We start from the raw sequence: 53,890 nt of genomic DNA, 5'->3' as shown, positions 1-53,890 counted from the left end.
TACCAAGAGGACGCGACGATTCTCGGCGTCCAGGTACAGGAGATGGTCGACCTCGACAACGGCGTCGAGACGATTCTCGGGATGAACCGCGACCCGCAGTTCGGGCCGTTGCTGTTGTTCGGCCTCGGCGGTATTTTCGTCGAGGTACTCGAAGACAACACTGTCAGTGTCGCCCCCGTCAGCGAGAACGAAGCGAAAGGGATGCTTGACGACATCGACTCCGCACCGCTGTTGCGCGGTGCCAGGGGCCGCGACCCCGTCGACGAGGCCACGCTCGTTGAGACAATCCAGCGACTCTCGCAACTCGTCACTGACTTCCCCGCGATCGTCGAACTGGACATCAACCCCCTCGTCGCGACGCCCGACGGGGTGCAGGCGGTCGACCTGCGACTCACCCTCGACCAGGAGAAACTATGACCGACACGAACACGCTACTCGTTACATCGCTTGAGGAAGGTATCGGCAAGACGGCTATCACGCTCGCGCTCGCGACGCGTGCTCACGACGCGGGCTACGATGTCGGCTACATGAAGCCCAAGGGGACGCGCCTGCGGAGTGCGGTCGGCAAGACGCGGGACGAGGACCCGATGCTCGCCCGCGAACTGCTCGACCTGGAGACCGACCTCCACGACATGGAGCCCATCGTCTACTCGCCGACGTTCATTCAGGAAGCCATCCGCGGGCGTGAGGACCCGGATGAACTCCGTGAGCGACTGCAAGAGGGCATCGAGACGTGTTCGGACGGAACAGATATGCTCCTCGTCGAGGGGAGCAGTGACCTATCGACTGGCAGTATCGTCGATCTTACTGACATCGATATCGCGGAGTTGCTCGACGCCCGTGTGCTGTTAGTCACCGGCTACGACACGCCCAGTGACACGGACGAAATTCTGTCGGCGGCCGAAGCGATCGGTGATCGACTCGACGGCGTCCTGTTCAACGGCGTCACCGACGCGACGGTCGACGAACTCGCCGACGACGTGGTCCCGTTCCTCGAAGGCGAGGGCATCCCAGTCCACGGCATTCTGCCGCGTGACCGCTCGCTCGCCGGCGTCACCGTTGCCGACCTTGCCCGGAACCTCGGTGCGGACATCCTCACTGGTGATGCCAACACCGATGTCCACGTCGAGCGGTTCAGCGTCGGCGCGATGAGTGGGAGCAGCGCGCTCGAACGCTTCCGGCGGACGCGCGATGCCGTCGTCGTCACCGGCGGCGACCGCTCGGAGGTTCAGACAGCAGCCCTCGAAGCGTCCGGTATCAACGCACTCCTCCTCACTGGTGGGTTCCAGCCCGCCAGTGCGGTCATCGGACAGGCGGCCGAGAAAAACGTCCCAGTGCTGTCAGTCCAGTCGGACACGCGGACGACGATAGACAGAGTCGAGGAGGTGCTTCGGACCGGGCAGACCCGGAACGAGGCAACGGTCGACCGTATGCGGACGCTACTTGACGACGGTGTCGACGTCGAGTCGCTGCTGTCAATCGACCTCTAGCACCGTCATTTCGGCTGGGCGGTAGCCCGTTCCTAACGGAGCACGACCCCGCGCTACGGGGAAATCTCCAGATGAAACGTGCCTTACTATTTTAGTGATCGGTAGTCAAGTATCAGATGGAGCCTTATCGGCTCCGTAGTGTCACACGACGGGGGTTTGCCCCCGTTCTATCCCCTTTGTTCGGCCACGTACGACGGCTACTGATCGATAGCCGGCTGTAACACCGACTGCGGGAGATGCGCCCTGAGGCCGTCAATTACGCTAGCAGACGAATCTATCTCAAGCGGTGGTATCGGCCAGACAGTGCAGTCGGTCATCCGTTCGATAACGCCCGGATTCGTACGCTCAGCGGTCGTCGCGTCTTCGTACTCGTTGAGAACGACACCGACGACTGGCACGCCTCTCCGGCGGAGCGCCTGAACCGTCAGCGCCGTGTGATTGAGCGTTCCGAGCCCCGAACGCGCGACGACCAGCGCCGGAAGCCCGACATCCGCAACGAGGTCGATGACCTCTCGATCGTCCGCGAGCGGGACACGCAAGCCGCCGATACCTTCGACGACAGCCGTCTCGCTTCCTGCCACGACATCGGCAACCCCGTCACGGATTGACTCGTAGGAAAGCGTGACATCGTCGTCTGCTTCCCGCGCGGCCACTTCCGGTGCCAGCGGGGGCGACAACCGCTGTAGACAGACTGCCGCGTCGGCTGTGCCACAGATGGACTCGACGAACGCTGCGTCGTCATCCGGCGGATAGCCGGTCTGGCAGGGCTTGACTGCGACGGCGGCTGTCCCCGCCTCACGCAGCCAGCCCGTCAGCCCGGCAGTCACGACCGTCTTGCCGACGCCGGTGTCGGTCCCGACGACGAAGACGCCGTCCTCGGCGATGTGGCCGGTCCCGCCTTCCGGTTCCGACTCGTCGCTCGTTTCGCTCACAGTACGCCCACCTCCCTGCCGGCAGTTCGGAAGGCGTCGAGACACTGCGCGATGTCGTCGGCAGTGTGTGTCGCCATCGGCGCGACCCGGATACGAGAGGTGCCCTCAGGGACCGTCGGCGGCCGGATCGCGGGCGCGACGATACCGTGGTCGCGCAGGCGGTCGGCCAGTTCCAGCGCGTCGTCGCGGTCACCGACGACGACCGGGAGGATATGTGTCTCGCCAAGCACCTCGTAGCCCATCGTCTCCAGACCGTCCCTGAGTGTCGCCACGGTGTCCCAGAGTTCCGTCGTCCGTTCGGTCTCACGAGCGATTCGCAGCGCCTCGCGGGCCGCCGCGGCGTTTGGTGGAGAGAGTCCGGTCGAGAAGACGAACGACCGCGCGGCGTTCAGCAGGTACTCGATAAGCACCTCGTCGCCGGCGATGTAGCCGCCTTGGCTCGCCAGTGCCTTCGACAGGGTTCCCAACTGCACATCGACACGGTCGCTCAGCCCCTCGCGTTGGACAACGCCGCCGGCACTGTCGCCGAACAACCCCGTCGCATGGGCCTCGTCGACCATCAGCCACGCGCCGTACTCGTCGACGGCGTCACAGATGGCCGACAGGGGCGCGATGTCTCCGTCCATCGAGAACACGGAGTCGGTGACCACGAGCCACTGTTCGTCCTCGTCGATATCAGCCGCTCGCGTGGCCAGTTTCGCTCGCAAGTCGTCCGGGTCACAGTGGTCGTAGACGACTGTCTCGCTGGCCCCGACCCGGCAGCCGTCGATAATCGAGGCGTGGTTCAGTTTGTCGGAGAAGACGACATCCGGGGCCAGCGCATCGATAGTCCCGATGTTGGCCGCGTAGCCAGACGAGAACACCAGCGCTCGCTCTGTCTCTTTCGAGGCCGCGAGATCGCGCTCTAGCCCGCGGTGGGCTTGCGTGTCACCAGTGACCAGCCGTGAGGCCCCGGCACCAGTTCCAACAGTCCGTGCGCCCAGTTCAGCTGCCCGCTGGACCCGGCTGTCGTCGGCCAGCCCGAGGTAGTTGTTCGCGGCGAAAACGACTGCTTCATCCCCAAACTGCGGGGGCTCTCCTTTCGGGTCGTCGGCGAATCGGGTCCGCGCCGAGACGGATTCGGCGACTTCCAGATGCCGGCGGAGGTTCTGTGCCTCGCGCTGTTCGAGTCGGTCGTTCAAGTCGAAGCCGTGAGTCATGAAAAAATAGAATCTAGCGCTCTCAGAAGCCGGGCATCAGATCGGCGGGGCCGAACACGCCGTAGTGCCCGGCCCGGTTGTTCCGGACGCCGGCTTTCAGATAGCCCAGCGCCGGCCCGTTGACGTTGGCTTCCATGCTCGTCACGTCGTCCAGTTCAAAGGTGTTCGTTCCCGTCTCTCCGTCGAAGGTTGTGCCCGTCACGCTGACCGTCGTCGTCGTCGGTTTCTCGTCCGAGCGAACATCGAGGACGCCGCCGACGTGAACGTCCTCGGCATCGCAGATGCCCGCACGCTCCAGTAGCACGTCGTCGGCGTGTTCCATGTCGTGGAATTCCAGCACACCGTCGTGCTCGTCGATGAGGGCCTCGATCTCCTCCTCGCTCATCCCCCGGGCCGTCGCGATGTCGTAGCCGTCGAGATGAGCGATGTCCTCCCGGACCGTTCCGCGGTTGTCCTCGTAGCCGGATTTGAGGCCGACTCCCCACCAGATCTCGACTTCCTCGACCTCGACGAAGGACTGGGCGGCCAGCGCCGCCGCACCGGTCAGGAAGCCGGGGGTCGCGCCAGCACCGCAAACGAACGTGATACCCGACTCTTTCAGCAGGTCCTCACGGTCGTCGAGCATCCCGATGACACGGGAGCGTTTGAGTACGTCAATCATGACGCCCTCGTAGTCAGCCTCGGCGAAACGCTCGGCCACGCGCGGGATGAAGTCGTGTTCGAGGTTCGGCAGCGCCAGCAGGACGGCGTCGATGGCGTCGCTCTCGGCGATAATGTCGTCTATGGGCGTGTCCGTCGGCTCGCCCTGCGAACTGGCAACGATACCGGCCTGCTCGCCGTGCTGTTTGACGCCGCCGCCACCTCCTTCGACAGCGGCCGCACCGCCGTCCGAGGCGTAGTCGTCAGTGGGTGTCGCGGGCGTCGTCCCGGAGGCGTCCTCGGGCCCGCTCGCGATATTGCCTTCCGTCGCCTCCAGCAGTTCGTCTACGTCGAGGCCACTGTGGTCGATAGCCACACCGTTGCGGTCACAGGCTGCGACCGCGGTGAGGCCGTCCTTGTGCTGTGAAACTTCGAGCGTCCGCCGTCCGATACCACCGGTTCCAAGCACTGCAAAGCGTATGTCGTCCATTGTCAGTCGTCGGATTTGAGCTCTGATTTGGTCTGTGCTGTCCCTGCCGCCGTCTCGGTTTCTGTCTCGTCAGCCGCGCGTTCTTTGACCGCCTCGGGGTCGAACTCGTTTGCGTCGGTGTTCGGTTCGAGCCCGGCCTCTTCCATGATTTCGAGGTCGTCGGCCGCCGTCTGTCCCTCCGTAGTGAGATAATCACCGGTGAGGATGCCGTCCGCGCCGGCCTCTAGTGCGGCCACCTGTCCGTCCGTATCGAGATTGACCTCGCGCCCGCCGGTCAGGCGCACGCGCGACTCGGGGTGGAGCAGCCGGTATACCGCGATGGTCTTGACGACCTCCTCGGTCGTGATGTCGGGCAGCCCCTGTTCAGCCATGGGGGTACCAGCGACCGGATTCAGGATGTTCACCGGGAGCGAGGAGATGCCGATGTCCTGCAGGGCCATCGCCGCGTCGACCCTGTCGGTCGGTGATTCGCCCATCCCAAGGATGACACCGGCACAGAGGTCCATGCCGGCCTCCTTGGCGACCCGGAGCGTCTCGACCCGCTTCTCGAAGGTGTGGGTCTGGACGACCTCTGGGAAGTACCGGGGGGAAGTCTCGATGTTGTGATTGTAGTGGTTGAGCCCCTCGTCAGCCAGAATCGCGGCCTCCTCCTCGGTGAGGATGCCGAGACTGGCGTCGACCTCCACGTCCGTCTCGTCGCGGACGAGGCGGATGGCTTCGAGGACCTCCTCCCACTCCTCGGGGCGGTTCTCCTTCGAGACGCCTTTCTCGGCGACGACGATACCGAACCGCTGTGCGCCGTCGCGCTCGGCGCGCTTTGCGGCTTCGAGTATCTTCTCCGGGCCGAGAAAGCCGTAGTTGTCGATGCCGGTGTCGAAGTGGACCGACTGGGCACAGAAGCCACAGTCCTCCGCGCAGTTCCCGGCTTTGGCGTTTACGATCGAACACGCGTCGACGGTGTCGTCACCCAGTTGCGTGCGCACGTAGTCGGCCCCGGCCGCCAGGTCGTCGACCGGCTGTGCGATGAGAGCCAGTCCGTCCCGTCGGTTGAGGCGCTCGCCGTCTAACACGCGTGCGACGGCGTCGTCTACCGTTTGGTTGCCCGTCTCGTAAACCACACTCTCGGTGTCGGTTGACGGTGTAATAAAAATTCGGGTGGGATCCGCAGCCGTCGTACGGATGACGGGGGTATCGTTTTACCGGACCCACTGCTACACGTTCACATGGCTGGTTCGACGGAGACGAGAACCGAACACGCCGCTGAAGACGGCCACGAACACCGAAGTCGATGGCCCCTGATAGCTGCAATCGGCGCCGCGTCGCTGTATCTGGGAGTTGGACTGGTATTTGTCGGGCTCGACCTGGTTCCGTCTGTGGTCCCGATTGTCCTCGGCGGTGCTGGTGCGATTGGCCTGCTGACCGGACTCGCTGGGTGGGCTAACGAGGCGTTCATCGCCGATTACCTACGGAACCGCAGGGATGGCGATTCCGACCTGTACGCCACGACGATGATTCTGTTCCTCGTGTCCGACGTGGCGACGTTTTCCGCCGGTTTCGTCTACTATGCCTTCATCCGGGCCGGGTCGTGGCCGCCGACTCACCTCCCGCCGTTGCTCGGCTCGCTGGTGATCATCAACACGGCGCTGCTGCTCGCAAGCAGCGTGACGCTCCACTACGGGCACGAGGCGCTCGAAGGCGGGAACCGGCGGCGATTCCTCGGTCTGCTCGGTGTGACGCTCGCGCTCGGCGTCGTCTTCCTCGCGGGACAGGTGTACGAGTACTACGAGTTCGTCGCTGTCGAAGGGTTCGGTATTGGTTCAGGCGCGTTCGGGAGCGCGTTCTACGGTCTGACCGGCCTCCACGGCCTGCACGTCGCGCTCGGCGTCCTGCTGCTCGCTATCGCGTTCGGTCGCGCGCTCCGGGGCCATTACACGCCCGAGCGAGACACAGCTATCCGGACCACGTCGCTGTACTGGCACTTCGTCGACCTCGTGTGGGTGTTCCTTGTCGTCGTGCTGTACGTCGGTGCTGCGCTCTGAGCGACCACCGAACGTGGGACCGCTCCTCCGACCGGCCGGCCCGCTGGTCCAGCCGCACCAGCCGCCGGTACAGTGGCGGGGCCAGCACGCCGAGGAACCCGAGCGCGATTGCGAACACCCCGAGCGGGAACTGGAGCGGCGCGGCCGCAAAGCAGGTGTTCTCCGCGACGATGGTCACGTAGTACTCTTCGCCTTCGTAGGTAACCACGGCCCCGCGGCGGAAGGCATCGGCGTTGGGCACGCTGCCGACGACCTGCTCCTCACCGACCGGATCGTCTACGGCCGTCAGAAAGGCCGTTTGTTCGGCCGAGGAGAGTTCCTCGAAGGCCAACTGAGGGAGCCGCGGTCCCGGTCCGCCTCCGCTGAACCGCTCGGCTGTCCGCTCCGGCCCTTCAACGCCGATTGTCGGGTTCCCGCAGTTCTCAAGATCCGGCTCGATGAGTGCATAGCCGCCGGGCACGGCTCCGGCGATACCGACCGCAATGAGCAGGACGCCGACGAAGGGCGCGAGATACTGGAAGACGAACGAGTCAGCACCGGAACTCATCCGTTAGCTTCCTCCTTCGCTGCGGCGGCGAAGCGTCTCGTCCGATTTGAGGTACTGGAAGGTCACGGTCAGCCCGATGCCGTACGCCCAGTGGGAGACGAGCACGAAGGTGAGATAGCCGACGAACGCGAGCCCGCTCTGGCCGGTGTAGAACGCGATGGCGAACCCGCTGGATATCAGTGTCGCGAACACCAGCCCGGTCTCGAACAGGAGGCGACCGGGAAGGTAGTCGGAGAAGGCCAAGAACAGGAGTGGCCAGGTGACGGTCCCACCGACGAGGAACAGGACCGCGCCGATGGCCGGACTCGCGGGCAGCCCGACCAGTTCGGCGATCTCACCGAACGAAATCGGGTCGAGGACGCCAACGAGTATCGCCGTGAGGAGTCCGCCGCTCATCAGGACTGTTCCGACGAACCCGCCGACTGCGGCCATCCAGGCGTTCCGAGAGACGGTCTGGGCGACGGTGCCGACGCCGCCGGCCAGCCCAGTTGGTTCGGCTTCAGGGGCGTAGGAACGCCGCGTCGTCTCGGGCTCAGTCGGCTCCATGTCGTATTTGTCCATCATACGCTGTTCGAACCACTGCCACTCGCGGGTGAACTGGTTCGTCGTTTTCAGGCCCCACGGGTCGGTCGTCGTCACGGGCGTCCCTCGCCAGTACGAGACGAGCATGTTGTACAGCCACAACAGGGCACTCAAGCCGATGACGTAGCCGCCAACGGTCGCGATCTGCTGGGCGAACTGGTACTCGGGCGGGTAGATCGCTTGCCGGCGCGGGAGCCCCAGCCCACCGATGACCAGCAACGTCATGAACGTCACGAACGAGCCAAAGACTATCAGCAGCGCCTGAAACCTCGCCATCCGCGTGTCGTACCACCGGCCAGTGATGAGCGGGTACCAGTAGTAGCTCGCGGCGATCATCAGGAACGGGATGATGCCGACGACGATGAGGTGGAAGTGACCCACGACGTAGTACGTCCCGTGATAGAGGATATCGACGGGGATGACAGCGAGGAACACACCGGTGACGCCGCCGATGATGAACGTCCCGATGCCGCCGGCACAGAGAATGAACGGCGCGGTCAGGCGGATGTCTCCCTCCCACATCGTCGTGATCCAGTTGAACACCTTGATCGCACTCGGGACGGCGATGGCGATGGAGACGGCCATGAACGACAGCTTCACTCGCGGGTCCGCGCTCGTCGTGAACATATGATGCGCCCAGACGCCGAAAGAGAGGACGCCAAGCCCTAGCGTCGAGTAGACGATGAACTGATAGCCGAAGAGTTTGCGCCCGACGAACTTCGGTAGAATAAGGCTCATCAGCCCTGTCGCTGGGAGAAAGAGGATGTACACTTCCGGGTGGCCCCAGAACCAGAACAGGTGTTGCCAGAGGATGGCACCGCCGCCCTCCGTGGCGAAGAACGTCGTCCCGAGGTTCCGATCTAGCAGGAGCATCACGAGCGCGCTTCCAAGCAGCGGAAAGGCGAACAGCGCAATCCCGCTCGTGACGAGCATGTTCCACGAGAAGATGTCGAGGTTCGCCCAGCTGACACCCTCGCCGCGCTCGTAGACGATTGTGGTGATGAAGTTGATGGCCCCGACCGTGGTGGCGATGCCGCTCAAATGCAGGCCGAGCAACAGCAGGTCTATCTGTGGATTGGGCTGTTGCACAGACAGTGGCGCATACAGCGTCCAGCCGACGCTCACCTCGCGCATCGTGAGGAAAAACCGGATAGCGTCCGCCGGGAGCACCAGATTCAGCACCTGGCCGAGCACCTGAATCAGCAGTCCCATCCGGACCATAATCAGCGCTGGGGGCAGGAGCCAGAACCCGATGGCGTTGACCCGCGGGAAGGCCATGTCGTCGGCCCCGATGAGCAGCGGCAGGACGTAGTTCCCGATGCCGAAAAAGACGGGCAGGACAAAGAATATCAACATCGTCAGACCGTGCGTGGTAAACAGCGCATTGTACGTCTCCGGCGTCCAGATGTCCGCCGGCGGCGTCAGCAGTTCCGTCCGGAGCATCATCGCGTCGGTGCCGCCCCACAGGCCGGCGGCGGTGCCGAAAGCGATGTAGAGCAGGCCGATGTCCCGATGGTCCGTCGTCGTCAGCCAGCGGTACACTTCGGACTGGATTCGACCGATTTCGAATTCGATCTCCTCTCGGGTCGTGTACCCACCGTCGCTCTCCGGTCGCGCCGTCCGCCGCTCCCGGAGCCACAGGCAAAGCACTGACAGCGCCAGTACAGTCAGCGCGTTCCCTTCGACGATAGCCCTGTTTAGCATCTGTGTGTAACGTGCCGGCCCGGAACGATTGCTCGTGTCGTCATGCTACACGTTACCAATCCCTGACACGCCCACGCTCATAAAACTACGCAGGAGGCTCGAACCCGGTAGCTGTCACCGCTCGCCTGTATCGGCCTTGGGCAAGCTATTTGACATACTGGTTGGTACAGTGTGACAATGCGTCTCCGACGGCGCGTGATTCGGGCGAGCTTTGTCGTGGTCGGACTCTCGCTACTTGCTGCTCCGGCCACAGCGCAGTCGGTCAACAGGGCAGCTATCGACGAACTCAACGCGCAACTCCTGTACGTCGCCCTACCACTGACGTTGTTCGTGGAACTCACGCTCGTGTACGTGATCTACCGGTTCCGGAACAACGACGACCCGAAGCCGACGGTTGACGACCCGGCGCTAGAGGTGACCTGGACAGCCGCGACGGGCGCGATACTCGTCTTCGTCGGCGTGTCGGCGTTCGTAGTGATGGCAAACCCCTATATCACGCCCGCAGCAGCCGAGGCATCCACCGATGGTGGCGACGCCTTCGCGGAGGATACGGAGATAGACGTCCTCGCCTACCAGTGGGGGTGGGAGTTCTCCTACGCCGATGCGAACGTCACGACCGAGGAGCGACTCGTGCTTCCAGCCGACCAGAACGTCACGTTCAGACTGCAGACGACAGACGTGATTCACGCTATCTACATTCCGCAACTGGGCGTCAAACAGGACATCTTCCCCGGCCGGACGATGACGGCCCGAACGCACGCGACAGAACCCGGCGAGTACCGGCTGTACTGCGCCGAGATGTGCGGGGCTGGGCATAGCAAGATGGACGCCACCGTCGTCGTCAAGAACCAGTCCGCCTACGATGCCTGGATGGAAAATCAGACGACTGCAGCTGGGTAGGTCGGCATACCGATGTGACCGCTCAGTACAGGTCGTCGAGTTCCTCCTCGGTGTGGCTGTGTGACTCGCCCGGGAACTCACCGGACTCGACAGCGTCGATGTACTCGTCGACAGCGTCGGCTACCTCACCGCGAACGTCACCGAACTGCTCGGCGAACGGTGGGCTGGACTCGGAGAGGCCGACCACGTCGGTGAACACGAGCACTTGGCCGTCGCAGTCGCCGCCGGCCCCGATACCGATTGTCGGGATATCGACGGCTTCCGTGACCTGAGCGGCGAGGTTCGCCGGGATGTGTTCGAGCACCAGCGCGAACGCGCCGGCGTCCTCGTGTTCTCGCGCGAGGTCGACGATCTCCTCGGCTTCCTCGCGGCCTGTCGCCTGTCTCGTGTAGCCAGTCTGGTTCACGCTCTGCGGTGTAAGCCCGAGGTGGGCCATCGTCGGAATTCCGAGGTCCGTCAGCCGTTCGGTCAGCTCGACCGTGTGCGGCCCAGATTCAAGCTTCACTGCGTTTGCGCCCTCCTCTTTCAGCATTCGCCCGCAGTTCTGGATGCTCTCGCTTTCGTCCGCGCCGAAGGAAAGAAACGGCATATCAGCGACGACCAGCGCGTCGTCTGCGCCGCGTGCGACCGCGCCGACCCGGGACGCCATCTCGTCAAGCGTGACCGGGAGCGTGTCGTCGTGGCCGAGGACGGCGTTCCCCATACTGTCGCCGACGAGAATGACGTCCACGCCGGTGTCGTCGACGATGCTCGCAGTGACGGCGTCGTACGCGGTCAGCATCGTGATCGGCTCCTCACCAGCCATCGCCTGCAGATCCCGGACAGTTGGCATATCCGAGCGGGGGCGCGCCTGCGCCTTACCTGTTCGGGTTGTGCGATTCGCTCAGGAAACCGCAAGGTGCTTGCCGTACCTGACTGTACCATTGGACGTGCCAACAGTCGAGAAAACGGACCCGGACGGCGTGGATTTCGGGTGGGTGATGCAGGTCACGTTCGTGACGACGATTCTCGTCGGCTCCCCGCTCGTCGTCCTCGCGTCGACTGCGGTCACGCTCCAGACGTGGACCGCGCGGGCGATGTTCGCGGTCCGCGTCGGGGCGCTCATCTGGTTCCTGACGGCCGTCTGCGTCTACCTCTACGCGCGGTACCGGGCCTGATCGAACTCGCTCGCCCACTCGAACGCCATCCCGGCCCGCTGGGCGGCTGTCGCGTCGCTTTTCGAATCACCGACGAACACCGCTGCTTCGGGATCGACCCCGATTTCTTCGGCAATCGCCAGTAGTCCCTTCGGGTCTGGTTTCGGCGACTCGACAGTGTCACGGCCAACAACCGGACCGACGTAACTGTCGAGGTCATGAACAGCCAGCGCCGCCCGACACGCCTCCTCAGCGTTGAGCGAGCACACGCCGACGGGGACGCTGTGTGGGAGGCCGTCTGCGAGCGCCAGTCGCTCCGATTCGTACGCACCGGTCCGCTCATGGTCGGTGATCGCCGCTTCGACAGCATCTCGGTGGCCGGTCTCCGACGACAGCGTCAGCATCTCCCAGAGGTCGCGGCCTTCGGGCTCGACGTCTCGTTCCCGCAGGACTGTCGCGACGTCGCTGGTCACCGTCTCCCAATCGACGGCCAGCCTGACGAGTGTCCCGTCGAGGTCGTAGATGACGGCGTCGTGTGTCACACCCAGTGGTAGGGCCGACGCCCGCAAAACCGCTTCGCCCCCTCGGCCTCACTCCAGCAAGTCCTGTGCGATGATGTTCTGCTGGATTTCGCTGGTTCCCTCGTAGATGGTCGTCACCTTCGCATCGCGGTAGAAGCGCTCGACAGGGTAGTCAGTCGTGTAGCCGTAGCCGCCATGGATCTGAATCGCCTCGTTAGCCACGTCGACCGCCGTCTCGCTCGCGAAGTACTTCGCCATGCTCGCCGCCGCTCTCGCCCGCTCGCCGCGTTCCAGTTGCTGTGCGGCGTTCCACGTCAACAGCCGCGCCGCCTGCACGTTCGTCGCCATGTCCGCGAGTTTGTGCTGAATCGTCTGGAACTCACTGATCGGCTGGTCGAACTGCTCGCGTTCCTTGGCGTAGTCGAGGGCCTCGTCGAGAGCGGACTGAGCGAGGCCGACCGCCTGCGCGGCGATTGCGACCCGCCCGGTAGTCAGAATCGACAGAGCTGCGGCCATCCCTTTGCCCTCCTCGGTCAGTTGGTAACGTTCGGGAACGCGGACGCCGTCGAACTGGAGCGGCGTCGTGTCGCTCGCGCGGAGCCCGAGTTTGTCCTCTTTCTCGCCGACAGTGAGCCCCTCGGCGTCTTTCGGCACTAAGAACTGCGTTATCGAATCCGGATCGTCGGGGTCGGCCTTCGCGAAGACGATGACGACGCCCGACCGTTTGCCGTTGGTTATCCACTGCTTCTCGCCGTCGATGACGTACTCGTCACCATCCCGCCGAGCGGTGGTCGACATCTCCCGCGGGTTCGACCCGGCCTGTGGCTCCGAGAGCGCGAACGCACCGACCGGGCGGCCGTCGGCCATGTCGGGGAGCCAGTCGTCCTGCACTGCCTCGGAACCGAACTGTGCGATACACGAGGTCGCGAGGCAGTGGACAGACAGCGCCGTCGCGACCGCGAGCGACCCGTACGCGAGTTCCTCGTTGACCAGCGCGTACGTCGGTTTGTCGGCGTCGAAACCGCCGTATTCGGCCGGCGTCGTTAGCCCGGTGATGTCGATATCCGCGAGCCCGTCCCAGCACTCCTCGGGAAAAGACTGCTCGCGGTCGGCATCGGCGGCTTTCGGACGGATGTCCTCGACGGCGAACTCTCGTACGGTGTCGCGGATGGCTTGCTGCTCAGCGGAGAGGTCCATACCGGCCGTTACACCGGAGTCGGCAAAATATCAGGGGGTCAGTTGGACTCGACCAGGTCGATGTCGAGGTACTGTTCCAGCGCCTTGATCGTCGACCCGCCGACGTTCGCCTGCGTCGCGCGCCCCTGCTCGACAGCGAGGATATCCGCTTCGTCAAGGTCGAGTTCCTCAGCCAGTTCACTCGTCTGCAGTCCCTCGTCCTGACGCGCCTCCGTCACGCGCTCGCCGTACTTGCTGACCAGATACGGGAGCTGGTCGTCGTCGTAATCCGCGCCGTCCTCCCAGTGGGACGTATCGGCTCGCTGTGCGTCCTGCAGCTTCGCCGCGTTCTGTGCGGCTTTGCGTTTCCGGTTCTGTTCGTCGCGCGAGCTGTCACTCCCTGTCGTTCGCTCGTTTTCCCCGTGGTCACGCGCACAGCTGTCACACACTTGGAGGGTCGCACCAGCGACGTTCGCGGTCTGGAGGTCGCCGCCGTCGCTACCGCAGAGCTCACAGCTCCCGCCGGCGCTATCGCCACCACTGCCGGTCGAGTATTTGGCCATGCCCCCCGTAGCGGTTTCGTGATATTTCAAACGTCCGGTTCGACCGAGTGTCACACCCTCCCGGGGCGGGTCCAAACGAAAGCGCTTTTATTTACCCACCGGAAACAGTTGAATGCACTCAGACAGAGCGCGCGTGGGTAGCCAAGCCAGGCCAACGGCGCAGCGTTGAGGGCGCTGTCCCGTAGGGGTCCGCCGGTTCGAATCCGGTCCCACGCACTCTCAGAGTGCAGGTGCATTCCCTTGGGACTGCACCCACGCAAACTTACTTCGGACACAACGCTTCTAGAGCGTTCGCTGTCCAGTCCCTGTTCAAGAAATCGACAGACGGGACCTCAGCGAGCGCACTCCTCGCTCACCGCATCTCGTCGAGCGCGACGGCGTGCTCGATGTCGACCGAAATCCAGTGGGTCGGGAGCTCGTCGTCCTGATCGCTGAAGACAGTGAGCTCCGTCGGATTGTCCGCATCGTCGACCGCATACTCGAACCGAGCCGATCCTGCGGGGCGAGCAGACGAGTCACGGAGTGGGTCATACACCGACATCGTCAGTCCCTCATTTGGAAGAACGCGGACACTCATTATAAGCGGCAGTCGCGATTCTTGCGGTGTGGGAATCAGGTCTGACACGAAGGTGGAGACTATCGCCCGCGTCTGTAGCAGGACTTCGCGGGACCGGATTCGAACCGCCTGAACATCGCTCACTTTGTTCGCTCGTTCCGTGCTTCGAATCCTCATTCCGCACTCACGGCTCTCATGAGTTATTCGAGCCGAGAAGTGCGCGGGACCGGATTCGAACCGGCGGACCCCTACGGGATAGCGTCCTAAGCGCTACGCCTTTGGCCTGGCTCGGCAACCCGCGCGCACCAGTCGATACCCGCGTTGGCATGAAGAACCCTTCGCTTGCGGGCGACAAAGGTTTAGGTGGGATGGGGAACAACGGATCTGTATGTACCGCGCCAGTGACCGCATTGAGCACGACGAGTGGCTGTCCGATATCGAAGCGGCGTCGGACAGGCTCGACCTCGGGACAGCGGCGCGGTCCCACGCGGTCGATCTGTTCCTCTCGACAGTTCCAGAGGAAGACCGGTCGAAGCAGGCGACAATGGCGGCCAGTGTGTACGTCGGTGCGCTGGTCGCCGGTGAGGAGCGGTCCCAGTCGGCCGTCGCAGAGGCGACGGACGTCTCTCGGTTGACGATTCAGCAGCGCTGGAAGGACTTGCTAGAGACGGCCGGGCTGGAAGCGCCGGGCTGGTAGCTACGAGATGTTCTGACGGCCGGAGCGGTTCGGGGTGAGGTTCCCGTGTTCGTCGATTTCTCCCTCGACGATCCGGGTCGAAGAGATGATGTCACCGTCCTCGGCGCGGACGTGCGGGACGACTTCGATTTCGAGCGGGTCGTGGCCCCGCTCCTCGCGGATTTCGTTGATGCGGCGACCGCCAGTTTCCGTCTCGGGCGAGACGACGAGCGTGTCGAACTGCGGCTCCGTGGCGATACCGGTCGGCTCGGTGAGTTCTCGGACCTCCCATTCGCGCTCCTGATCGGCTGCGAGCGTCGCAAGTTCGTCGGCGAGTGCGGATTGCCGTTCGCTGAACGGGCGAACGTGGCGCTGGTCGTGGCGCGTCTTCGGCGCGAGGTCGTCGCTGGTGAGGCCAACTGTCACGTCCCCGAGTTCGAATGCGCGTTCGAACAGTGCGCGGTGTCCGTCGTGAATCGGGTCGAACGTTCCCCCCAGCGCGACATTCATATCCCGGGCAACGGCGCGGGTAGGTTTAGTAATATCGACTTGCGAAACAGCCTGCTGGAGCCGGGTTTGACTACACGTCAGTGTCGTCGTTTTCGCCTTCGGACTCGTCTCCGTCGTCGCCAGTGTCCTCGCTGGCGTCGGCGTCGTCCGTGCCGTCGTTCGCATCCTCGACCGAAATCGTCACTGGCTCGTCGTCAGGTTCCAGCGTTGTTTCGCCGCCGATGTGGTCGTCGAGATTGAACACCGTGTTTAGTTCCGACTGGATGTCACCGACGATGGTGTTGACGAGGTCGCTCGGCGGAATAGCGCTGTACTCGTAGGGGTTGTTGCCCGCACCGTCGCTCTCACGCTTCTGGCGGGTCACGACTTCCTCCTCGGTGAGCGCCGCCAGAGCCTCGCGGACCGTGCTCGGATACAGGCCGGTCCCCTCGGCTATCTCCTCACTGGTGCTCTCGGGATGCTGTCGCAGGTGGACGTAGATCCGCGCTCGCGTCTCCGTGTCGAGTGCCCACGCCAGCAGATCGACGATCCCTTCGTCGAACTGCTCGACCGCACGGTCTGCCTCCTGTTCGATTCGTTCACGGACATCGCCTGTGTCCTCGGGGTCGTCGTGGTCGTTGTCGTCTGCAGACATGCGTTGTCTCTGTGAGGACAAAAGCTATAGCTGGATAAAAACCCTTGGCCCGGACTCTTCTGTCGCTACGGAGTATCACACAGCCGAGTCCGGCCTCAGACGACAGCCCAGATCAGGACAGGCGCAGCGAGTCAGCGAGCGCCATGACGCCCTCCTCCGAACGAAGCCGGCGCTGTCGCTCGGCGCCGCTTTCGCGGTCGTACAGCTCCCACAGTCCGTCGATACCCAGCCGATCACTCTCGATTTCGACCAGTTCCTCGACTGAGCGCGTCGTCGAGAGGTCACGCGACAGCAGGTCCGCGGACTGGCCGTGGCGGATCGCGCGCCACTTGTTCTCGTCGAGGAATTCCCGGCGGAGCCGCCGTCCGGACTCCCCGTCCTCGTAGCGTTCAGCGAGGTCAACGACGAGTTCGTGGACGTATTCAACGAAGGCCAGCACCCGGTCCGGGTCGGCCTGTCCGTCCGGCGCACGTACTTCGACGGTGCCGTGGCCGGAGTGGGGCCGCACGTCGAACCAAAGTTCGCCGCGGTCGTCGATACTCCCCGTTTCGAGCATCCGTCGTTCGTAGGCCTCGAAGGCGTCGTAATCGTCGAACACCGTCGGCATCCCGGTGTTAGGCAGGGCCTCGAAGATCTTCCCGCGGGCGGACTGCAGCCCGGTGTCGAAGCCGTTCCAGTACGGCGAGTTGGCAGACAACGCGAGCATCAACGGGAGATGCCAGCGGAGTTCGTTCGCCACCCAGACGGCCTTGTCCGCGTCGTCCACGCCGACGTGGACGTGCAGACCCGCGGTCGTGTTGCGATGCTGTGGATACTGGATGCGGTCCAGCTGTGACTTGTAGCGGGGCTTCTCGGCGTGTTCGAGTTCGCGCCACTTCGCCAGCGGATGCAGGCCCGCGGCGGCGATACCGAACCCGTTCGCTTCGGCGTGGTCGACCAGCGCATCTCGGACCGACCGGAGGTGCTCACCGGCGTCCGCCGGGTCGTCGATGCGCGGCGTCTGCGTCTCGATAACGCACTTGAACAGTTCGTGGTCGAGCCGTCCGTCGAGGACCGCTGGCGGCTCCGTCTCGTAGACGAGTTCGTCTGTGCCAGACGTCGGGCGACCGAACTCGTCGACGACGTAGAACTCCTCTTCGATGCCGAGCGTTCCCATCCGGGTAAAATGCTCGGCAGAACCCGTCGCGTCCATTAATCAGCACATCGGAATCGATCCGCTAAAGCCTTCCGTCCCTGCCCGCTCAGGCTGCACAATTAGGTTCTTTCCAGGGCGATCCTGGCAGGGCGGTAACAATCCCAACTAGTCCTCTCGCGGCCGGGCAACAATACCGAGGTGGTCCTCGTGATACGGGTCCAGTCGCGCCGTCTCAAGCAGTTCGTACTCGGCGCTAAGTTCCTCACGTACGTTGTCGAACACGTCCGCAGGGTCGGCGGTCACGTCCTCACTCCGGGCCTTGATAGCCGCGAGGAGCCGTCCGTCGTCGGTCAGGAACCGTTTGTTGAGCGCCGCTACCCGGGCCTGCCCTCTGGTCGCCACGTCCTGCACGACGACGTCGACCGGTTCGACGACGTGGGCGTAGCTCTCGGGCTTGCGTGCGTCCTTCAGCAGCGGAAAGAGATTCTGTCGGCTCTCCGCGGCGTCCAGCAGTTCCCGCACCGGACGGGGCGCGAACTCGACAGCGTAGGTCGGCCCGGCGAAATCCGCGACGTGGCTCACGGTCGTCCCGGCCGCCGCGCCGAGGTACAGCACGGTCTCGTCACCCTCCAGACCTGTTTCCATACCCTGTTCGAGCATCGCGCCGAGCTTCGAGCGGTGGGGGTCCCACCGTCGCCAGTCGCCGTCGGTCCGCTCGCCGTACACCGGCTGGCCCTGCGTGGCGAGGCTCGTCTCGCCGCCGAAGTCGTGGCGCTCGACGCCTGCCGGGAGCGTCATTCGTCGCCCTCCTCGGCTCGGGCCTGAATCCGCTCGATTCGTTCATCGAGTTCCGCCTGCAGGTCCGGCCGACGGTCGCCGCTGTAATGGTCAATTCGGGCGGCAATCGAGAGCTTCCCGGCGAGTGCTCGCGCGGCTGAGCCGCGGTCCTCTCGGCGGGTCCCGCGCACGTACTCGTGGGTGAAGATGACGCCGTGTTTCGGTGATGGCGCATTCCCCTTGAGGTGGGCAAAGAGCGCGTCTTCCGCCCCAAGGACCTGCACCGTCCCGCTCGGTTTCTTCGCCAGCGCTTCGAGGCCGCCAGCTAGTGAGATAAGCCGGGCCGCAAGTACCGGTCCGGCCAGCATCGAGAGGTTCGGCGCGACGGCGGGCGCGGTCCGCTCGATGTACGCCCGAAGCGAGTCCGCCTCGTCAGCCAACCCGGCCGTCTGTTCGGCAAGCGTCCGGAGGGCCGTGTCGCCCTCGTCCTCGTCGTCCCGGTCGGCCAGCGAGCGGGCGTACTCGACGCCGCTTCCGCTGTCACCGTACCGGCTCCCGCCCCATTCGGCGACCCGTTCGGCGAGTTCATTCGCCGTCCGCTCGCAGTCGGCCATCGCCCGGACCGCGTGGACGAGCTGCTGATCGTCGGCACCCTCCTGTTCTGCGACCGCCGCGCTGGTGGCCGCCATCGTCACCTCGTGTAGCCGGTCGTAGTAGGCCGCTTCGTCGTCGGCGAACCCTGCCTCGACGGCCTGCTGTGGCCAGTCCTCCGGCGTGTCGGCTCGCCCGGCCTCTATCTGTTCGACAGCGGCCGCATCGTCGTCCGGGTCCAGCCCGGCGAACCACCCGTTGCTCATAGCCGTGTGTGCACGCCCGACCCGAAAAAGTGACGCGGTTAGCGCCTCGCCGTCCTGTCGGTATTACTGTGCCTGGACCAGCCCTCAGCGCATCCCCGGCGGCGGTCCGCGGTCCCGTGGGTCGTCGTCGCCGTCCTCCTCTTCAAGGTCGATACCGGCCTCCTTGCGTCGGCGAATCACTGCCTGTAGCTGCCGGTAGTAGTACAGCGTTCCCACGACGCCGATGACGATGGCGATGGCCGACAGGCCGCCGAACAGCCACAAGTCACGGTCGAGGTAGTACCGGACGATGATCTGGTCGGAGGTCACCTCGTCCCAGCGGATGACCTGCTGGCCGTCGACGGTTTCGGACTCGTAGCCACCCGGGCTAATCCGCGAGAGGAACGGAATCCCGGCCCCGGTGTTGGGCGGGAGCACGACCGTGTACGAGCTGTCATCGACGAGCGTCGGAGAGGCGAAGCGTTTGCCGGTCCGCCCAACTGAGTACCCCACCTTTCCGGAGACGTTCCCGGAGAGATTGATAGTAGTTCGCTGGCGGCTCTCTGTAGCGCTCAGCGAGGAGTTAGCGGCGCTGACGACCGTTCCGTTGGGGTATCTGAACCGGAGCGCACTGATAGGGACGCTCCGCTCGCGCCCGAGGCCATCGACAGTGTACACGTCGAACGTCGTCTCGTTTTCGACGGCGTAGACGGCAGTGTATTTCGACTCCTCGATGACGATGGTCCCGTCAGCGGAGGTGTTCCAGTCGTAGCTCGCGTTCTCGTTCAGTCGGTCCGGGTCAACCTCTTCGGAGCCGAAGAAACCGGTACAGCCCGAGAGGGCGACCAATGCGAGAACGGCGACCAGCAGCAGGTGGCGGCGTTTCATAGCTCGAAATCAGGGCACGATTGCCAGCAGCTCTGACGGCATGTACTGCCCGATATCGGCGAGCAGCCCCGGCGGGTCGGTGTCCGGGTTGCAGATGATACTCTGTTCCAACAGGCCGATGCGTTCGACAGTGACGATGTCCTGAGCGTGGCCGGCACGGTTGACTGTCGCGCGCGCTTCGGAGCGCGTGACGCTGTTTGCGTTGATGCGGCCGTTGCCACGGGTCCACTCGTACAGGCGGTCCTGCTCGACCTCTGCAAGGCTTGCAGGGTCACCGGCCACAAAGCGAAGCGGCAGGTGCTGGACCAGCCCGAACCGCTTCCGGATCTGGGTTGGCGTCCCCTGCCCGAGACCGAGCTGATCGGCCGGGATTCGGACCGTCTGGCCGAAGCCGACATCGAGGACGAAGCCGTCCTCGTCCCAGCTGTCGAGGGTCCCGACGTAGGTTTCACCGTCCTCGTGGTCGGCGACCAGCTCACCGAATTCCTCACGGAGGAGGTTCCGGGCGACAGTTTCGTCAGGGCCATCGACGGTCACCGACGGGAATTCGTCGTCGCGGAGGCCGATGTCGTACTCTACGTCGAGGTCGCTGAGTTCGTTGCCGACCATCGAGCGCAGTCCGTCCAGCGTACGGTCCCGGGCATCGCCGGCGACGTACACTTTTGTACCGAGAACGACCATCAGGCTTCCACGTCCACGTCGGCGTTCAGCTCATCTCTGAGTTCTTCGATGCGGTTCTCCATCGCAGTGACGAGGCGGGTGTTCTCCATCGTCTCGACCTGGTTGCCACATTCGGGGCACTCGAACCCGAATTCCATCGCTTCGCCGAACTCGAAGCGGATACCGCAGTGTTCACAGAGGTAGAACTCGTTTTCCCGCTCGTATTCGCGGCGCTCTTCGAGGCCGTCGAGCAGGCGGTGCATCTCCTCTTGCAGTTGTTCCGGGATCTTCTCGTACTGGAACGTCCAGAGGTACGTGAGCCATCCGGAGTCCTCGTCGCGGAGCCGACGATAGGTCGCGAGGTCGTTCTCGTAGAGAATAAACAGCGCTCTGCGCACGTCGTTCAGTTCGAGCCCGAGCTCCTCGGCCAGTTCCTCGTCGGTCACTTCGCCGTCCGGCGGCGCGGCGGCGACCGGCATCCCTTTCGGTCCGACCAGCTCGTGGAGGTACTTCTGTATGACGGGGTCCTCCAAGAGTTCCTCAAAAGCCATTACCCGCACATCCGGGAGTCACGTGGTTAAAACCATCGGGTCGTCCTCTCTCGAACGCTGACACAGAGGCCGGGACCACGCTGCTGTTGAGAAGGACTCGTTGTGCCTGCAGGCGGACAGCAACAACGGCGGACAGCAGTCCCTTTTTGCGTCCTACCGTCAGCGTAGTCCGTCGCTAGAACCCCACACACCCCACTATTCGATTTTTTCGACTGGCGTCCGACAGGAGGCGCAGGTCTCTTTGTCGATAGCGACGAAGACGGAGTCACAGGACGGACACTCGTAGAGATTCGATGCAGGTTCGTCGGCCGTGTCCGCGCCGTCATTGCCGGCGGCGCCAGTCCGAACACGGTTATCCGTCACTGCACCGGCCTCTGGTCCGTTGTCTGACTGCCCCTTCCCACCCGAGAGTACATCCGAGACTGATTTTTTGATTTTGTCTAGCATCACGAGTTGCTGCAGGATAGTAGTCATTTGAATTACTTTAACAGCTGTGGTTTTCAGGACACGGACAGTTCCAGACGACCGTCTTCACTGGCGAACAGTCAGAGGTCGGCAAGCGGTCGCGGCGATGTCTGTTCGTACTCGATGACATCGAACCCGTCGTGGGCCTCCCGGGACAGTTCTGTCCACTCCGCGCCCAGATCCGGGAAATACCGGTCACCCTCGTTGCGCTCGTGGATGCGGCTGAGGAAAATCCGGCTGGCGAACGGGAGGAACAGGTCGTACACCGCCTCGCCGCCGATCACGTATGTGATGGGCGGCGAGTTACTTTCGCCAGCGCCGTCGCCGGCGAACCCCTCGGTCGCACCGGCGCGGGCGGCTGCTTCGACGGCAATCTGTGGCGTCGTCGCGTACTCGACCGTCTCCGAATTGGCACTTCGGCTGTCGTCGGTCGTCAGGACGACGGTGTAGCAGTCCGGGATGGGCTTCATCGAATCGAACGTCCGCCGGCCGAGGATGATAGGGTGGCCGGCGATCCGGTCCTTGTACTGGCGCACGTCCTCGGGATAGTGCCAGGGGACGCCGCCATCGAGACCGATGACGTTGTTCTCGTCTGCAGCGACCACGAGGACCAGTTCGGTGTCGGGTATCGTCGTCATTTGTATCCCAGCGCCTCCAGTCGGTCGTCGAGGTCCCCGGCAAACTGCGTGTCGGACGCGTCCTCGAACTCGGTGTAGCCGTCGAGTGGCGTCGCGATGTCCACGTCGGCGTACCGATCGCTGTCGAAGTGGTTCCGGACGACAGCGGCATCGATATCACCATCTTCGACCGTGCCACCACAGCCTTTGATGACGGACTCGTGGGCACTGTCGCCCCACGCCGCCCGCTTCCGGACCTCGTCGCCGGGCCGGTCGTGATAGACCAAGCGGACGTGCTTCGCAAACGGCGCGGCGTCGCCACAGACCCGTTCGGCCTCCTCGCGCATCGCTGGCCCGATGGGGGCTTGTGATGCGACGACGGTCCCGTTTGGCGAGGCGAACGCCGGGCCGTCCGCGTTGCCGTCGCCGAGTGCTATCGCGCGGACAGCGTCGGGGAACCGGCTGAGCGTCGCCAGGTCAGTGACGCGGTGTCCCTCCCGCTGGCCGGGAGCACGGACGACGAGCGGGACGTGATACATCGTCTCGTGAGTCCCGATACGGTGGCTGACGGCCGGCGGTTCCTCGGGAATCGCCGTCGGTTCGCCGAAGCCCTCGCCGTGGTCGCCGGCGAAGACGACCAGCGTGTCGTCGAGGACGCCCCGTTCGTCCAGTCCGCGGATCAGGGTCTCGAAGATGGCGTCTGCCTGTCGGACGGCACCGTCGTATATCTGTTCGAGAATGCCGGCAAAGCCAAGCGAGAGGTTCCCCGAGAGGAACTCCCAGTGCCACTTGAAACCCATCGACTCTTGCATGTCGCGGGAGCGCTCGTCGCTCCACTCATCGTACTCGGCAAGCGGTTCGTACGGGCGGTGGGTGTCCATCAGGTTGATGCAAGCCGCCCACTCGCTCTCACGCTCGTCGACCCACTCCAGCGTCCGGTCGGCGTACCAGAAGCCGTTGGGCCAGTCGCCCAGCGAGCCGTTCGTCTCGTAAGCTGAATCGTACTGCTCGGGTGAGCCGATGGCCGTCTGGAACACGTCGTCGAGCCCCGATTCGTGGTCGGTCAGGAACGGATTATCGGAGAACAACCCCGTGTCATAGCCCGCTGCTGCCAGTTCCTCGAAAATTGTATGACCGGCGTCGAGTCTAGCGGTGTGGTCGACGCCGTGTTCGTGGACCTCGTGGCCCGTGAACATGCTGACGTGGCTGGGGACGGTCCAGTTGCTCGGGCTGCGAGCCTGCGTGTACACCGTCGCCTCCTCGGCGAAGGCGTCGAGGAAGGGCGTCGTCTCCCGGCGATAGCCCAGTACGGAGGTGCTCCGGGCGCGGAGACTGTCAGCGACGACGAGCAACACGTTGTGACGCGACATCTGAGCGTGAGTTAGCGTCGAGCGATAAAAGGCCCGCGGCACAACTGCGTGGGTATCACTTTTCGTCGGGGTCGACCACTCGCTTGCCGGTTTCCTGCGGCACGACGACTCTATCGGGGTTCTCCCACTCGCGGTCCAGTTCCCGGCCCTCGAACAGGCGGTCGAGGAAGACGGCCAGTGAAGCGACTTCGGAGTGTGGCTGGTTGGTGACGCCGACGTTCCAGTCGGCGTGTTCGTACACCTCAAAGGGGACTTTCTCCGCGCCGACGACGACCAGCAGTGGGTCGTCGGCATGGGCCTCGCGGACATCGTCCTCGATCTCTTGGACCGGCTCGCCGTACATCGTCAGATGGACGACGCGACCCTCGAAATCACGGATGAGCCGCTTTGGCTCCTCTGTCGAGGCCACGTCGAAGGGGCCGCCGAACCGATCGGTGATGTCGATGACGGTGTCGGCCTGATTGCGAGCGGCGTTGGCTAGCACGACCTTGTCGGCCCCGAGCGCGCGTGCGGTCAGTCCAACGTGGGTCGTCATCCGCTCGTCCCGGCCGGGTCGGTGGCCCAGTCGAAGCACCGTCACTTGTGGCGAGTCCTTCATCCGTCGCTCCGTGCCGCTTCGATAGCTGACCGGACCGGTTCGTAGGCGATTTCGCTCCATTCGACCCGCTCGTCGTTGACATACACGGCTGGCGTTCCCTGAACGCCGCGGTCGATACCGGCCTCGCGGTCACCCGAGATCGTCGGGCGGTACAGTTCCCCCGTCGCGGCCGCTCGAACCATCTCGCCGTCGATATCTATGCCCTCAGTCAGGTCGGCGTAGGTGTCTGGCCCCAGCTGGTTCTGATTCGCGAACAGGCGCTCGGAGTAGGTGAAGAAGGCCTCGTCGCCGACGTTGTCCTGCACGGCGCGCGCGGCGCTTGCGGCCTGCCACGAGGCGTTCTTGTCGACCGGAACCGGGAAGTCGTGGAACTCGTAGCGGATGGTTCCATCAGTGAGGTAGTCTTCCCGAACCTTCGGGTAGACGGATTCCGAGTAGGTCGCGCAGTGCGGACAAGCGTAGTCTTCGTACACCGCCACGGTCACATCAGCCTCGGGGTCGCCGGCGACCGGCGTCGAGAGGGGCTGGCCCGGGAGGGGCGTTGCCGTCTCCGTTCCAGCAGTCTCCGTTTCGGCTGACTCAGAACCGCCGCCGGCACATCCGGCTAGCGCGCCGAGCGCTACAGTCGTCGCCGAGAGAACGCTACGGCGAGTGAATCGAGTCATAGCCGACTCTCACAGGGGAAGCTATAAAACGACGTTGTCATCCGTCACTTGCCTACCGACTCCCCCGGAATCGGCCGCGACCGCAACGTTTTACCTCGCATGCGAAACATCGCAACTATGGACGTATCAGAGAAGCGAATAGTCGTCACCGGCGGGGCGGGCTTTATCGGGTCCCATCTGGTCGAGCGCCTCGTTCCGGACAACGACGTCGTGGTCGTCGACAACGAAGCGAACGGGCAATCCGAGTGGGTCCACGAGGATGCGACTTACCTCGATGGCGACCTCACTGATCCCGACATCGTCGCCAAGGCTATCACGAGTGACGTCGACCTCGTTGTCCACCTCGCGGCGTCGAAACTGGTCGATACGGACACACCTCGCCGACAGTTCGAGGACAACAGCGACATCACGTACAACATCCTCGAACGGATGCAGGAAGCCGGCGTCGAGAACCTCGTGTTTACGTCGTCGTCCACGGTATACGGCGAAGCGCCGCGGCCGACGCCGGAAGACTACGCGCCGCTTGAACCCATCAGCGTCTACGGCGCGACGAAACTCGCCGAGGAGTCGCTCGTCTCGACGTACGCTCACAGCCACGACATCCAGTCGTGGGTGTTCCGGTTCGCCAACATCGTCGGCCCGCGCCTGCGCGGGGCGGTCATCCCCGACTTCATCGAGAAGCTCACCAACGACCCGTCGACGCTGACGATTCTCGGCGACGGCCGTCAGGAGAAGTCCTATATGCACATCTCCGAGTGTCTCGACGCGATGCTGTTTGCCGTCGAACATGCCGACAAGGACCACAACGTGTTCAACCTCGGGACGCGGACGACCACGTCAGTCGACCGCATCGCCAGCATCGTCGCCGACGAGATGGATATCGACCCCGAGTACGAGTACACTGGCGGCGACCGCGGCTGGACCGGCGACGTGCCGCGGATGCGCCTCTCCATCGATAAGCTCTCGGCGCTCGGCTGGGAACCCGAGCAGTCGAGCGACGACGCGGTGCGGCAGTCGACCCGCGAACTGCTCGAAGAACTCTGAGGGCAGATTCAGGCCGGGTACGTACCGTTTAGCTGTGCCTTTTCTACGACGTGGCCGCTGGCCGCGTCGTACACGTCATCCTTGTCTGCCGCCGGGGAGAGATCGAGCGTCGTGTCTAGCGCATATAGGAGGAACCGGTACGTGTGCTCCCGGTCCGGTGGACTCGGACCGCCCCAGCCAACTTCGCCGAAATCGTTCTGTCCCTCTGTGGCCTCGGCAGGTGTCCATCCCTCCGGAACCCGACCGATATCCGGCGGAATGTTCCAGACGAGCCAGTGGTCCCACACCTTCCCGGCCGGCTCCTCGGCGTCCGGGTCATCGACGATGAGGAGGAGCGACGAGGCGTCCGACGGGACGTGCTCGACCTCCAGCGGGGGATTCGTGTTCGCTGCCGAGTAGCCGTGTTCCTCGGGGATGCGCTCGCCGTCGTCGAACGCAGGGCTTCGGAGCTGTAGGTCTGCCATGTCTGGAGATATGACAGACAAACACAAAAGCATCGTCCCGGCAGCCATTTGCGGCTCCACGCCGAACCGCCGGACGTGCAGGTCGTGGGTTATCGCGCGCGGGTCGACGAACACGCCGCGCTCCTGTTGGCCGAGGACGGAAGCGTGACTACTGAGCGATTAGACCCGGGCACCGAACTCTCGTACACGCTCGGCGAGCGCCACTGTGCCGGTGCAGTCGACGACGACCGACATTTTCACTGTGACAACGGCCCCGCGCCGTACTGCCCGGAACACACCGACATCTGGCCGTGTGCCCGCTGTACCGGTGATTGCAACAAGCCAATCGACACCTGCGACGAGGAACACGCGGTGTACCTGGCGGCGTTCGCGCCGGATGTCATCAAGGTCGGGGTCACCCGCTCCTGGCGGCTGGAGACGCGGCTCCGCGAGCAGGGAGCCGACAGGGCCGCCCACCTCCGGACCGTCGCCGACGGCCGCATTGCCCGGCAGGTCGAGGCTGACATCGCCACCGACCTGGGCGACCGTGTCAGAGTCCCCACGAAGATATCGGGATTCGACCAGTCCGTCAATACGGACCGGTGGGCGTCGCTCTGTGAGCGCTACGACCCGCTTGCGACCTACGACTTCGAGTACGGCCTCTCTCTTTCGGACCGTCCGATGGCCGAGACGCTGGCGACCGGGACCGTCCGAGGGACGAAGGGACGAGTCGCCGTGCTTGAGAACAACGGCAGCGTCTACGCCGTCGACCTCCGACAGCTCGTCGGCTACGAACTCACCGACGGCGGGACCGACCGCGACCTCCAGTCGAGCCTCGGCGCGTTCGGATAACACCGGCGACTAGCGTCGCTGTCGTCCACATCTGACAGTGCAGAAGACATTTAAAGGCGGCTGTTGCCCATCCTCGTGTGCGACGTGAAACCCTCCTGACCGGTGGCGTGGTCGTGGTCGTCCTGACCATGCTCATCGGTGCAACAGCGGTCCCCGGCGCGCTCTCCGAACCCGAGGACAACGTTCGCGAGAGCTACCTCGACCTCCGTGAGACGACCATCGAACCGGCGTCGGTCGACGGCCAGACGGTGACGCTCTCTATCGACGCCCGGCTCTCGCACCGCGGCGGTCCCGCCGAGAACGTCACCGTCGAGACGCGGGCCATCGACGCGGACACCGGCCTCGTTGCGACGACGACGCGGCAGTCGGTCGGCACAGTCGAAGGGGAACGAGAGGTATCGGTGCGGTCGAACATCACGGTCGAGCGGGCGGGCGGCTATCGGATCAACACGATCGTCTACGAGGACGGTGACCGCATCGAGACCGGTCAGCAGTCCGTCCAGAACGTCGATGCACTCACGCCGGCGTACGCCCGAAGTACCGTGGCCTTCCAGCGCTTCGAGAACGCCGGCGTCCCGCTGGACTCCATCACCTACCGGATCGACGGCGTCTCGGACAACCGGACGACGCTGAACGTCTCAGTGTACGTCACGAACGCCGGCAACAATCCGTCTACTGACCTCTCACTCCGGCTCCGAGCACGGCAAGCTGACTCGAATGTCATCGCTGACGAGTCGACCGTGCGGGTCGGCCAGATCCGCCCCGGCCGGACTGAGATCGTCAGAACCCAACTGACGGTGCCTGATGACTACAACTACTGGCTCGACGGCATGCTGCTTTCGGACGGCGTCATCGTCGGGACGGAGAGTTCCCCGGCGAACCTCCATCCGACGGAGCGCCTCCAGGAGAACGAAACCAGAGAACAGGTTGGCTTCCAGTCCAGCGATTTCGAGCAGGACCGGCCAGCGGAGCAGGGGATGGACGAACCACAGCAGACCTCGGCCGATGGTCCCGGATTCACGGCACTGATCGGACTGCTTGCGGTCCTCGCAAGCGCGCTCCTCGTTGCACGGAGACAGACCAATGAGTGATACCTCCAACACCGACACAGTGGCACAGGATATCGACGCGGATACCGGCGACGCTGTCGGCGAGACCGATGACGACTCGGGTCCCGCGATAGCTACCTACGCGCAGTGGGCGGTGTTCGCTATTCTCACGCTCGTGGCACTCATCGCGACACTGCAGTTCTACTTCTCCGCGTCGTCAGCGATTGATACGTTCGTCACTGACCGGTACCGGCCGCTGTTCAACGCGGCGTTCAACCTCGCCGTGGTGCTCGCCTGTGGGCTGGGGCTCTCGGTGCTAGTCCGACGGCTCGCCTGAATCCGTCGCCAGCCATATCAGGTACCCACAGTCGGCGTTTCAGTAATCCGAGGGTTCAGGGGCGTGTCAGCCATACGTCGAGAGGTATCTGTATGTCCCGACGACGCGCGACGCGGCGACGGTTCCTGGCGAGTTGCAGCGCCATCGCCGGCGTGAGTCTGGCCGGCTGTACCGGCGGCAACGAGTCGACTGCCACTGACTCGACGCCGTCACCCACTGACGATGGTGATGCCGAACCCACGACGACAACCGACGACCCGCCGGCAACCGACACCGAGACAGCGACGCCGGACCAGGCAGCCGTCGAGACGCTCGTCTCGGTCGGCGACGACCGTGTGCCCGAGAATATGGCGCTCGGCCCTGACGGTGGTCTGTACTTCGGTATCACGGCCGGCGAGGTTCGGCGCGTCCCCGAAACAGAGACCGGTGCGACCGACCTCACGCTCGACGACACCGAACAGATTGCGACACTGCCCGGTGCGATCGGCGTCGAAACAGCGCCCGATGGAACGGTGTACGTCGCCGTCGCCACGCAGGACGATCAGGCGGGCGTCTGGGAAGTCCCAGCCGACGGCGAAGCGACACAGCTTGTGGGCATCAGTGGGTTCCCGAACGACATCCACTACGATACCGACCGGGAGCGCCTGCTGGTGACCGAGTCCCAGAACGGCGTGGTCTACGCGGTCACGACCGACGGCGAGCGGTCGACCTGGCTGGACGACAACCGGCTGGAGACGGAGAGTTTCGGCGCGAACGGGATCACCCGGGACGCCGACGGCGATATCTACGTCGCAGTGACGCGAGCCCCCGAAGACACTGGCCGCCTGCTCCGCGTTCCGGTCGAGTCGGACGGTACCGCCGGCGAGCCGTCGATGTTCTTCGAAGGCGGTGCGATAGTCGGTGCTGACGGGATTACCAGCCGGGACGGTAGCATCTACGTCGCCGCCAACAGCCAGAACCGCGTCGTCAGAGTGACTGCGGACGGGACCACGGACGCCGTCGCAACAGCGGACGACGGTTTGGTGTTCCCCTCGGACGTGCTCTTCGGGACCGGCGACCAGCAGGAGTCGCTGTTCATCTGCAACTTCGCGAACCAGTCACCCGAAGACGGCGCGATCCTCCGGACCAGCGTCCCTCGCTAACCAACCATCTACACCGACTGTCTTCGGACGGCAACCCTTTTCAGCGGCCCAACCAAAGCCGAGCGTATGGCAGACGATGAACCTGAAGACGCTGGCGAATCGGCGGACGCGACAGAGGACAGCGGTGAGGAGAAGTCCTTCCGCGAGCGGGTCGAAGAGATCCGACAGCAGCGCGCCGAGGAGCGCGAAGAAGGCGAGGGCGATGGCGAAGAGATGAGCCGCGAAGAGCGCATGGAAGAGATGATGGGCGGTGGCGGCGGCCCCGGCGGCATGGGCGGCGGCAACCCCTTCGCGCAGATGATGGGCGGCATGATGGGCGGCGGCCCCGGCGGTCCCGGTCCGGGCGGCCCCGGCGGCATGGGCGGCGGCCCGCCAAGCCAGCACGAGGAATCCGGCGGTAGCGACAACGAGGAACTCACCCGTGAGATGCGAAAGCTCCGGGACGAAGTCCACGACATGCGACGCTCGCTCGACCGCATCGCCGACGCGCTCGAAGACTAACGGAACACGACTGGCCGACGTTTTTGCGGACGAACGGGACAGAGTCATCCAAATCCCATCGACAGCATCCGCTCAGCATCGAACAGCGATAGGGTGACATGAGTCTCTGAACGGGGCCAACAAGAGCCGGAAAAGACGCTCTCCCAGTCGCTACATATCGTCAAACGAGACACCGGTAATCTCGAACCGTGCGCCGCCGTTAGCACTGTCGTGGACGCTGATATCCCAGCCGTGTGCCTCCACGACCTGCCTGGCGATACTCAGCCCGAATCCAGTCCCCTCCGTGCTCGTCGAGTAGCCGGCTTTGAACACCGTCTCCCGATCGTCTTCGGGGATGCCGGGGCCGTCGTCCGCAACGTAGAACCCGTCGGCTACCGCCCCGACCGTCACGGTCACGTCCGGCCCGGCGTGCTCGACCGCGTTCCGAACGAGGTTCTCGAATAGCTGTTTCAGACGGCTCTCGTTTGCCAGAACAGTCCGGTCGATGTCGGTGACGAGCGTGGCATCGGCCGTCTCGACGTTCGTCCAGCAATCTTCTACGAGCGGTGTGAGCGCGACCGGTTCGGGGTCGGTCACGGTCTCACCGTCCTGCGCCAGTGTGAGCAGATCAGTTAGTAGCGTGTCCATCCGCTCGTGTGCTCGCTCGACAGCGGCCAGATGCTCACTTTGGCACTGCTTGCGTGCCAGTTCCAGTCGTCCTTGCGCAACGCTCAGCGGATTCCGTAAATCGTGTGAGACGACGCTGGTAAACGCTTCGAGGCGGTCGTTGTGCTGTTCGAGTTCTCGCTGGTGGTCGCGCAACTGTTCGGTTCCCTCGACCTGCTTGAGTGCGCTGGTGACATGTCCAGCAAGGATCTCCCCGAGGACGACGTCCCGTTGGTCGAACGCCGCGGCCGTTTCCGAGCCGGCCAGCAGGATGCCGTGCTCACCGAGCGGGAGATATAGTTCGCTTTTGATCGGCGTGTCCGGGTTGTAGATGTCCGGGTCCGCGTGGACATCATCGACAGCGAGTGCGTCACCGGACTCGTAGACGCGCCACGCGATGCTGTCTCCGGGCGTGAAGGTCGGCAAATCGTTTAGCAGGTCGTATATCGCGTCGGAGGCGGCGACCGGTTCGAGGGTCCGTTCGTCCTCGTCGTAGAAGTGGATCGTGTTCGCTTCGAGCCCCAGCACAGTGCGCGCCGTCTCGACACCGATCTCGGCGACGTCCTCGCGCGTGTCTGCCCGGATCAGGTTCTGTACCGACTCGCTGAGGGCTTTGAGGCGGCGTTCGTGCACCTTCCGCTTGGTAATGTCCTGCTGGAATCCGACGTAGTTGACGACGGTTCCGTCGTCGTCGCGGACGGGTGCGATAGACACCTGATTCCAGAACATGGTTCCGTCCTTCCGGTAGTTCCGGAGTTCGACCGACACCGGGTCGCCCTCGTCAACGGCCGCCCGCATCGCGTCGACCGGCTCCGACTCGGTCGCCTCGCCCTGCAGGAACCGGCAGTTCCGGCCGCATACCTCCGACTCGGTGTAGCCGGTAAGCTCCAGAAATCGTCTGTTGGCGTAGGTTATCGGGGCGTCATCCTGCTTGGGGCCGGCGAGTGTGATTCCGATAGGGGCCTCATCCATAGCGCGTTTAATACGGGAGAGTTCCTGTTTGCCGTCCCGCTGCTCAGAAATATCTCGGACCGTACAGACCAACTCACCGCGGTCGGTCTGCGCGAGTACGTGGTCTTCCGTGAACGTGCTCCCGTCGGCACGGAGTCCTGTCGTCGTCCCGTTCCAGTACCCGGTGTCCTGAACTGTCGGGATGATCTCGTCGTTGATCCGTGGAATGTCTTCCTCTTGATACAGCAGTTCCCAGTGTTCACCGACCATCTCGTCAGGTTCGTAGCCGTAGAGGTCCGCGTACGCTTCGTTGACGAAAATGAACCGTCCGTCTTCGTCGAGGATACTGATCCCCTCCTGTGCAGTCTCGATAGCATCGAGTTGGCGGTTGCGCTCGCGTTTGACACGCTGGGACTCGACAGCGTTCGTGATTCTGTTCGCGAGCACCGCGTACTGGTCGGTGCCGCTTTCTTTCTGCAAATAGTCGGTGACGCCGGCCGATATCGCATCGCTGGCGATCTCTTCGGAGCCTTTGCCGGTATAGAGAATGAAAGGAAGCGAACCGTACTCCTCGCGGACAGCTTCGAGGAACTGGATACCGTTCCAGTCGGGCATGTCGTAGTCCGAGATGACGCAATCGATGTCGGTGTCGGCCAGGATCTCCAGTCCCGTCGCGGCGCTCGTCGTGGCCTGCACGTCTAACCGGTCGTCCTCGCGTTCGAGAAACGACGCCGTCATGTCGGCAAATCCCGGCTCGTCGTCGACGTGGAGAATACAGATGGTTTCAGCGATAGCCGTCATACCTTTGGGTAGTAGTCACACATTATAGGACGCTGAGTTAAAAGACCATCTCTGAAATCGGAAGCTAACACGTGCCCGTCATTGGCGGGCTACGTGTTCCATCTTTTGGCCCTGTTTATGTATAAATGTATTTACACTTCCGACCAATGATGCTGTGCGTCGCTATCCCTGGCCGACCATCTCGTCCTCGTCTTCCCACTCCTGTTCGCGGAGTTCGTACTTCTGAACCTTCCCAGTCGCTGTCGTGGGCAGTTCTTCGACGAACTCCACGCGGCGAACGACCTTGTAGGTCGCCAGCTGTTCGCGGGTGAAGGTTCGGAGGTCCTCGGCCGTCACACCCGGGTTGTCGGGGTCACCGGAGTTCGGGACGACGAAGGCCTTTGGCGTTTCTCCCCACTCGTCGCTTGGGGCGGGGATAACTGCGGCATCGCTGACGGCGTCGTGTTCGTAGAGCGTGTCCTCCAGTTCGATACTGGAGATGTTCTCGCCGCCGGAGATGATGATGTCCTTCTTGCGGTCGCGGATGGCGATCATGCCGTCCTCGTCGACCGTCGCCAGGTCACCCATGTGGTAGTAGCCCTCGACGCGGTCGGAGAAGGCCTCTTCCGTCTGTTCGGGCTTGTTCCAGTAGCGGTCCATCACTTGATTGCCGCGGACGACGACTTCCCCAAGTGTCTCGTCGTCGTGTGGCACGTCGTTGCCGTCCTCGTCGACGACCCGGACGTCCGTCCCGAGGTAGCCGATACCCTGTCGCTTCTTGACGCTAAAGCGGGCGTCGCTCCCGTCCTCGAAGAAGCGCCGAGCGTCCGAGGTCGTGACGAGCGGGCCAGTCTCGGTCGCGCCGTAGACGTGTTTCAGATACCAGCCGAAGTCGTCCTCGACGGTTCGGATGACGGCCTCTGGCGGGGCGCTGCCGGCCGTCGCGATGCGCACGTCGTTCGCACCGGTCGTCTCGATATCGCCGTTGTGGTCCTCGTAGCGGTCCGCCAGAATGTTCAGCACCGTCGGCGCGCCACAGAGATAGGACACATCCTCTGTCCTGACGGCGTCGAAGATGCCCTCGGCGTCGACGCCGCGGGTACAGACGTGTTTCGCACCCATGCCGGTGACCGAGAAGATGTGGCCCCAGCCGTTGACGTGGAACATCGGGAGCGTCCAGAGGTAGACATCGTCGTCCGAAATCTCCTGATGGAGCGCGACGATGTAGGCGTGAAGTGTCTCAGTCCGGTGAGTCCGACAGACACCTTTCGGGTCGCCGGTGGTCCCCGACGTGTAGTTGATCGTGATGAGGTCGTCCTCGTCCATCTCGGGGCGTTCGTAGTCGGTGCCCGCCTCCTCGATGATTTCATCGAAGGACTCCCAGTCGCCGTCGACGGCATCTGTGTCATTGGTGACGAAAATTTCGGTGGGCACCTCGTCACGGATCGGTTCGATCTTCTCGGCGTACTCGTAGTCCGCGTAGACGGCGTCGACCTCGGCGTCCGAGAGGATATATTCGAAATCGTCCGGCACGAGCCGGTAGTTCAGCGGCGTGTGGACCGCACCCAGTTGCATGGTTCCGTAGGCCGCTTCGAGCTGGTAATGCGTGTTCGGGTCCAGCACGGCCACCCGATCCCCCTTCTCGATACCGCGGGCAGCCATCGCTGCCGAGAACCCGTCGGCTCGCTCCCCGAATTCGTCGTAGGTGAAACGCTCACCGGTCGTGGCGACGACAGCCTCTTTGTCCCCGTAGTATTCCCGCGCACGGTCGAGAAAATCCGTGGTAAGCAGTGGCTTATGCATCTCAGGCTACCGTATGGTTAATCATGATAAAGTGGTTGTGATACTCCCCTGATTTTGCTGTCTCGGAACCGGTCATATTTTGGGTGTCTGTCGAACCACAGCCGCTTTGAGGATAGCGTCCCCAGTTTTCGCCAATGAGTACAGCGACGGCAGACGTTTCGAAGCGGCAGGCGTGGGTGATGGCCGCACGGCCACAGACATTGCCTGCCGGGGCCGCACCGGTCATCGTTGGGATGGGCCTGGCGGTCCACGCCGGCGTCTTCGCTCTATTGCCGGCAGTCGCAGCGCTGGTGGGCGCGCTGCTCATCCAGATCGGGACGAACTTCGCGAACGACTACTACGACGCAGTGAAGGGAGCTGACACCGACGAGCGGCAGGGGTTCACCCGTGTGACGGCTGGCGGCCTCATCGACGCCGAGGATGTCAAACGGGCGATGATAGCGACCTACGGCCTCGCTGTCGTCATTGGTGTCTATCTCGTCGCCATCGGCGGCCTTCCTATCGTTGTTGTCGGTCTCTCGGGCATCGCCGCCGGGATTCTCTACACCGGCGGTCCGTTCCCCTACGGCTACCGTGGCCTGGGCGACCTGTTCGTGTTCGTCTACTTCGGTGTCATCGCGGTCACGGGCACGTATTACGTACAGGCCGTTGCGAGCGCAGGCGGCGTCGGCACGTTCCCGATGACACTACCGCCGGGGTCGGTCACTGCCGCCGCCATCACGGCAAGTCTCCCAGCAGCCGGCCTGTCGACCGCGATTCTCGTCGTCAACAACATCCGAGACCGCGAGACGGACCGTGCCGCTGGCAAGAAGACGCTGGCCGTCTATCTGGGCTACGGGTGGAGCCGCGTCGAGTTTCTCCTGATGGTCGGGATGGCCTACGTCGTCCCGGTCGTGTTCGCTCTCGATAGTCAGTACGGGCTGCCCGCACTGGCCCCGCTGCTTACGCTGCCACTGGCAGCCACCGTCTCAAAGACGGTCCTCACACAGACCGGCGGGGACGCACTGAACCCGACGCTCGAACGGGTCGGCCAGACGCTGTTCGCCCATTCAGTCCTGTTCGCGGCGGGTCTCGCGGTCCCACAGCTACTATGAAGGTCAATTCGTTCTCGCTCCCGCTGTCAAGCCCACTTGTCACCGCTCGCGAGACAATCAGCCGGCGCTCGGGATTTGTCGTCCGCTACGACCACCGCGGCGAAACCGGCGTCGGCGAAGCCACGCCGCTCCCGGGCTGGACGGAGTCGATCGACGACTGCCGGCGCGGGCTTGACGACGCTGCCACGGTCGCGGTTGACGGCGGGCATACGGATATCCTGCTGTCGCTCGACGCCGCGTCCGTCCCCGCCGCCCGGCACGGCTTCGCGACCGCGCTGCTTGACGCCGACGCCAGAGCCGACGGCGTGCCGCTGTACCAGTGGTTCAAGCCTGACAGACTATGCGACCGGGTTCCAGTCAACGCGACGGTCGGCGATGGGTCCCCGGCGGAGACAGCTGACGCCGTCGAGCGCGCGGTCGAAGCCGGCTTCGGCTGCTGCAAGCTCAAGGTTGGAAAGCGAACCGTCGACGAAGACGTGGCGCGCGTTCGGACCGTCCGCGAGCGGGTGGGCGACGACGTGACCCTGCGGGCCGACGCCAACGGGGCGTGGTCCCACGAGGAAGCTGCAGACGCCCTCGACCGGCTTGCACCGCTCGACGTGGCATACGTCGAACAGCCGCTCCCGGCCGATGATCTCGCCGGCCACGCCGCGCTGCGGGGCAACGGCGTCGGCGTCGCGCTCGACGAGTCGCTCGTCGACCGCCGGGTCGACAGCGTACTCGACGCCGACGCGGCCGACGTGCTGATACTGAAACCGATGGTTCTGGGCGGCCCCGGTAACGCCCACACGCTGGCGATGCGTGCCCGCGAGCAGGGCGTCGAGCCGGTGGTTACGACGACCATCGACGCCGTCGTTGCCCGCCTTGCGGCGCTGCACGTCGCCGCCGCAATTCCCGACGTGGCCGCGTGTGGTCTCGCGACCGGAGACCGTCTTGCGGCCGACCTCGCACCGGACCCGACGACAGTAACCGATGGCGCGATGTCGGTCCCCCAGTCGACCGGCCTCGGCATCGAGCCGGCGGAGGTTGAAACCGATGCGTGACCCTCTTGACTGGCCGACACAGGACCTCGTCACCTACCGAGCCGACACGACGCCCGACCGGACGGCGATGGTCGCGGCAGATTCTGGAAACAAGGTCACCTACCGGGAACTCGACGCCGCCGTCGACGCGGTGGCTGCCGAACTCGACCAGCGGCTCGACGCCTCGAACGCCACCGTCGCGACGCTCCTGCCGACCCGGCCGGCGGTCGGGACGCTCCTGTTCGCAACGATGCGACTCGGGGCGACGCTCGCGCCGCTGAACGTCGAACTCGACTCGGAAACGCTCCACAGCCAGCTCTCGACGGTCGACGCCGATCTGCTGGTCTGTGGAGACAGCACCGCGTCGCTGGCGGCCGAAATCGACGGCTGTCCCGTCGTTTCGGTCGACGAGGACCTGCCCGCGGCGGCCGTTGCGGACAAGACGGCAGCGGCGGTCTCGGCTGACGAAATAGCCACCGACGTGACCCCGGCATCTCTCTCCCGCACGGACACCCAGCTGGTCATCTTCACCTCGGGGACGACCAGTGAGCCGAAAGGCGTCCGGCTGACCGTCGGCAACCTCGTCGCCAGCGCCGTCGCGTCGTCGTACCGCCTCGGCGTGCTCCCGGATGACCGCTGGCTGGTCTGCCTGCCGACATACCATATGGGCGGGCTGGCTCCGTTCGTCCGGAGCGCGCTATACGGCACTGCGGCCGTCGTCCAGCGCTCGTTCGACGCCGACGCAACACAGCAAGTCATTGCGGAACACGGGATAACGGGCGTCTCGCTCGTGCCGACGATGCTGTCGCGACTACTGGACGCGGGCTGGGAACCGCCGTCTTCTCTCCGGTTCGTCCTGCTCGGTGGCGGCCCGGCGAGCGAGACGCTCATCGAACGGTGTCAAGAGCGAGACGTCCCAGTCTGTCCCACCTACGGAATGACTGAAACAGCGTCCCAGATAGCGACGGCGCGGCCCGAGACAGCCTTCGGGCACGCCGGCACTGTCGGCCAGCCGCTGGTGTTCACCGATGTTACGGTCGTCGCTGATGGGGCCACCTGTGACCCCGGTGAACGCGGCGAGATAGTCGTCGACGGCCCCACGGTGACGCCGGGCTACCTGAACAGCGACGGTGACGCGTTCAGCGACTACGGTTTCCGGACCGGTGACATCGGCTATCGGGACGCGGACGGTCGCCTCTGGGTCGAGGGCCGCGTCGACGACCAGATCGTGACCGGTGGGGAGAACGTCGACGCGAGCACGGTTGCCGACACCATTCGTGACCACCCCGCGATTGCGGACGCGGCCGTCGTGGGCCTTCCGGACGAGGAGTGGGGCCAGCGCGTCGCCGCGCTGGTCGTCGGCGATGTGACGCCCACGGCGGTTCGTGACCACTGTGCCGAGCGACTCGCGCCGTACGAGGTCCCGAAGACGGTACGGGCCGTCGACGCGCTCCCGCGGACGGCTTCGGGCACCGTCGACCGGTCCGCCGTCCGGTCACGGCTCGAACCCCCCGACGAGTCGGACGAATCGGCATAGCGGGTCGGTCCTGCCGACCAAGCGGTTTTCTACGTCAGTAGCGTATGCAGTTCCGTGTGTACAATCGTTCTCGCGTGGCAGGTCTTCGACGGCACGCCGGTCGCGGTCGCGGCGAACCGCGACGAGCGACTGGATAGGCCGTCACAGCCGCCACAACAGCGCCACTGGGGCAGTCGCGTCGTCGCGCCGGCCGACGAGGAAGCCGACGGGACGTGGATCGGCTACAACGAACACGGCCTGCTGGCGGCGGTGACAAACCGCTGGGTCGACACCGACCTTGCCGGTGACCGCTCGCGCGGCCTGCTCGTCCGGGACGCGCTGAGTCACGAGAGCGCGGAGTCAGCCGCCCGCGCCGTCGAGCAAGCGACCAGAGACGCCGAATACTCGGGCTTCAACCTTCTGCTGGCAGATGAGAACGCCGCCGTCCTGCTTGAGTGGGACGGCCAACTCGCAGTCCAGAACTTCCAGCCCGGTGCCCACGTCGTCGTCAACGTCGGCGCTGACGGCGACTACCGGATTCCAGCCCATCGGCCCGATGCCGGCGAGGAGCAAGCAACCAATGCGACGCGGTTGCGCGAGGCACTGGTTCCGGAGCCCGGCGAACCTGCCGACGAGTGGATCGACCGGGCAGGCGAAACCATCAGCGACCACGAGTACGGTGTCTGCGTCCACGGTGACGGATTCGGCACGCGCTCGTCGTCGCTTATCACACTGGGCTCCGAGCATGAGTACCGGTACGCGGACGGGCCACCGTGCCGGACGCCCTACCGTCCGGTCGAAGGTCAGATTTAAGCGGCCGACTCACGGTGTACACAATACATGAGTTCAGCAGCGTCGGAGGCGGACCTTTCTGACGGCGAGCGGGCCGGGCTCGAACTGATTCGTGAGTCCGGTGGCATCCACCAGAGCGACTTCTGGAAGGAACTCGACGTCTCCTCGCGAAAGGGGAGCCGTATCGTCGAGTCCCTGTTCGAGAAGGACCTCATCCAGCGTGAGGAAACAGTGTACGAGGGGCACAACACGTACTACCTGACGCCCGCGGCCCGCGACCTCGACTTCTCGCTTCTGATGGCCGGTGACCAGCTCTCGCCGTTCATCGGCGACGAAGAAGTCGACCCCCACGACGACACCTTCTCGCAGTGGGTCATGACCCTCGCTTACGAGGACTGACTAACGGTTACGCGGCGTGCGTTAGTAGTGCCACGGCACGTCGTCGAAATCCGGGTCGCGACCCTCGTTAAACGCGTCCCGTCCCTCCTGTGCCTCGTCGGTCATGTAGGCCAGCCGCGTCGCCTCCCCGGCGAACACTTGCTGTCCGACCATGCCATCGGAGTCCAGATTGAACGCGTACTTGAGCATCCGCATCGCCGTCGGTGACTTCTCGTTCATCCGCTGAGCCCACTCGATGGCAGTGTCCTCAAGCTCTTCGTGGGGCACCACGTCGTTGACCATCCCCATGTCGGCGGCTTCGTCGGCGTCGTAGGTCTTGCCGAGGAAGAACACCTCGCGGGCCTTCTTCTGGCCCACCTGTCGCGCGAGATACGCCGAGCCGAAGCCGCCGTCGAAGCTCCCCACGTCGGGGTCCGTCTGGAGGAACTTCGCGTGCTCCTCGCTGGCGAGCGTGAGGTCACAGACGACGTGCAGCGAGTGACCGCCACCGACGGCCCACCCCGGGACGACGGCGACGACGGGCTTGGGGATGTGGCGGATCTGGCGCTGGACTTCGAGAATATGGAGGCGGCCGACGTTCTCCGGCGCGTCGTCTTCCACGCCGTCGCTCGTTTCTCGCGGGTCGCTTTGCTCCCCGCTCGCTGTGTCCGAGTCGCGTGGCGACTCGCTGTACTCGTAGCCGCTTTCACCTCGAATGCTCTGGTCCCCGCCGGCACAGAAGGCCCAGCCGCCATCCTTCTCGGAGGGGCCGTTCCCGGTTAGGAGGACACAGCCGACATCGGTCTGGCGCTTGGCGTGGTCCAGCGCCGTCGCGAGTTCGTCGACCGTCTCCGGCCGGAAGGCGTTGCGCTTCTCCGGGCGGTCGAAGGCGATGCGGACCGCACCCGTCTCAGTCGAGCGGTGATAGGTGATATCGGTGAAGTCGAACCGGTCGATGGCACTCCACCGCTCCGGGTCGAATATTTCAGAGACCATACCGTGGCTTGGGACGGCCCTCGCAAAAAGATTCCTCGTACAGGCTCACACAGCGGAGGAAACCCTTTGGTGCCACGCACACGAACCGACTAGCGATGCCCTCCACACCGAACAAAAAGGCGGTGATGGGGATACTTGCGGGCCTCTCCATCCTTATCGTCGTGTACAGCTTCATCATCGTCCAGCAGATTCTACTCGGCCTGATTGTGGCTGTGGTCCCCTGGCTCCTGTATCTGGTTGTACGGTTCGTGTTCACGCTCGAACGGATCGCGACGGCGCTGGAACGGCTTGCGACGGCGCGTACCCGCGAGTCGGAGTCGTACGACCACGACAGAGAGGCTGATGGAGGCGTCGAGAACGAGTGACTGAGCGGCGTCGGTGGCCGTTCCTGTCGACCCCTCGCATCCAGGTGGGACACCCGGTATGACCGAGACGTTCTACGAGGTATTGGGCGTTCCAACTGACGCGTCGACGGCGGCGATCGAAGCGGCCTATCGGGAGCGACTGAAGGAAACCCATCCCGACGTGAGCGACGCGGCCGACGCCGGCGAGGCGACACAGCGGCTCATCGAAGCCCGCGACGTGCTCACCGACGAGGACGAGCGGGCGCGCTACGACCGGCTGGGTCACGATACCTATGTCGCGGGCGAGAGCAACATAGCGGACGACGACGGTAGTGACGTGGCCCAAGCGGCACGGCGTGCTGGCTATGATGAGTCTGAATCGGCTGGCGACCGAACCGAAGCGAGCACTGACCGGACGACGTCCCGGACGAACGCCCGGGAGCGGGCACAACGCGAACGAGCCGCCAGAGACCGCGTCGCTGAGGACAAAGACGAACGCTCGACCACTGGCACCGATGCGTCGTCGAGTAACGACCAGTCGACCGATGCGGCGGGCGAGACGGCGACCGCGTCGAACGCAGAGTCGACCTGGCGATCCGGCGCAACCGCGACCAGCGGCTTCAGCGACAGTGACGGCAGCAGCGCAACCTGGAGTTCGTCGTCCGCGTACGCTGTCCGACAGACGGACACCCTGTCCCGCGGGTCGCTTCTGGAGATGCCGACCGGGCGGGGGCTGACGCTGTTTGCCATCACGTTCGCGCTCTATCCGGTGATGCTGTTCAGCGCATTGCTTCCGGCGTTCCCGCTGTGGGTCAATGTGACCATCGGAGTCTGTACCCTCTTCATGATCGGCTACCTCCAGTCCGAACCCACGATTGCGATTATGGTGTTCGGGAGCTGGAGCCTGACGACGGCGGTGCTACTGGTCGTACTGAACATCAGCGCGTTCTCACTTATCGGAGCACTCGCGCTGTCGGGGACGTGGCTCCCGTTCGGACTGTCGCTGTTGACGGCGTCCGTGCTCCGGCTCTAACAGATCAGTCGTCAGCGAGGGCTTTCCCGACCTGTTCAGCAAGCCGGTCTCTGACCGCGTGGCTGTCGCCTGCGTCGAACCGGACCTCGATGACCTGTGTCCCATCGCTCCGGACTGAGTTGCCGAAGCGCTCGCGGAACTGCCGGCGGTCGGCCACCCGCTCGAACTCCAGGGAATAGAGCGCCTCCGTCGGCTCGAAATCGAGCCCGTGTGGCGTTCGGAACTGGTCCTCGAACGTGGGGTGGTCCTCAATGGGCAGCATGTGGAAGATGCCGCCGCCGTCGTTGTTGAGCAGGACGACCGTCGCGTCCACGCCACAGCGCCCGAGTGCGAGCAAGCCGTTCATGTCGTGGTAGTACGCCAGGTCGCCGGTGACGAGCACGAGCGGGTCTGTGGTCGCGCTTCCGGCTCCGAGCGCCGTCGAGGTGATGCCGTCGATACCGCTGGCCCCGCGGTTGCCCAGCACCGTCAGGTCAGCGTCGCGGGGCCGACCGAAGCGGTCTATGTCTCGGATAGGCATGCTGTTCGAGACGAACAGCGTGGCTGGGTCCGGGGCCAGCGCGGCCACGTCTGCAAGGACACCGCCCTCCCAGTAGGTCGCCGAGGCGGTTTCGGTAACGGCGTCCCAGTGGGCCTGCTCCGCCCTGGCGAACTGTTCACGCCACGGCGCTGCGCCGCCACTCAGCGACTCGGCTACGAGCGCATCCACGGTGGCGTCGGGGTCGGCGACGAGCAGGTCCGTCGCCGTGAACTCGGCCTCCGACCAGCCGCCGGCCGGGTCGACGAGGAACTGCTGACAGTCGGCGTCACGGAGGTAGTGACGCAACGGCTTCGAGGTCGGTGACGCACCGAAGCGGACGACAACATCGGGGTCGTCCCACTGGTCGACGCCGTCGCTTCCGAGATAGCCGTCGTAGCCGCCACAGACCGGCACGTCGAGGCGGTCGACGTGTGGACCGAACCGCAGGTCCGACAGCGGGTCCGCCAGAACGGGGAAGCCCGTGGCCGATGCCAGCCGTTCAAGCGAGTCTGCACTGAGCCCCTGATCGGCCGGACCAGCGACGATGAGGCCACGCTCGGCGGTCTGGAGCGCGTCCTGCACGCGGCGCACTGTCCGCTCGTCCGGTTCAGCGACGCCCTCGCTCGTCGTGACAAACGGGCCATCGCGGCCAGTTTCGGCCGCGCTGTCACCGCCCGCCCAGTCGGCGGGAACGCCAGCCGGATCATCCTCGGCCATCGGCGTCGGTTCCAGTGGTTTCCGGAACCGACAGTTCAGATGGACAGGGCCGGGGTCGTTGCCGGTACTCTCTCTGAGCGCGCGGGCCGCCGTGGTCCGTAGCATCCGAACCTTCCGCGGCTCGGCCTCCGGCTCGGGCATGTCCCGATACCAGCGGACAGCGTCGCCGTACAGTTTCTCCTGATCGACAGTCTGGTTTGCCCCGCTGTCGATGAGTTCCGGCGGTCGGTCCGCTGTCAACAGAAGCAGCGGGACGCCCGACTGGTTCGCTTCGATGACTGCCGGGTGGTAGTTCGCCGCGGCCGTCCCCGACGTGCAGACCAGCGGCGTCGGCTCGCCGGTTCGCCGGGCGCGTCCCAGCGCGAAGAAGGCCGCCGACCGCTCGTCGAGGTGGGAGAACACTTCGATGTCGGGATGCTCGGCGAAGGCCACCGTCAGCGGCGTCGAGCGACTGCCGGGTGAGAGACACACTGCGTCGACGCCGCCCGCAGCGAGTTCGGAAACGAGCGTCTCTGCCCACAGCGTGTTGACGTTCGGGGCCGTCATTCCAGCTCGTCCAGTATCGGCCGGTATTTGAGCTGGACCTCGTCCCACTCGCGGTCGGGGTCGCTGTCCGCGACGATACCTGCGCCTGCAAAGAGGGTCGCCTCCTGTTCCGTGGCGACGGCCGACCGGATGCCGACGGCGAAGGTCCCGTTACCGGCGGCGTCGACCCAGCCAACCGGGGCGGCATACCAGCCGCGGTCGAACGCCTCCGTCTCACGGATAGTCCGTAGTGCCACGTCCGGCGGGAGTCCGCCCACTGCCGGTGTCGGGTGGAGCGCCTCGACCAGCGAGAGGACGTGCTCGTCGTCGTCGAGTTCGGCTGTTATCGACGTCCGAAGGTGCTGGACCGTGGCGAGCCGACGGACGGTCCGATCGCCGATGCGGACTGTCGAGGCAAAGGGCTCAACCTGGTCCCGTATTGCGTCGGCAACGAGCTTCTGCTCGTGGCGGTCCTTCTCGCTGTCGAGGAGTTCGGCGGCGAGCCACTCGTCCTCGGCAGGTGTGTCGCCACGCCCAGTCGAGCCAGCGAGTGCCTCCGTCCGGACGGTTCGCCCGCGGACCGAGACCAGCCGCTCCGGCGTGGCTCCGAAGAAGGTGCCGCCGGAGTCCGGCGACAGCACGAATCGGTAGCAGTCCGGGTACGTCTCGGACAGGCGGGCCATCACGTCCGGGACCGATAGCTCCGCGTCCAGCGCGACACTCAGGCTCTGTGCGAGCACGACCTTTTGGAGGTCACCGCGGTCGATACTCTCTGTGGCGGCCGCCACCTGCTCGCGCCAGCCGTCCTGTGTGGGCGTTCGCTTCCGGTGTGAGATGCCCGGCGGGGTTCCCGGCTCTGTCTCTGGGTCCGCGACCAACCGGTCGCGCCACTCCTCAAGTAGCGTCTCGGCTTCGGTCGCGGCCTCGGGTCCCGTCGCGACCGTCGTGAGCCAGGCGTCGTCGTCTCGCTTCGTTACCTGTATCTCGGGGAGAAAAAACGCCGCACTGGGGAACCCATCCCAGGGAGAGTCCCCCCCGTCGTGGCTTCCGTTGTGGAATGCGAACCCGCCGAACGCTCGCGGTCGAGCGACGCTCGAGAGGTTCTCGGAAACTGAGCAGTCATCGAACAGCGCTTCAAGCGCTGTCCGCACGTCATCGAACCGCGACTGCCCGTCGGCAGTCACAGTCGCCGCGCTCCCGCGGGCTGCGATTGACTCTGTACCGGCCGCCCAGAAGAACCGGGGGCGCGCGTCTGTTTCCAAGACCGCCCGCACCGGTGCATCGTCGAGGCGACACCCGCGTGCGACGACCGTTGTCTCACCAACCGTCGTCTCGTCACCACGCAGTGGTTCCATCAGCCATGCCTTAGGATTGCGCACCTTTGAGCCTAACTATACGCTCGATTCCACATGGTGTGGTTCGACCGGGCTGTCGTGTTCGAGCCACCTATTTTACGCCGTTCTGACCCGCCACGCGACATAGCGCCACTGAGGTTCTGGTTCGCGGAAATTAATATCTGGGTTCACAAAGTTCCTCTCTCAGTTCTACAATTGTAATTATGTAATCTCCGAACACACCCCCGTCAAGTTTAAATAGGGCATAGTCGAAGCCCCCTATGTTGCGATGCCTAAGGTAGAGATCAATATCCCGGAACATCTGGAGATGCAAATCGCGCAGCTCGTCGAGAAAGGCGAGTTCCTCAATCGCGAGGAAGCCATCGAGGACCTCCTGTCGACCGGGCTCAAGGCGTACAAAACCTCCGGACCACAGGACGAAGACGAGGAGCCAGGGTTCGAAGAAGACGGCATGATGGGCCACGACGACGAGTACGTCTTCTGAAAATACGGGCGTGAGCGTCTGGTATCCCTTCTCAAGCAATTCTTATGCACGTGCCACCGCATACTGTAGCTATGCACAAAGACGAGCTTCTCGAGCTACACGAGCAGATGGTGACGATCATGGAGTACTTCCGCGACGACATGGACTCGGTCGATCCGGAGCTGTTCGACGCCTACCAGGAACTCGACGTGCGGCCATCGGACGTCCACAAGTCGAAAAGCGAGCACAAACACGCTGTGTTCGTACTCGGTAACTCGCTGGCAACGGCGATGAGTGAAGACGAGTTCTCGGACGCGGGCCGGGTCAGCAAGCGGATGAAGGAACTGGCCGAGGACGCCGAGCGGAAACTGTAACCACGACGCTGTCGAGCCGTCTTCTCCCTCGTCTTTATTTCGACCCGTCTCCTCTCTTGGCTACGATCTCTCGCCGTCGAGCTCGGTGAACAGCTCCGGGTCCGTCTTGAATTTCAGGACGTTGTGGACGACTGAGTTCCGGACGTTCTGAATCACGTCGCCGTGGTCCTTGTAGAAGTCGTGTATCCAGCGGGATTCGGCCGTCCGACTCGGGAACATCATCACTGACTTCCACTGATATTCGCCGTCGGAGAGGAAGTAAAACAGCGTGTGCCGGTCGTCTCGAATGGACACCATCGCGTCGTGCCAGGAGTCGGCGAAGTGCTCGGGGTTGAACTTGAATTCGAACAGCGCGAAGTTGAACAGTTCCTCGTTCGGGACGATGGTCTCACGGAAGACGTCCGCGTCGCGCATTTCCCGGATCGATTCGCTGACCGTTACGTGCGACACATCGATGCCGTACTCGGACTCCAGTAGATCCGCAAGCTCGCGGGACGACCGCTGGGGGTCCGCCGAAAGTTCGCGGAGAATGTACATGTCCCGCTCGCTGAACTCCCAGTCCGGGGGGTCGTCGGTCATGTCGTGGCCTCCATCCCAGCGGGGGTACAGACGCGTTCAGCTGCGGTACTAGTGGCCGGTCGGATCTGTGTTGGAACACTCGGAGGCATTATCTGTTGGCTAGCTGGCGGGTGCTGAATCAGTGGTCGTATTGGTTACAGTCATCACCTTACTGGCCCCTGAACTCCGGGTCGCGTTTCTCGACGAACGCGGTTGTGCCCTCTTCGTGGTCGTCAGTCGTGAACGCGAGACCCTGCGCGGTGGCTTCGTTTTCGAGTGCCTGTTCCAGCGAACTGTCCAGGCTTCGGTTGACCAGGCGCTTGGCGTGCCCGAGTGCGACTGTCGGTCCAGCGGCGATGTCCGCGACGAGTTCCGAAAACGCTGACTCGAACGTCTCTGCGTCGAACACCCGGGTGAACAGGCCGAGTTCCCCGGCTGCCGCAGCGTCCAGCAGTTCGCCGGTAAACAGGAATTCCTTGGCCTTGTTCGGGCCGACGATTCGCGGAAGGAAGTAGGAGACACCGGAGTCACATGCCAGTCCGACCTGGCGGAAGCCGAAGCCGATCTGGCCGTCAGTGCTTGCGACCTGCATATCACAGGCCAGCGCGAGTCCTGCGCCGGCACCGAAGGCGGGGCCGTCGATTTTCGCGACGACCGGGAGCGGACAGCTGTGGACGGTCCGGATCGCCTCGTGGAGCGACGAGACTACCAGTTCGACCTGCGTAGCCGGCGGGCGGTCGTGTTCTACCCCCTGTACCATTGCGTTGATGTCCCCGCCAGCGCAGAACGCCGGACCCGCCCCCTCCAGTACGACACACCGGGCGTCGCTGTCGGTCACCGATTCGAACTTAGCAGTGAGTGCGTCGGCCAACTCCGCTGACAGGGCGTTTCGCGACTCCGGCTGGTTCAGCGTCACTGTGGCGATCCCGTCGTCGACAGACAGCGTCACGGTCGCGTCTTCCATACGGTGGCCCTCGACCGGCGGAAAGATAACAGTGGTGTCCGTCAGCGCCTGACAGACCAACATCGTTGGGCAGTACCTTTTGGCCGGGCTGGTCCGTGTATCATATATGCGCCTGCACTGGCACCGCCGTGACCTCCGGGCGACGGACAACGCCGGCCTCGCCGCGGCGACTCCGTCCGACCCGGTGGTCCCGGTGTTCGTCTTCGACAGGGCCGTTCTCGACCACGCCGGCCCACCCCGGGTCGCGTTCATGCTGGACGCTCTCGACAGTTTGCGTGAATGGTACCGCGACCGCGGCAGTGACCTCGTCATTGCTGAGGGCGACCCCACGTCCGTACTACCGGAACTGGCAGCCAAGTACGGCGCGGAGAAAGTCACCTGGGGCAAGGACTATTCCGGGCTTGCACGGGAACGCGACGCGGCCGTCCGGCAAGCGCTCGACGACGCGGACGTTGCCCGCGAGGCCGTCCAGAACGCCGTGTTACACGAACCGGGCGAGATTACGACGAACGACGGCGACCCCTACAGCGTCTTCACCTACTTCGGCCGGAAGTGGCACGACCGCGAGAAGGAAGCCCCCTACGACGCGCCATCAACTGACGAGTTGGCCGATGTCGACGGCGACTCGATCCCGACGCTGGCTGATCTCGGCTTCGAGGAGCCGGAAGCGACCGTGCCCGCGGCGGGAACCGACGACGCACGCGCCCTGCTCGATGACTTCCTCGACGAGAACGTCTACGAGTACGAGGAGCGCCGGGATTTCCCGGCCGACGAATGCACCTCCCGGCTATCGGCCCATTTGAAGTTCGGAACTATCGGCATTCGGGAGGTGTACGACCGGACGCAGGACGCCAAGGAAGGGACCGGCGGCGACCGCCGCGAGTCCGTGCAGGAGTTCCAGTCTCAGCTGGCCTGGCGAGAGTTCTACACGCAGGTGCTGTTCGCCCATCCTCACGTCGTTACCTCGAACTACAAGTCATACGAGAACCCGATAGAGTGGGAGAACGACGAAGAGCTGTTGCAGACCTGGAAAGACGGCGAGACGGGCTATCCCATCGTCGACGCGGGGATGCGACAGCTTCGCGAGGAAGCGTACATGCACAACCGCGTCCGGATGATCGTTGCCTCCTTCCTCACGAAGGACCTGCTCATCGACTGGCGACACGGCTACGAGTGGTTCCGCGAGAAACTGGTCGATCACGACACGGCTAACGACAACGGCGGCTGGCAGTGGGCAGCCTCCACTGGGACCGACGCTCAGCCGTATTTCCGCATTTTTAATCCGATGACACAGGGCGAAGACTACGATCCGGATGCCGAGTACATCAAAGAGTACGTCCCGGAGCTACGGGACACCGCGCCGGAAGTTATCCACGACTGGAACGAGTGTTCGCTCACACAGCGGCGCAATGCTGCGCCGGAGTACCCGGACCCCGTTGTCGACCACAGTGAGCGCCGCGAGCAGGCCCTAGCGATGTTCGAGCAGGCTAGAGGAGACGACTAGGGCCGTTACGTTTCGCTTCACTGAACTCTCCCGGGTGCTTACACGCGAGACGAGGCCGCGTTGTGGTGTCAGTGCTGCGGGCAGATACGGCTCCGTCTCGCTGTCCTTGCCTAGTGCTACCAAATGGCTCCTAAACGTTTAACAGGCAGCCGCGCGACAGATAGTGATGGAGGCGTTTTCATATGCCCGAACATTCCAATCCCGAACTGCCACCGCTCCCGTACGACTACGACGCACTGGAGCCACACATCTCCGAACAGGTGCTCACCTGGCACCACGACACCCATCATCAGGGGTACGTAAACGGCCTCGAATCGGCCGAGAAGACGCTCGCCGAGAACCGCGAATCCGGTGACTTCGGTTCGAGCGCCGGCGCGATGGGCAACGTCACCCACAACGGCAGTGGACACTACCTCCACACGCTGTTCTGGGAGAACATGGACCCCAACGGCGGCGGTAAGCCGGAAGGCGAGCTCCTCGACCGCATCGAGGAGGACTTCGGATCCTACGAAGGCTGGAAGGGCGAGTTCGAAGCTGCCGCATCAGCCGCTGGCGGCTGGGCGCTGCTCGTGTACGACCCCGTTGCCAAGCAACTCCGCAACGTGCCGGTCGACAAGCACGATCAGGGCGCGCTCTGGGGCTCCCATCCCATCCTCGCGCTCGACGTCTGGGAGCACTCCTACTACTACGACTACGGTCCCGCCCGCGGTGACTTCATCGACGCCTTCTTCGAGGTCGTCGACTGGGACAAGGCTGCTGAAGAGTACGAGAAGGTCGTCGGTCGCGTCGAATAAGGGACAACACTCGACGTTTTTTCGCGGATGTGCCGAGAGTCCGAGAGCCGTCTGAGCCGATAGCGGTTTCTCCGGCGTTAATATCTAACGAAGACAACAAAAAATATCGGCGCGATTGGAGCAGACTACGGAACAGCGAAGTTACGGGAGGATATAGTTTTATAAGATGCGAATCAGTGGTAAGTGGTATGAGTCGCGATACCAATCGGCGAGCGTTCCTGAAGCGCACTGGGGCGGTAAGCACTGTCGGTCTGCTTGGTGGATTGGCAGGCTGTTCAACCGAACAGACCGGCGGAGACGGCGGGGATGGCGGAGACGGCGGCGATGGTGGGATGACCGGAACCGGGACCGAGTCCGGGGGCGACAGCGGTCCGGAGTCACCGGACGTGCTGATGGTCGTCGGCTATCCCCAGAGCGGTGTGCAACTGTTCAAGGACTTCTACGCCGACTACGGCGACGACGCCGCCGACATCCTCGTCACCGATGGCCTGCAGGACGGCGAACTGCCGAGTAACGTCGGCAACGATATGTCGAACGTCCGTGGCACGGCCCCGTCGGCGGCCGGGCCCGGTGTCGATACGTTTACAGAGCAGTTCACCTCCGAGTTCGATTACGACGAGGCCGGCGTGTTCACGTCACAGGCATACGACGCGACGGCGGTCCAGATTCTCGCAAACCTGCTGGCCGGCGAAAACGACGGGCAGGCCGTCCGGAATCACATGCGCGTCGTCGCCAACCCCGGGGGCGACACGTACGGCCCCTCCGAACTGCCAGCGGCCGTCGAAGCGGCCGCCGCGGGCGAGAACATCCAGTACGAGGGTGCATCGAGTGCGGTCAACTTCGACGAAAACGGGGACATGGCTTCCGCGCAGTACCAAGTCTTCGGCTTCCAGGACGGCGGGGGCGTCGAATCGCTCGACACCGTCGACTTCAGCGCGGGCGACGACATCCCGCAACCGGAACCGAACGGCTCCGGGAGCGACTCCGGACGCACGATCCGGTTCGGTGTGTTGATGCCCGAAACCGGCGACCTCGGGCCGCTCGGTAGGCCGATCCGCGATGGGGCAATACTCCCGGCCCTGCAACTCGAAGGCGAAGTCGACTTCGAGTTCGACTACCAAGTCGGTGACACCCAGACCCAGGCGCAGGCGGGCATCGACGCGGCCAACTCCCTCGTCAGCGCGGGCTACCCGTCGATTACCGGGGCAGCCAGCTCCGAAACGTCGATACAGGTCGCACGAAACGTCCTTATCGACAGCGGCGTCGTCGGCTGTTCGCCAGCGTCCACGTCGCCGACGATTACCGACCTGGAAGACAACGACTACATGTTCCGCACTCCGCCCAGCGACGCCCTCCAGGGACAGGTTCTCGCGCAGGTCGGTGTGGGCGAACTCGGTGCCGAGACCGCATCGACGCTGTATGTCAACAACAGCTACGGCCAGGCGCTACAGGAGGCGTTCGCCGGCGCGTTCGAAGCGGAAGGCGGGACCATCGTCAATCAGGTCGGCTTCGAGCAACAGCAGTCCTCTTACACGTCTGAGATCAACAGCGCAATGAACCAGTAACGGAGCTGTCAGCGCCGCTTTTTTCGAGTTATCCGCCGAGGAAGTCCTGCCGAACCTGCTCGTCGTTGAGGAGGACCGTTCCTTCGTCCTCGTAGCGGTTCTGGCCCTGTACGAGCACGTAGCCCCGATCACACCGTCGGAGTGCCTCCTTCGCGTTTTGCTCGACCATCAGAATAGCCGTGCCGTCGTCGTTGATGCGGTCGATGCGGTCGAACATATCGTCGACGAGGTCGGGGGCGAGCCCGGCGGAGGGTTCGTCGAGCAACAGCAGGTCGGGGTCGAGCATCAGCGCCCGCCCCATGGCGAGCATCTGCTGTTGGCCGCCCGACAGCGTCCCGGCCGACTGATCGGACCGCTCCCGGAGAATGGGGAACCTGTCGTACACGTCTTCAATCCGGTCTTCCGGCACCTCGTCGAGGATGTACGCACCCATTTCGAGGTTCTCGCGGACGCTCAGGGAGCCAAACACGTTTCCGGTCTGGGGGACGTAGCTGATGCCCTCGTAAATGATCTCGTCGGGATTGCGCTGGCTGATATCGGTCCCGCTGAAGATGACCTCCCCGCCCATGTACGTCGTCAGGCCGAAGACGGACTTCATCACTGTCGACTTGCCGGCCCCGTTCGGGCCGACGATAACGACATACTCGCCGTCGGCGACGTCCATGTGGACGTCACTGAGGACCTGCAGGTCGCCATAGCCCGCATCGAGGTCCCGGATGGCGAGGAGTCGTTCGGCCGGGTCAGGGAGCGTGACAGCTTCGGACTCCGTCGCGCGCTGGCTCATACGTCACCTCCCAGGTACGCCTCCAGTACCCGCTCGTCCGATTTGATAGTCTCGGCGTCCCCTTCAGCGAGGACGCTCCCCTGATGCATGACGATGATGTGTTCGCAGTTGTTCATGATGACGTCCATGTCGTGTTCGACCAGCAGGAAGGTCAGGCCCTGCTCTCGGCGGAGTTCGTGAATCCGCTCCAGTAGTTTCTCCTCTAGCGTCGGATTGACACCGGCAAGTGGCTCGTCCAGCAGGATCATCTCGGGCTCGGTCATCAGGACCCGCGCCATCTCCAGCAGTTTCCGCTGACCGCCGGAGAGATTACCGGCGTTCTCGTGGGCGAGATGGTTGATCTCGAAGAACTCCAGCGTCTCCCACGCGCGGTCGCGAACAGCCGTCTCTGCCTCGATGACATCGCCGCGCAGTCCCGGCGTCACCGACCGGATGACCGACTCGCCGACCTGTCCACCCGGCGCGAGCATCACGTTCTCTATGACGGTCATCTCGGACAGTTCGCGGGCGATCTGGAACGTCCGGACCAGCCCGCGGTTTGCGAGTGTGTACGGTGGGAGCCCGGTAATGCTCTGGCCGTCGAAGGTGACCCGGCCACCAGTCGGCTCGTGAATGCCCGTGATGCAGTTGAACGTCGTCGACTTGCCGGCCCCGTTCGGGCCGATGAGACCAGTGAGCGACCCCTCTGCCACGGAGAACGTTGCCCCGTCGACCGCGACGACGCCGCCGAACTCCTTGCGGAGGCCGTCGACTTCCAGCAGCGGCGACTCGATCGCGTCGCTCGTGACGGCGGTCTCCTGTCGCGGTGCCGCGTCGGGTTCACTCATCTGTCTCACCTCCGGACCCCGACTGCGGTCTGTCGAGGCTCACACTTGTTGCAGGTTCGTTCCGGTGGCCGAGCAGCCCGTCTGGCTGGTTCTGGATGATGTATATCAGCACGACGCCGATGAGGACGAACCGGAGCGTACTGATGTTGCTAATGGTGTATGCAAGGAGGGGAAGCGGGTCCAGCGACCCGAGTCCGGCGACTGCGTCGATGATGTTGCCAGGGGCACGAGTGCCGCCCAGCGAGACGTTCTCGCCCAGCCGCGCGGGCAGGTAGAACAGCAGCCCGGAGAACGTCGCCGCGCCGATGATGCTCCCGGTGTTAGACCCGGAGCCGCCGATGATGAGCGCCGCGAACACGTAGAACGTGATCGTCGGTCTGAACTGCTGTGGGCTGACGTAGCCCGCCTGTCCGCGGAACAGGACGCCGGCCAGCCCCATCAGCGCACAGCCGATCATGAACGTCTTGATCTTGAACCGCCGGGTGTCTTTGCCGAGTGACTGGGTCACAGTCTCGTCCTCGCGGATCGCCTTCAGCACGCGACCGAACGGCGAGTTCGTGATACGGGCGAGCACCCAGTAGCTCGCAGCCACGACCAGCAGGAGAAGTATCCCGTACGTGAGGTTCGCCAGGTTCGGCCCGGAGACGCCGACACCCTCTGCGGCAGCTACGATCGGCTGCCCAACGCCGTTGATGAACGTCGACGCGACCTCGTTCGCAGACTTGAACGAGATCCCAGTCGCGCCGCCGGTTCCGAACGGCACTCCGAACAGCGAGACCTCGGCGAGACCGTTCCAGTTGACGACGAGTCGAATGATCTCAGAGAACGCGACCGTCACGATGGCGAGATAGTCGGCCTTCAGTCGGAGTGCCGGCAGCGCCGCGAGACCGCCGATAATGGCGGCCATCACCATGCCCCCGATGAGGCCGACCCACAGCGGGAGGCCGAGCCCCGGGACAGCGCCGGCGGCCGGGTCCGTCGGCGCAGTGAGAACTGCCGTCGTGTACGCGCCGACAGCCATGAACCCTGCAATACCGATATTGAACAGGCCGGTGTACCCCCACTGGAGATTCAGCGCCAGTGCGAGGATGGCGTAGCCGCCCATGAGGACGGTCACGCTCCCGATGAAGCCGGCGGCAAGGTTCGCCCAGTTCGCCCCGCCGACAGCGATCGCCAGCACGAGCATGACGGCCCAGATACTTGCGATGAAGCCGATGACCAGTCCCACGTCCGGGAGCGTGTCCAGACGGTTTCGAACGCTGTCAACAGTACTCATGCTGTCGACACCCCCCCGAAGATGCCGGACGGGCGCAACAACAGGACGACGATGAGCACCAGAAACGCAGAGGCCCGCGTCAGTCC

The 53,890-nt window shown here is 64.2% G+C and carries 60 protein-coding genes and 2 tRNA genes (2 of these 62 running past the window's edge); 25 read left to right on the top strand and 37 right to left on the bottom strand.

Annotation, left to right across the window (positions count from 1 at the left end; all coding sequences use genetic code 11):
• Positions 1-417, top strand: the final stretch of a protein-coding gene (acs, locus tag IEY38_RS09125) for an acetate--CoA ligase alpha subunit (RefSeq protein ID WP_188977147.1). 1,689 nt of this gene lie to the left of the window's left edge; only the last 417 of its 2,106 coding nucleotides appear in the window; the start codon falls outside the window, past its left edge; its stop codon occupies positions 415-417.
• On the top strand, positions 414-1,490 hold the full coding sequence (locus IEY38_RS09120) for a phosphotransacetylase family protein (protein WP_188977145.1): 1,077 nt from the start codon (positions 414-416) through the stop codon (positions 1,488-1,490). Before acs ends, IEY38_RS09120 begins: the two co-directional genes overlap by 4 nt.
• A 197-nt stretch (positions 1,491-1,687) precedes the next feature.
• Here IEY38_RS09120 and bioD read toward each other — a convergent pair whose 3' ends face one another.
• From bioD to bioB, 4 genes are read right to left on the bottom strand one after another with little or no spacing between them, the layout of a single operon-like run.
• Positions 1,688-2,422 carry a dethiobiotin synthase gene (gene bioD, locus IEY38_RS09115; RefSeq protein WP_188977143.1) on the bottom strand — a complete coding sequence of 245 codons (735 nt, stop codon included), beginning with the start codon at positions 2,420-2,422 and terminating at the stop codon, positions 1,688-1,690.
• Positions 2,419-3,621 carry an aminotransferase class I/II-fold pyridoxal phosphate-dependent enzyme gene (locus tag IEY38_RS09110; protein WP_188977141.1) on the bottom strand — a complete coding sequence of 401 codons (1,203 nt, stop codon included), beginning with the start codon at positions 3,619-3,621 and terminating at the stop codon, positions 2,419-2,421. The genes bioD and IEY38_RS09110 overlap by 4 nt, the downstream gene beginning before the upstream one ends.
• Positions 3,622-3,643: 22 nt before the next feature.
• Positions 3,644-4,750: a transcriptional regulator gene (locus IEY38_RS09105; protein ID WP_188977139.1), complete on the bottom strand. Its 1,107-nt coding sequence runs from the start codon at positions 4,748-4,750 to the stop codon at positions 3,644-3,646.
• A gap of 2 nt (positions 4,751-4,752) precedes the next feature.
• Positions 4,753-5,868, bottom strand: coding sequence for a biotin synthase BioB (bioB, locus tag IEY38_RS09100; protein WP_188977137.1), 1,116 nt, complete (start codon positions 5,866-5,868; stop codon positions 4,753-4,755).
• Positions 5,869-5,973: 105 nt separating this feature from the next.
• Between bioB and IEY38_RS09095 the strand changes: the two genes are divergently transcribed.
• Entirely contained in the window at positions 5,974-6,789 is an 816-nt protein-coding gene (locus IEY38_RS09095) for a cytochrome c oxidase subunit 3 (protein ID WP_188977135.1), read from the top strand.
• On the opposite strand, the gene IEY38_RS09090 is transcribed toward IEY38_RS09095, so the two are convergent.
• On the bottom strand, positions 6,701-7,336 hold the full coding sequence (locus IEY38_RS09090; RefSeq protein WP_229775256.1) for a hypothetical protein: 636 nt from the start codon (positions 7,334-7,336) through the stop codon (positions 6,701-6,703). The genes IEY38_RS09095 and IEY38_RS09090 overlap by 89 nt on opposite strands.
• Positions 7,337-7,339: 3 nt before the next feature.
• Positions 7,340-9,622, bottom strand: coding sequence for a DUF6789 family protein (locus tag IEY38_RS09085; RefSeq protein ID WP_188977132.1), 2,283 nt, complete (start codon positions 9,620-9,622; stop codon positions 7,340-7,342).
• A gap of 177 nt (positions 9,623-9,799) precedes the next feature.
• Between IEY38_RS09085 and coxB the strand changes: the two genes are divergently transcribed.
• Positions 9,800-10,522, top strand: coding sequence for a cytochrome c oxidase subunit II (coxB, locus tag IEY38_RS09080; RefSeq protein WP_188977130.1), 723 nt, complete (start codon positions 9,800-9,802; stop codon positions 10,520-10,522).
• A 22-nt stretch (positions 10,523-10,544) separates the two neighbouring features.
• Here coxB and panB read toward each other — a convergent pair whose 3' ends face one another.
• A complete protein-coding gene (panB, locus tag IEY38_RS09075) occupies positions 10,545-11,354 on the bottom strand; it encodes a 3-methyl-2-oxobutanoate hydroxymethyltransferase (RefSeq protein ID WP_188977128.1) in 810 nt (269 codons plus the stop codon).
• A gap of 97 nt (positions 11,355-11,451) precedes the next feature.
• On the opposite strand from panB, the gene IEY38_RS09070 reads away from it, so the two are divergent.
• Complete coding sequence (locus tag IEY38_RS09070; protein ID WP_005534398.1) at positions 11,452-11,679, top strand: DUF5822 domain-containing protein; 228 nt, start codon at positions 11,452-11,454, stop codon at positions 11,677-11,679.
• On the opposite strand, the gene IEY38_RS09065 is transcribed toward IEY38_RS09070, so the two are convergent.
• The 3 genes from IEY38_RS09065 to IEY38_RS09055 are packed head-to-tail and all read right to left on the bottom strand — an operon-like array spanning position 11,658 to position 13,918.
• Positions 11,658-12,200 (bottom strand): HAD family hydrolase, encoded by a 543-nt coding sequence (locus IEY38_RS09065; RefSeq protein WP_188977126.1) that lies wholly within the window; start codon positions 12,198-12,200, stop codon positions 11,658-11,660. The two genes, IEY38_RS09070 and IEY38_RS09065, sit on opposite strands and share 22 nt — an antisense overlap.
• A gap of 48 nt (positions 12,201-12,248) precedes the next feature.
• Positions 12,249-13,376 carry an acyl-CoA dehydrogenase family protein gene (locus tag IEY38_RS09060; protein WP_188977124.1) on the bottom strand — a complete coding sequence of 376 codons (1,128 nt, stop codon included), beginning with the start codon at positions 13,374-13,376 and terminating at the stop codon, positions 12,249-12,251.
• Between the two features lie 38 nt (positions 13,377-13,414).
• Positions 13,415-13,918 carry a helix-turn-helix domain-containing protein gene (locus IEY38_RS09055; protein WP_005534404.1) on the bottom strand — a complete coding sequence of 168 codons (504 nt, stop codon included), beginning with the start codon at positions 13,916-13,918 and terminating at the stop codon, positions 13,415-13,417.
• 131 nt (positions 13,919-14,049) lie between these two features.
• Between IEY38_RS09055 and IEY38_RS09050 the strand changes: the two genes are divergently transcribed.
• Positions 14,050-14,134, top strand: a tRNA-Leu gene (locus IEY38_RS09050).
• Between the two features lie 136 nt (positions 14,135-14,270).
• Here IEY38_RS09050 and IEY38_RS09045 read toward each other — a convergent pair.
• The gene (locus IEY38_RS09045) at positions 14,271-14,495 is read right to left on the bottom strand and encodes a DUF7511 domain-containing protein (protein ID WP_229775255.1); all 225 of its coding nucleotides are present in this window, start codon (positions 14,493-14,495) and stop codon (positions 14,271-14,273) included.
• 196 nt (positions 14,496-14,691) lie between these two features.
• Positions 14,692-14,776, bottom strand: a tRNA-Leu gene (locus tag IEY38_RS09040).
• 86 nt (positions 14,777-14,862) lie between these two features.
• On the opposite strand from IEY38_RS09040, the gene IEY38_RS09035 reads away from it, so the two are divergent.
• Positions 14,863-15,171, top strand: a complete 309-nt coding sequence (locus IEY38_RS09035; protein ID WP_004961393.1) for a cyclin family protein — start codon at positions 14,863-14,865, stop codon at positions 15,169-15,171.
• Here IEY38_RS09035 and IEY38_RS09030 read toward each other — a convergent pair whose 3' ends face one another.
• From IEY38_RS09030 to IEY38_RS08970, 13 genes are all read right to left on the bottom strand, one after another.
• Complete coding sequence (locus IEY38_RS09030; RefSeq protein WP_188977123.1) at positions 15,172-15,660, bottom strand: phosphopantetheine adenylyltransferase; 489 nt, start codon at positions 15,658-15,660, stop codon at positions 15,172-15,174.
• Between the two features lie 70 nt (positions 15,661-15,730).
• A complete protein-coding gene (locus IEY38_RS09025) occupies positions 15,731-16,294 on the bottom strand; it encodes a winged helix-turn-helix domain-containing protein (RefSeq protein WP_188977121.1) in 564 nt (187 codons plus the stop codon).
• A 112-nt stretch (positions 16,295-16,406) separates the two neighbouring features.
• Positions 16,407-17,486: a glutamate--cysteine ligase gene (locus IEY38_RS09020; protein ID WP_188977119.1), complete on the bottom strand. Its 1,080-nt coding sequence runs from the start codon at positions 17,484-17,486 to the stop codon at positions 16,407-16,409.
• A gap of 108 nt (positions 17,487-17,594) precedes the next feature.
• Positions 17,595-18,227 (bottom strand): fibrillarin-like rRNA/tRNA 2'-O-methyltransferase, encoded by a 633-nt coding sequence (locus IEY38_RS09015; protein WP_188977117.1) that lies wholly within the window; start codon positions 18,225-18,227, stop codon positions 17,595-17,597.
• Complete coding sequence (locus IEY38_RS09010) at positions 18,224-19,063, bottom strand: NOP5/NOP56 family protein (protein WP_188977115.1); 840 nt, start codon at positions 19,061-19,063, stop codon at positions 18,224-18,226. Before IEY38_RS09010 ends, IEY38_RS09015 begins: the two co-directional genes overlap by 4 nt.
• Before the next feature lie 84 nt (positions 19,064-19,147).
• Positions 19,148-19,930, bottom strand: coding sequence for a DUF5803 family protein (locus IEY38_RS09005; protein ID WP_188977113.1), 783 nt, complete (start codon positions 19,928-19,930; stop codon positions 19,148-19,150).
• A 9-nt stretch (positions 19,931-19,939) separates the two neighbouring features.
• Positions 19,940-20,611, bottom strand: coding sequence for a DUF2110 family protein (locus IEY38_RS09000; RefSeq protein ID WP_188977111.1), 672 nt, complete (start codon positions 20,609-20,611; stop codon positions 19,940-19,942).
• Complete coding sequence (gene tfe, locus IEY38_RS08995; protein WP_004592762.1) at positions 20,611-21,141, bottom strand: transcription factor E; 531 nt, start codon at positions 21,139-21,141, stop codon at positions 20,611-20,613. Before tfe ends, IEY38_RS09000 begins: the two co-directional genes overlap by 1 nt.
• A gap of 195 nt (positions 21,142-21,336) precedes the next feature.
• Entirely contained in the window at positions 21,337-21,615 is a 279-nt protein-coding gene (locus IEY38_RS08990) for a hypothetical protein (RefSeq protein WP_188977109.1), read from the bottom strand.
• A gap of 71 nt (positions 21,616-21,686) precedes the next feature.
• Positions 21,687-22,244: a dihydrofolate reductase gene (locus tag IEY38_RS08985; RefSeq protein ID WP_005534423.1), complete on the bottom strand. Its 558-nt coding sequence runs from the start codon at positions 22,242-22,244 to the stop codon at positions 21,687-21,689.
• Positions 22,241-23,593 (bottom strand): sulfatase, encoded by a 1,353-nt coding sequence (locus IEY38_RS08980; RefSeq protein WP_188851126.1) that lies wholly within the window; start codon positions 23,591-23,593, stop codon positions 22,241-22,243. Before IEY38_RS08980 ends, IEY38_RS08985 begins: the two co-directional genes overlap by 4 nt.
• Positions 23,594-23,648: 55 nt before the next feature.
• The gene (locus tag IEY38_RS08975; RefSeq protein WP_005534427.1) at positions 23,649-24,191 is read right to left on the bottom strand and encodes a tRNA (cytidine(56)-2'-O)-methyltransferase; all 543 of its coding nucleotides are present in this window, start codon (positions 24,189-24,191) and stop codon (positions 23,649-23,651) included.
• Positions 24,188-24,856 (bottom strand): DsbA family protein, encoded by a 669-nt coding sequence (locus IEY38_RS08970; RefSeq protein ID WP_188851128.1) that lies wholly within the window; start codon positions 24,854-24,856, stop codon positions 24,188-24,190. The genes IEY38_RS08975 and IEY38_RS08970 overlap by 4 nt, the downstream gene beginning before the upstream one ends.
• Positions 24,857-24,973: 117 nt before the next feature.
• On the opposite strand from IEY38_RS08970, the gene IEY38_RS08965 reads away from it, so the two are divergent.
• Entirely contained in the window at positions 24,974-25,900 is a 927-nt protein-coding gene (locus tag IEY38_RS08965; protein WP_188977107.1) for an NAD-dependent epimerase/dehydratase family protein, read from the top strand.
• Positions 25,901-25,908: 8 nt separating this feature from the next.
• Here the strand turns inward: IEY38_RS08965 and IEY38_RS08960 are convergent, their stop codons facing one another.
• Positions 25,909-26,364, bottom strand: a complete 456-nt coding sequence (locus IEY38_RS08960; RefSeq protein ID WP_188977105.1) for a YbhB/YbcL family Raf kinase inhibitor-like protein — start codon at positions 26,362-26,364, stop codon at positions 25,909-25,911.
• Between the two features lie 48 nt (positions 26,365-26,412).
• On the opposite strand from IEY38_RS08960, the gene IEY38_RS08955 reads away from it, so the two are divergent.
• From IEY38_RS08955 to IEY38_RS08935, 5 genes are all read left to right on the top strand, one after another.
• Positions 26,413-27,195 (top strand): DUF2797 domain-containing protein, encoded by a 783-nt coding sequence (locus IEY38_RS08955; protein WP_188977103.1) that lies wholly within the window; start codon positions 26,413-26,415, stop codon positions 27,193-27,195.
• Positions 27,196-27,272: 77 nt separating this feature from the next.
• Positions 27,273-28,286: a DUF7490 domain-containing protein gene (locus tag IEY38_RS08950; RefSeq protein WP_188977101.1), complete on the top strand. Its 1,014-nt coding sequence runs from the start codon at positions 27,273-27,275 to the stop codon at positions 28,284-28,286.
• Positions 28,279-28,581 carry a hypothetical protein gene (locus tag IEY38_RS08945; protein ID WP_188977099.1) on the top strand — a complete coding sequence of 101 codons (303 nt, stop codon included), beginning with the start codon at positions 28,279-28,281 and terminating at the stop codon, positions 28,579-28,581. Before IEY38_RS08950 ends, IEY38_RS08945 begins: the two co-directional genes overlap by 8 nt.
• 92 nt (positions 28,582-28,673) lie before the next feature.
• Positions 28,674-29,723, top strand: coding sequence for an SMP-30/gluconolactonase/LRE family protein (locus IEY38_RS08940; RefSeq protein ID WP_188977098.1), 1,050 nt, complete (start codon positions 28,674-28,676; stop codon positions 29,721-29,723).
• 66 nt (positions 29,724-29,789) lie between these two features.
• Positions 29,790-30,224 (top strand): hypothetical protein, encoded by a 435-nt coding sequence (locus IEY38_RS08935; RefSeq protein ID WP_188977096.1) that lies wholly within the window; start codon positions 29,790-29,792, stop codon positions 30,222-30,224.
• Positions 30,225-30,374: 150 nt separating this feature from the next.
• Here the strand turns inward: IEY38_RS08935 and IEY38_RS08930 are convergent, their stop codons facing one another.
• Both IEY38_RS08930 and IEY38_RS08925 read right to left on the bottom strand, forming a co-directional pair.
• Positions 30,375-32,621 carry a hybrid sensor histidine kinase/response regulator gene (locus IEY38_RS08930; RefSeq protein WP_188977093.1) on the bottom strand — a complete coding sequence of 749 codons (2,247 nt, stop codon included), beginning with the start codon at positions 32,619-32,621 and terminating at the stop codon, positions 30,375-30,377.
• Positions 32,622-32,783: 162 nt separating this feature from the next.
• Positions 32,784-34,403, bottom strand: a complete 1,620-nt coding sequence (locus tag IEY38_RS08925) for a long-chain-fatty-acid--CoA ligase (RefSeq protein ID WP_188977092.1) — start codon at positions 34,401-34,403, stop codon at positions 32,784-32,786.
• A gap of 134 nt (positions 34,404-34,537) precedes the next feature.
• On the opposite strand from IEY38_RS08925, the gene IEY38_RS08920 reads away from it, so the two are divergent.
• From IEY38_RS08920 to IEY38_RS08900, 5 genes are read left to right on the top strand one after another with little or no spacing between them, the layout of a single operon-like run.
• The gene (locus tag IEY38_RS08920) at positions 34,538-35,497 is read left to right on the top strand and encodes a 1,4-dihydroxy-2-naphthoate polyprenyltransferase (protein WP_188977090.1); all 960 of its coding nucleotides are present in this window, start codon (positions 34,538-34,540) and stop codon (positions 35,495-35,497) included.
• Positions 35,494-36,540, top strand: coding sequence for a mandelate racemase/muconate lactonizing enzyme family protein (locus tag IEY38_RS08915; RefSeq protein ID WP_188977088.1), 1,047 nt, complete (start codon positions 35,494-35,496; stop codon positions 36,538-36,540). The genes IEY38_RS08920 and IEY38_RS08915 overlap by 4 nt, the downstream gene beginning before the upstream one ends.
• Positions 36,533-38,056: an AMP-binding protein gene (locus IEY38_RS08910; RefSeq protein WP_188977085.1), complete on the top strand. Its 1,524-nt coding sequence runs from the start codon at positions 36,533-36,535 to the stop codon at positions 38,054-38,056. The genes IEY38_RS08915 and IEY38_RS08910 overlap by 8 nt, the downstream gene beginning before the upstream one ends.
• Before the next feature lie 54 nt (positions 38,057-38,110).
• On the top strand, positions 38,111-38,848 hold the full coding sequence (locus IEY38_RS08905; protein ID WP_188977083.1) for an NRDE family protein: 738 nt from the start codon (positions 38,111-38,113) through the stop codon (positions 38,846-38,848).
• 27 nt (positions 38,849-38,875) lie between these two features.
• Entirely contained in the window at positions 38,876-39,226 is a 351-nt protein-coding gene (locus tag IEY38_RS08900; RefSeq protein WP_004517952.1) for a helix-turn-helix transcriptional regulator, read from the top strand.
• 21 nt (positions 39,227-39,247) lie between these two features.
• Here IEY38_RS08900 and IEY38_RS08895 read toward each other — a convergent pair whose 3' ends face one another.
• Entirely contained in the window at positions 39,248-40,201 is a 954-nt protein-coding gene (locus tag IEY38_RS08895) for a 1,4-dihydroxy-2-naphthoyl-CoA synthase (RefSeq protein ID WP_188977081.1), read from the bottom strand.
• A gap of 95 nt (positions 40,202-40,296) precedes the next feature.
• Here IEY38_RS08895 and IEY38_RS08890 point away from each other — a divergent pair, with 95 nt between their 5' ends.
• Both IEY38_RS08890 and IEY38_RS08885 read left to right on the top strand, forming a co-directional pair.
• Positions 40,297-40,566 (top strand): hypothetical protein, encoded by a 270-nt coding sequence (locus tag IEY38_RS08890; RefSeq protein ID WP_188977079.1) that lies wholly within the window; start codon positions 40,297-40,299, stop codon positions 40,564-40,566.
• A gap of 58 nt (positions 40,567-40,624) precedes the next feature.
• Positions 40,625-41,578, top strand: a complete 954-nt coding sequence (locus IEY38_RS08885) for a J domain-containing protein (protein ID WP_188977077.1) — start codon at positions 40,625-40,627, stop codon at positions 41,576-41,578.
• A 4-nt stretch (positions 41,579-41,582) separates the two neighbouring features.
• On the opposite strand, the gene menD is transcribed toward IEY38_RS08885, so the two are convergent.
• Positions 41,583-43,361 carry a 2-succinyl-5-enolpyruvyl-6-hydroxy-3-cyclohexene-1-carboxylic-acid synthase gene (gene menD, locus IEY38_RS08880; protein ID WP_188977076.1) on the bottom strand — a complete coding sequence of 593 codons (1,779 nt, stop codon included), beginning with the start codon at positions 43,359-43,361 and terminating at the stop codon, positions 41,583-41,585.
• Entirely contained in the window at positions 43,358-44,695 is a 1,338-nt protein-coding gene (locus IEY38_RS08875) for an isochorismate synthase (RefSeq protein ID WP_188977074.1), read from the bottom strand. The genes menD and IEY38_RS08875 overlap by 4 nt, the downstream gene beginning before the upstream one ends.
• Before the next feature lie 268 nt (positions 44,696-44,963).
• Here IEY38_RS08875 and IEY38_RS08870 point away from each other — a divergent pair, with 268 nt between their 5' ends.
• Together IEY38_RS08870 and IEY38_RS08865 are read left to right on the top strand one after the other, a co-directional pair.
• Positions 44,964-45,179, top strand: coding sequence for a ribbon-helix-helix domain-containing protein (locus IEY38_RS08870; protein WP_004517946.1), 216 nt, complete (start codon positions 44,964-44,966; stop codon positions 45,177-45,179).
• 71 nt (positions 45,180-45,250) lie between these two features.
• Positions 45,251-45,532 carry a UPF0058 family protein gene (locus tag IEY38_RS08865; RefSeq protein ID WP_004592794.1) on the top strand — a complete coding sequence of 94 codons (282 nt, stop codon included), beginning with the start codon at positions 45,251-45,253 and terminating at the stop codon, positions 45,530-45,532.
• 60 nt (positions 45,533-45,592) lie between these two features.
• Here the strand turns inward: IEY38_RS08865 and IEY38_RS08860 are convergent, their stop codons facing one another.
• Both IEY38_RS08860 and IEY38_RS08855 read right to left on the bottom strand, forming a co-directional pair.
• Positions 45,593-46,111, bottom strand: a complete 519-nt coding sequence (locus tag IEY38_RS08860) for an Lrp/AsnC family transcriptional regulator (RefSeq protein ID WP_188977072.1) — start codon at positions 46,109-46,111, stop codon at positions 45,593-45,595.
• 148 nt (positions 46,112-46,259) lie between these two features.
• On the bottom strand, positions 46,260-47,117 hold the full coding sequence (locus tag IEY38_RS08855) for an enoyl-CoA hydratase/isomerase family protein (protein WP_188977071.1): 858 nt from the start codon (positions 47,115-47,117) through the stop codon (positions 46,260-46,262).
• A 43-nt stretch (positions 47,118-47,160) separates the two neighbouring features.
• Here IEY38_RS08855 and IEY38_RS08850 point away from each other — a divergent pair, with 43 nt between their 5' ends.
• From IEY38_RS08850 to IEY38_RS08840, 3 genes are all read left to right on the top strand, one after another.
• Positions 47,161-48,558 (top strand): cryptochrome/photolyase family protein, encoded by a 1,398-nt coding sequence (locus tag IEY38_RS08850; RefSeq protein WP_188977069.1) that lies wholly within the window; start codon positions 47,161-47,163, stop codon positions 48,556-48,558.
• A 182-nt stretch (positions 48,559-48,740) separates the two neighbouring features.
• The gene (sod, locus tag IEY38_RS08845; RefSeq protein WP_188977067.1) at positions 48,741-49,352 is read left to right on the top strand and encodes a superoxide dismutase; all 612 of its coding nucleotides are present in this window, start codon (positions 48,741-48,743) and stop codon (positions 49,350-49,352) included.
• A 188-nt stretch (positions 49,353-49,540) separates the two neighbouring features.
• On the top strand, positions 49,541-50,917 hold the full coding sequence (locus IEY38_RS08840) for an ABC transporter substrate-binding protein (RefSeq protein WP_390182279.1): 1,377 nt from the start codon (positions 49,541-49,543) through the stop codon (positions 50,915-50,917).
• 28 nt (positions 50,918-50,945) lie between these two features.
• Here IEY38_RS08840 and IEY38_RS08835 read toward each other — a convergent pair whose 3' ends face one another.
• The 4 genes in view from IEY38_RS08835 to IEY38_RS08820 are tightly spaced (each overlapping or abutting the next) and all read right to left on the bottom strand, a layout consistent with a single transcriptional unit that may run on beyond the window.
• A complete protein-coding gene (locus IEY38_RS08835) occupies positions 50,946-51,701 on the bottom strand; it encodes an ABC transporter ATP-binding protein (protein WP_188977065.1) in 756 nt (251 codons plus the stop codon).
• The gene (locus IEY38_RS08830; protein ID WP_188977063.1) at positions 51,698-52,528 is read right to left on the bottom strand and encodes an ABC transporter ATP-binding protein; all 831 of its coding nucleotides are present in this window, start codon (positions 52,526-52,528) and stop codon (positions 51,698-51,700) included. Before IEY38_RS08830 ends, IEY38_RS08835 begins: the two co-directional genes overlap by 4 nt.
• Positions 52,521-53,804: a branched-chain amino acid ABC transporter permease gene (locus IEY38_RS08825; RefSeq protein ID WP_188977061.1), complete on the bottom strand. Its 1,284-nt coding sequence runs from the start codon at positions 53,802-53,804 to the stop codon at positions 52,521-52,523. Before IEY38_RS08825 ends, IEY38_RS08830 begins: the two co-directional genes overlap by 8 nt.
• Positions 53,801-53,890, bottom strand: the 3' portion of a protein-coding gene (locus tag IEY38_RS08820; protein ID WP_170096066.1) for a branched-chain amino acid ABC transporter permease. 1,026 nt of this gene lie beyond the right edge of the window; only the last 90 of its 1,116 coding nucleotides appear in the window; its start codon lies beyond the right edge, outside the window; it ends in the stop codon at positions 53,801-53,803. The genes IEY38_RS08825 and IEY38_RS08820 overlap by 4 nt, the downstream gene beginning before the upstream one ends.

The organism is Haloarcula sebkhae, from assembly GCF_014647415.1.
Lineage (GTDB): Archaea > Halobacteriota > Halobacteria > Halobacteriales > Haloarculaceae > Haloarcula > Haloarcula sebkhae.
This window is presented reverse-complemented; position numbering and strand designations above follow the sequence as displayed.

What these genes read in the sequence shown, in the direction of transcription:
- IEY38_RS08915 (WP_188977088.1), top strand. Translation starts at nt 35,494, where the DNA reads ATGAAGGTCAATTCGTTCTCGCTCCCGCTGTCAAGCCCACTTGTCACC.
- IEY38_RS08975 (WP_005534427.1), bottom strand. Translation starts at nt 24,191, where the DNA reads ATGAAGGACTCGCCACAAGTGACGGTGCTTCGACTGGGCCACCGACCC.
- IEY38_RS08935 (WP_188977096.1), top strand. Translation starts at nt 29,790, where the DNA reads ATGGCAGACGATGAACCTGAAGACGCTGGCGAATCGGCGGACGCGACA.
- IEY38_RS09110 (WP_188977141.1), bottom strand. Translation starts at nt 3,621, where the DNA reads ATGACTCACGGCTTCGACTTGAACGACCGACTCGAACAGCGCGAGGCA.
- IEY38_RS08855 (WP_188977071.1), bottom strand. Translation starts at nt 47,117, where the DNA reads ATGTTGGTCTGTCAGGCGCTGACGGACACCACTGTTATCTTTCCGCCG.
- IEY38_RS09055 (WP_005534404.1), bottom strand. Translation starts at nt 13,918, where the DNA reads ATGGCCAAATACTCGACCGGCAGTGGTGGCGATAGCGCCGGCGGGAGC.
- coxB (WP_188977130.1), top strand. Translation starts at nt 9,800, where the DNA reads ATGCGTCTCCGACGGCGCGTGATTCGGGCGAGCTTTGTCGTGGTCGGA.
- IEY38_RS08985 (WP_005534423.1), bottom strand. Translation starts at nt 22,244, where the DNA reads ATGACGACGATACCCGACACCGAACTGGTCCTCGTGGTCGCTGCAGAC.
- IEY38_RS09120 (WP_188977145.1), top strand. Translation starts at nt 414, where the DNA reads ATGACCGACACGAACACGCTACTCGTTACATCGCTTGAGGAAGGTATC.
- IEY38_RS08970 (WP_188851128.1), bottom strand. Translation starts at nt 24,856, where the DNA reads ATGACTCGATTCACTCGCCGTAGCGTTCTCTCGGCGACGACTGTAGCG.
- sod (WP_188977067.1), top strand. Translation starts at nt 48,741, where the DNA reads ATGCCCGAACATTCCAATCCCGAACTGCCACCGCTCCCGTACGACTAC.
- IEY38_RS08930 (WP_188977093.1), bottom strand. Translation starts at nt 32,621, where the DNA reads ATGACGGCTATCGCTGAAACCATCTGTATTCTCCACGTCGACGACGAG.
- IEY38_RS08980 (WP_188851126.1), bottom strand. Translation starts at nt 23,593, where the DNA reads ATGTCGCGTCACAACGTGTTGCTCGTCGTCGCTGACAGTCTCCGCGCC.
- IEY38_RS08835 (WP_188977065.1), bottom strand. Translation starts at nt 51,701, where the DNA reads ATGAGCCAGCGCGCGACGGAGTCCGAAGCTGTCACGCTCCCTGACCCG.
- IEY38_RS09030 (WP_188977123.1), bottom strand. Translation starts at nt 15,660, where the DNA reads ATGAATGTCGCGCTGGGGGGAACGTTCGACCCGATTCACGACGGACAC.
- tfe (WP_004592762.1), bottom strand. Translation starts at nt 21,141, where the DNA reads ATGGCTTTTGAGGAACTCTTGGAGGACCCCGTCATACAGAAGTACCTC.
- IEY38_RS09015 (WP_188977117.1), bottom strand. Translation starts at nt 18,227, where the DNA reads ATGACGCTCCCGGCAGGCGTCGAGCGCCACGACTTCGGCGGCGAGACG.
- IEY38_RS08910 (WP_188977085.1), top strand. Translation starts at nt 36,533, where the DNA reads ATGCGTGACCCTCTTGACTGGCCGACACAGGACCTCGTCACCTACCGA.
- IEY38_RS09105 (WP_188977139.1), bottom strand. Translation starts at nt 4,750, where the DNA reads ATGGACGACATACGCTTTGCAGTGCTTGGAACCGGTGGTATCGGACGG.
- IEY38_RS08940 (WP_188977098.1), top strand. Translation starts at nt 28,674, where the DNA reads ATGTCCCGACGACGCGCGACGCGGCGACGGTTCCTGGCGAGTTGCAGC.
- IEY38_RS08990 (WP_188977109.1), bottom strand. Translation starts at nt 21,615, where the DNA reads ATGACTACTATCCTGCAGCAACTCGTGATGCTAGACAAAATCAAAAAA.
- IEY38_RS08920 (WP_188977090.1), top strand. Translation starts at nt 34,538, where the DNA reads ATGAGTACAGCGACGGCAGACGTTTCGAAGCGGCAGGCGTGGGTGATG.
- IEY38_RS08895 (WP_188977081.1), bottom strand. Translation starts at nt 40,201, where the DNA reads ATGGTCTCTGAAATATTCGACCCGGAGCGGTGGAGTGCCATCGACCGG.
- IEY38_RS09005 (WP_188977113.1), bottom strand. Translation starts at nt 19,930, where the DNA reads ATGAAACGCCGCCACCTGCTGCTGGTCGCCGTTCTCGCATTGGTCGCC.
- panB (WP_188977128.1), bottom strand. Translation starts at nt 11,354, where the DNA reads ATGCCAACTGTCCGGGATCTGCAGGCGATGGCTGGTGAGGAGCCGATC.
- IEY38_RS08900 (WP_004517952.1), top strand. Translation starts at nt 38,876, where the DNA reads ATGAGTTCAGCAGCGTCGGAGGCGGACCTTTCTGACGGCGAGCGGGCC.
- IEY38_RS08965 (WP_188977107.1), top strand. Translation starts at nt 24,974, where the DNA reads ATGGACGTATCAGAGAAGCGAATAGTCGTCACCGGCGGGGCGGGCTTT.
- IEY38_RS08840 (WP_390182279.1), top strand. Translation starts at nt 49,541, where the DNA reads ATGAGTCGCGATACCAATCGGCGAGCGTTCCTGAAGCGCACTGGGGCG.
- IEY38_RS09095 (WP_188977135.1), top strand. Translation starts at nt 5,974, where the DNA reads ATGGCTGGTTCGACGGAGACGAGAACCGAACACGCCGCTGAAGACGGC.
- IEY38_RS09090 (WP_229775256.1), bottom strand. Translation starts at nt 7,336, where the DNA reads ATGAGTTCCGGTGCTGACTCGTTCGTCTTCCAGTATCTCGCGCCCTTC.
- IEY38_RS08850 (WP_188977069.1), top strand. Translation starts at nt 47,161, where the DNA reads ATGCGCCTGCACTGGCACCGCCGTGACCTCCGGGCGACGGACAACGCC.
- IEY38_RS08960 (WP_188977105.1), bottom strand. Translation starts at nt 26,364, where the DNA reads ATGGCAGACCTACAGCTCCGAAGCCCTGCGTTCGACGACGGCGAGCGC.
- IEY38_RS08825 (WP_188977061.1), bottom strand. Translation starts at nt 53,804, where the DNA reads ATGAGTACTGTTGACAGCGTTCGAAACCGTCTGGACACGCTCCCGGAC.
- IEY38_RS09025 (WP_188977121.1), bottom strand. Translation starts at nt 16,294, where the DNA reads ATGTCTGCAGACGACAACGACCACGACGACCCCGAGGACACAGGCGAT.
- IEY38_RS09045 (WP_229775255.1), bottom strand. Translation starts at nt 14,495, where the DNA reads ATGAGTGTCCGCGTTCTTCCAAATGAGGGACTGACGATGTCGGTGTAT.
- IEY38_RS08945 (WP_188977099.1), top strand. Translation starts at nt 28,279, where the DNA reads ATGAGTGATACCTCCAACACCGACACAGTGGCACAGGATATCGACGCG.
- IEY38_RS09010 (WP_188977115.1), bottom strand. Translation starts at nt 19,063, where the DNA reads ATGAGCAACGGGTGGTTCGCCGGGCTGGACCCGGACGACGATGCGGCC.
- IEY38_RS09085 (WP_188977132.1), bottom strand. Translation starts at nt 9,622, where the DNA reads ATGCTAAACAGGGCTATCGTCGAAGGGAACGCGCTGACTGTACTGGCG.
- IEY38_RS08870 (WP_004517946.1), top strand. Translation starts at nt 44,964, where the DNA reads ATGCCTAAGGTAGAGATCAATATCCCGGAACATCTGGAGATGCAAATC.
- IEY38_RS08865 (WP_004592794.1), top strand. Translation starts at nt 45,251, where the DNA reads ATGCACAAAGACGAGCTTCTCGAGCTACACGAGCAGATGGTGACGATC.
- IEY38_RS09060 (WP_188977124.1), bottom strand. Translation starts at nt 13,376, where the DNA reads ATGGACCTCTCCGCTGAGCAGCAAGCCATCCGCGACACCGTACGAGAG.
- IEY38_RS09000 (WP_188977111.1), bottom strand. Translation starts at nt 20,611, where the DNA reads ATGGTCGTTCTCGGTACAAAAGTGTACGTCGCCGGCGATGCCCGGGAC.
- IEY38_RS08890 (WP_188977079.1), top strand. Translation starts at nt 40,297, where the DNA reads ATGCCCTCCACACCGAACAAAAAGGCGGTGATGGGGATACTTGCGGGC.
- IEY38_RS09020 (WP_188977119.1), bottom strand. Translation starts at nt 17,486, where the DNA reads ATGGACGCGACGGGTTCTGCCGAGCATTTTACCCGGATGGGAACGCTC.
- menD (WP_188977076.1), bottom strand. Translation starts at nt 43,361, where the DNA reads ATGACGGCCCCGAACGTCAACACGCTGTGGGCAGAGACGCTCGTTTCC.
- IEY38_RS08885 (WP_188977077.1), top strand. Translation starts at nt 40,625, where the DNA reads ATGACCGAGACGTTCTACGAGGTATTGGGCGTTCCAACTGACGCGTCG.
- IEY38_RS08830 (WP_188977063.1), bottom strand. Translation starts at nt 52,528, where the DNA reads ATGAGTGAACCCGACGCGGCACCGCGACAGGAGACCGCCGTCACGAGC.
- IEY38_RS08875 (WP_188977074.1), bottom strand. Translation starts at nt 44,695, where the DNA reads ATGGAACCACTGCGTGGTGACGAGACGACGGTTGGTGAGACAACGGTC.
- IEY38_RS09035 (WP_004961393.1), top strand. Translation starts at nt 14,863, where the DNA reads ATGTACCGCGCCAGTGACCGCATTGAGCACGACGAGTGGCTGTCCGAT.
- IEY38_RS08925 (WP_188977092.1), bottom strand. Translation starts at nt 34,403, where the DNA reads ATGCATAAGCCACTGCTTACCACGGATTTTCTCGACCGTGCGCGGGAA.
- IEY38_RS08860 (WP_188977072.1), bottom strand. Translation starts at nt 46,111, where the DNA reads ATGACCGACGACCCCCCGGACTGGGAGTTCAGCGAGCGGGACATGTAC.